Annotated in this window: 49 protein-coding genes and 1 tRNA gene (2 of these 50 running past the window's edge); 22 read left to right on the top strand and 28 right to left on the bottom strand. The window is 60.9% G+C overall.

The features are described 5' to 3' along the window. Window positions 1-833, top strand: partial view of a formaldehyde dehydrogenase, glutathione-independent gene (gene fdhA, locus BXA01_RS13660; protein WP_016772834.1) — the 3' portion only. It extends 367 nt beyond the left edge of the window; the window shows 833 of its 1,200 coding nt (coding positions 368-1,200); its start codon lies off the left edge, out of view; the stop codon is at window positions 831-833. 185 nt (window positions 834-1,018) lie between these two features. Continuing rightward, on the top strand, window positions 1,019-1,576 hold the full coding sequence (locus BXA01_RS13655; RefSeq protein ID WP_041476745.1) for a DUF2780 domain-containing protein: 558 nt from the start codon (window positions 1,019-1,021) through the stop codon (window positions 1,574-1,576). Between the two features lies 1 nt (window position 1,577). Here BXA01_RS13655 and BXA01_RS13650 read toward each other — a convergent pair whose 3' ends face one another. Then, entirely contained in the window at window positions 1,578-2,465 is an 888-nt protein-coding gene (locus tag BXA01_RS13650; protein ID WP_076564385.1) for an acyltransferase, read from the bottom strand. Between the two features lie 258 nt (window positions 2,466-2,723). Between BXA01_RS13650 and rloA2 the strand changes: the two genes are divergently transcribed. The 4 genes from rloA2 (at window position 2,724) to creD (ending at window position 6,898) form a co-directional block, all read left to right on the top strand. After that, complete coding sequence (gene rloA2, locus BXA01_RS13645; protein ID WP_016772839.1) at window positions 2,724-3,230, top strand: retropepsin-like aspartic peptidase RloA2; 507 nt, start codon at window positions 2,724-2,726, stop codon at window positions 3,228-3,230. A gap of 69 nt (window positions 3,231-3,299) precedes the next feature. After that, a complete protein-coding gene (gene creB, locus BXA01_RS13640; RefSeq protein WP_016772840.1) occupies window positions 3,300-3,980 on the top strand; it encodes a two-component system response regulator CreB in 681 nt (226 codons plus the stop codon). Beyond that, on the top strand, window positions 3,980-5,398 hold the full coding sequence (creC, locus tag BXA01_RS13635; protein ID WP_076564384.1) for a two-component system sensor histidine kinase CreC: 1,419 nt from the start codon (window positions 3,980-3,982) through the stop codon (window positions 5,396-5,398). Before creB ends, creC begins: the two co-directional genes overlap by 1 nt. A gap of 132 nt (window positions 5,399-5,530) precedes the next feature. Beyond that, entirely contained in the window at window positions 5,531-6,898 is a 1,368-nt protein-coding gene (creD, locus tag BXA01_RS13630; RefSeq protein ID WP_076564383.1) for a cell envelope integrity protein CreD, read from the top strand. A 199-nt stretch (window positions 6,899-7,097) separates the two neighbouring features. Here the strand turns inward: creD and BXA01_RS13620 are convergent, their stop codons facing one another. The 8 genes from BXA01_RS13620 to BXA01_RS13585 form a co-directional block, all read right to left on the bottom strand. Then, a complete protein-coding gene (locus BXA01_RS13620; protein WP_076564381.1) occupies window positions 7,098-7,727 on the bottom strand; it encodes a glutathione S-transferase in 630 nt (209 codons plus the stop codon). A 162-nt stretch (window positions 7,728-7,889) separates the two neighbouring features. Next, window positions 7,890-8,069: a hypothetical protein gene (locus BXA01_RS13615; RefSeq protein ID WP_016772844.1), complete on the bottom strand. Its 180-nt coding sequence runs from the start codon at window positions 8,067-8,069 to the stop codon at window positions 7,890-7,892. Then, on the bottom strand, window positions 8,066-9,196 hold the full coding sequence (locus BXA01_RS13610; protein WP_076564380.1) for a PepSY-associated TM helix domain-containing protein: 1,131 nt from the start codon (window positions 9,194-9,196) through the stop codon (window positions 8,066-8,068). Before BXA01_RS13610 ends, BXA01_RS13615 begins: the two co-directional genes overlap by 4 nt. A gap of 74 nt (window positions 9,197-9,270) precedes the next feature. Further along, window positions 9,271-11,709, bottom strand: coding sequence for a TonB-dependent siderophore receptor (locus BXA01_RS13605; RefSeq protein ID WP_076564379.1), 2,439 nt, complete (start codon window positions 11,707-11,709; stop codon window positions 9,271-9,273). Between the two features lie 258 nt (window positions 11,710-11,967). Then, entirely contained in the window at window positions 11,968-12,942 is a 975-nt protein-coding gene (locus tag BXA01_RS13600; protein ID WP_076564378.1) for a FecR domain-containing protein, read from the bottom strand. Continuing rightward, window positions 12,939-13,415: an RNA polymerase sigma factor gene (locus BXA01_RS13595; RefSeq protein ID WP_231991046.1), complete on the bottom strand. Its 477-nt coding sequence runs from the start codon at window positions 13,413-13,415 to the stop codon at window positions 12,939-12,941. The genes BXA01_RS13600 and BXA01_RS13595 overlap by 4 nt, the downstream gene beginning before the upstream one ends. A gap of 204 nt (window positions 13,416-13,619) precedes the next feature. Then, on the bottom strand, window positions 13,620-14,327 hold the full coding sequence (locus BXA01_RS13590; RefSeq protein WP_076564376.1) for a 3'-5' exonuclease: 708 nt from the start codon (window positions 14,325-14,327) through the stop codon (window positions 13,620-13,622). Continuing rightward, window positions 14,324-16,258 carry a putative nucleotidyltransferase substrate binding domain-containing protein gene (locus BXA01_RS13585; protein WP_305885242.1) on the bottom strand — a complete coding sequence of 645 codons (1,935 nt, stop codon included), beginning with the start codon at window positions 16,256-16,258 and terminating at the stop codon, window positions 14,324-14,326. The genes BXA01_RS13590 and BXA01_RS13585 overlap by 4 nt, the downstream gene beginning before the upstream one ends. 255 nt (window positions 16,259-16,513) lie before the next feature. Here BXA01_RS13585 and BXA01_RS13580 point away from each other — a divergent pair, with 255 nt between their 5' ends. Further along, window positions 16,514-16,960: a response regulator gene (locus BXA01_RS13580; protein ID WP_016772851.1), complete on the top strand. Its 447-nt coding sequence runs from the start codon at window positions 16,514-16,516 to the stop codon at window positions 16,958-16,960. Between the two features lie 199 nt (window positions 16,961-17,159). On the opposite strand, the gene BXA01_RS13575 is transcribed toward BXA01_RS13580, so the two are convergent. Further along, entirely contained in the window at window positions 17,160-19,337 is a 2,178-nt protein-coding gene (locus tag BXA01_RS13575; RefSeq protein WP_076564374.1) for a malate synthase G, read from the bottom strand. A 623-nt stretch (window positions 19,338-19,960) separates the two neighbouring features. Here BXA01_RS13575 and BXA01_RS13570 point away from each other — a divergent pair. Beyond that, window positions 19,961-20,479, top strand: a complete 519-nt coding sequence (locus BXA01_RS13570; protein ID WP_016772854.1) for a glycine cleavage system protein R — start codon at window positions 19,961-19,963, stop codon at window positions 20,477-20,479. A 223-nt stretch (window positions 20,480-20,702) separates the two neighbouring features. On the opposite strand, the gene rarD is transcribed toward BXA01_RS13570, so the two are convergent. The 5 genes from rarD to BXA01_RS13545 form a co-directional block, all read right to left on the bottom strand. Further along, on the bottom strand, window positions 20,703-21,590 hold the full coding sequence (gene rarD / locus BXA01_RS13565) for an EamA family transporter RarD (protein ID WP_041476730.1): 888 nt from the start codon (window positions 21,588-21,590) through the stop codon (window positions 20,703-20,705). A 204-nt stretch (window positions 21,591-21,794) separates the two neighbouring features. Next, window positions 21,795-22,769, bottom strand: a complete 975-nt coding sequence (locus tag BXA01_RS13560; RefSeq protein WP_076564373.1) for a serine/threonine protein kinase — start codon at window positions 22,767-22,769, stop codon at window positions 21,795-21,797. A 164-nt stretch (window positions 22,770-22,933) separates the two neighbouring features. Continuing rightward, window positions 22,934-24,835 (bottom strand): PhoX family protein, encoded by a 1,902-nt coding sequence (locus BXA01_RS13555; RefSeq protein ID WP_076564372.1) that lies wholly within the window; start codon window positions 24,833-24,835, stop codon window positions 22,934-22,936. A gap of 70 nt (window positions 24,836-24,905) precedes the next feature. Beyond that, window positions 24,906-25,670 carry a TOBE domain-containing protein gene (locus BXA01_RS13550; protein WP_076564371.1) on the bottom strand — a complete coding sequence of 255 codons (765 nt, stop codon included), beginning with the start codon at window positions 25,668-25,670 and terminating at the stop codon, window positions 24,906-24,908. 172 nt (window positions 25,671-25,842) lie between these two features. Beyond that, window positions 25,843-26,577 (bottom strand): ComF family protein, encoded by a 735-nt coding sequence (locus BXA01_RS13545; protein WP_076564370.1) that lies wholly within the window; start codon window positions 26,575-26,577, stop codon window positions 25,843-25,845. A gap of 91 nt (window positions 26,578-26,668) precedes the next feature. Between BXA01_RS13545 and bioB the strand changes: the two genes are divergently transcribed. From bioB to BXA01_RS13495, 10 genes are all read left to right on the top strand, one after another. Next, window positions 26,669-27,724, top strand: coding sequence for a biotin synthase BioB (gene bioB / locus BXA01_RS13540; protein ID WP_076564369.1), 1,056 nt, complete (start codon window positions 26,669-26,671; stop codon window positions 27,722-27,724). A 159-nt stretch (window positions 27,725-27,883) separates the two neighbouring features. Next, the gene (gene bioF / locus BXA01_RS13535; RefSeq protein ID WP_076564368.1) at window positions 27,884-29,062 is read left to right on the top strand and encodes an 8-amino-7-oxononanoate synthase; all 1,179 of its coding nucleotides are present in this window, start codon (window positions 27,884-27,886) and stop codon (window positions 29,060-29,062) included. Continuing rightward, window positions 29,055-29,786 (top strand): alpha/beta fold hydrolase, encoded by a 732-nt coding sequence (locus tag BXA01_RS13530; RefSeq protein WP_076564367.1) that lies wholly within the window; start codon window positions 29,055-29,057, stop codon window positions 29,784-29,786. Before bioF ends, BXA01_RS13530 begins: the two co-directional genes overlap by 8 nt. Beyond that, complete coding sequence (gene bioC / locus BXA01_RS13525) at window positions 29,779-30,588, top strand: malonyl-ACP O-methyltransferase BioC (protein ID WP_076567728.1); 810 nt, start codon at window positions 29,779-29,781, stop codon at window positions 30,586-30,588. The genes BXA01_RS13530 and bioC overlap by 8 nt, the downstream gene beginning before the upstream one ends. Beyond that, a complete protein-coding gene (bioD, locus tag BXA01_RS13520) occupies window positions 30,585-31,265 on the top strand; it encodes a dethiobiotin synthase (RefSeq protein WP_076564366.1) in 681 nt (226 codons plus the stop codon). The genes bioC and bioD overlap by 4 nt, the downstream gene beginning before the upstream one ends. 108 nt (window positions 31,266-31,373) lie before the next feature. After that, window positions 31,374-31,670, top strand: a complete 297-nt coding sequence (locus BXA01_RS13515; protein WP_016772865.1) for a hypothetical protein — start codon at window positions 31,374-31,376, stop codon at window positions 31,668-31,670. A 275-nt stretch (window positions 31,671-31,945) separates the two neighbouring features. Next, a complete protein-coding gene (locus BXA01_RS13510) occupies window positions 31,946-33,751 on the top strand; it encodes a phenylacyl-CoA dehydrogenase (protein WP_076564365.1) in 1,806 nt (601 codons plus the stop codon). 191 nt (window positions 33,752-33,942) lie between these two features. Continuing rightward, window positions 33,943-35,232 (top strand): GGDEF domain-containing protein, encoded by a 1,290-nt coding sequence (locus tag BXA01_RS13505; RefSeq protein WP_076564364.1) that lies wholly within the window; start codon window positions 33,943-33,945, stop codon window positions 35,230-35,232. A gap of 90 nt (window positions 35,233-35,322) precedes the next feature. Next, entirely contained in the window at window positions 35,323-37,119 is a 1,797-nt protein-coding gene (locus BXA01_RS13500; protein ID WP_076564363.1) for an acyl-CoA dehydrogenase C-terminal domain-containing protein, read from the top strand. Between the two features lie 157 nt (window positions 37,120-37,276). Further along, window positions 37,277-39,055 carry an acyl-CoA dehydrogenase C-terminal domain-containing protein gene (locus BXA01_RS13495; protein WP_076564362.1) on the top strand — a complete coding sequence of 593 codons (1,779 nt, stop codon included), beginning with the start codon at window positions 37,277-37,279 and terminating at the stop codon, window positions 39,053-39,055. A gap of 228 nt (window positions 39,056-39,283) precedes the next feature. Here the strand turns inward: BXA01_RS13495 and BXA01_RS13490 are convergent, their stop codons facing one another. Next, a complete protein-coding gene (locus tag BXA01_RS13490) occupies window positions 39,284-40,198 on the bottom strand; it encodes a LysR family transcriptional regulator (RefSeq protein WP_076564361.1) in 915 nt (304 codons plus the stop codon). Between the two features lie 169 nt (window positions 40,199-40,367). Between BXA01_RS13490 and BXA01_RS13485 the strand changes: the two genes are divergently transcribed. From BXA01_RS13485 to BXA01_RS13470, 4 genes are all read left to right on the top strand, one after another. After that, on the top strand, window positions 40,368-41,594 hold the full coding sequence (locus tag BXA01_RS13485) for an aspartate aminotransferase family protein (RefSeq protein WP_076564360.1): 1,227 nt from the start codon (window positions 40,368-40,370) through the stop codon (window positions 41,592-41,594). Window positions 41,595-41,843: 249 nt separating this feature from the next. Beyond that, window positions 41,844-42,200 carry a type II toxin-antitoxin system RelE/ParE family toxin gene (locus BXA01_RS13480; protein ID WP_076564359.1) on the top strand — a complete coding sequence of 119 codons (357 nt, stop codon included), beginning with the start codon at window positions 41,844-41,846 and terminating at the stop codon, window positions 42,198-42,200. After that, window positions 42,193-42,513: a helix-turn-helix domain-containing protein gene (locus BXA01_RS13475; protein WP_039757682.1), complete on the top strand. Its 321-nt coding sequence runs from the start codon at window positions 42,193-42,195 to the stop codon at window positions 42,511-42,513. Before BXA01_RS13480 ends, BXA01_RS13475 begins: the two co-directional genes overlap by 8 nt. A gap of 95 nt (window positions 42,514-42,608) precedes the next feature. Next, complete coding sequence (locus tag BXA01_RS13470) at window positions 42,609-42,767, top strand: YqaE/Pmp3 family membrane protein (RefSeq protein ID WP_003228885.1); 159 nt, start codon at window positions 42,609-42,611, stop codon at window positions 42,765-42,767. Between the two features lie 141 nt (window positions 42,768-42,908). Here BXA01_RS13470 and BXA01_RS13465 read toward each other — a convergent pair whose 3' ends face one another. The 12 genes from BXA01_RS13465 to BXA01_RS13410 all read right to left on the bottom strand — a co-directional run. Next, window positions 42,909-44,708 carry a S9 family peptidase gene (locus BXA01_RS13465; protein WP_076564358.1) on the bottom strand — a complete coding sequence of 600 codons (1,800 nt, stop codon included), beginning with the start codon at window positions 44,706-44,708 and terminating at the stop codon, window positions 42,909-42,911. Next, complete coding sequence (pqqE, locus tag BXA01_RS13460; RefSeq protein WP_076564357.1) at window positions 44,674-45,834, bottom strand: pyrroloquinoline quinone biosynthesis protein PqqE; 1,161 nt, start codon at window positions 45,832-45,834, stop codon at window positions 44,674-44,676. The genes BXA01_RS13465 and pqqE overlap by 35 nt, the downstream gene beginning before the upstream one ends. Then, window positions 45,806-46,081 (bottom strand): pyrroloquinoline quinone biosynthesis peptide chaperone PqqD, encoded by a 276-nt coding sequence (pqqD, locus tag BXA01_RS13455; protein WP_071173824.1) that lies wholly within the window; start codon window positions 46,079-46,081, stop codon window positions 45,806-45,808. Before pqqD ends, pqqE begins: the two co-directional genes overlap by 29 nt. Continuing rightward, window positions 46,078-46,830, bottom strand: coding sequence for a pyrroloquinoline-quinone synthase PqqC (gene pqqC, locus BXA01_RS13450; protein ID WP_042606685.1), 753 nt, complete (start codon window positions 46,828-46,830; stop codon window positions 46,078-46,080). Before pqqC ends, pqqD begins: the two co-directional genes overlap by 4 nt. A 139-nt stretch (window positions 46,831-46,969) precedes the next feature. Further along, a complete protein-coding gene (gene pqqB, locus BXA01_RS13445; RefSeq protein WP_076564356.1) occupies window positions 46,970-47,881 on the bottom strand; it encodes a pyrroloquinoline quinone biosynthesis protein PqqB in 912 nt (303 codons plus the stop codon). An 81-nt stretch (window positions 47,882-47,962) separates the two neighbouring features. Then, entirely contained in the window at window positions 47,963-48,037 is a 75-nt protein-coding gene (pqqA, locus tag BXA01_RS13440; RefSeq protein ID WP_003444522.1) for a pyrroloquinoline quinone precursor peptide PqqA, read from the bottom strand. Window positions 48,038-48,193: 156 nt separating this feature from the next. Continuing rightward, the gene (gene pqqF, locus BXA01_RS13435) at window positions 48,194-50,605 is read right to left on the bottom strand and encodes a pyrroloquinoline quinone biosynthesis protein PqqF (protein WP_076564355.1); all 2,412 of its coding nucleotides are present in this window, start codon (window positions 50,603-50,605) and stop codon (window positions 48,194-48,196) included. A gap of 38 nt (window positions 50,606-50,643) precedes the next feature. Continuing rightward, window positions 50,644-51,438 (bottom strand): carbon-nitrogen hydrolase family protein, encoded by a 795-nt coding sequence (locus BXA01_RS13430; protein WP_076564354.1) that lies wholly within the window; start codon window positions 51,436-51,438, stop codon window positions 50,644-50,646. Between the two features lie 12 nt (window positions 51,439-51,450). Beyond that, complete coding sequence (locus BXA01_RS13425; protein ID WP_016772878.1) at window positions 51,451-53,133, bottom strand: flavin monoamine oxidase family protein; 1,683 nt, start codon at window positions 53,131-53,133, stop codon at window positions 51,451-51,453. 215 nt (window positions 53,134-53,348) lie between these two features. Continuing rightward, the gene (locus BXA01_RS13420; protein WP_016772879.1) at window positions 53,349-53,810 is read right to left on the bottom strand and encodes an Lrp/AsnC family transcriptional regulator; all 462 of its coding nucleotides are present in this window, start codon (window positions 53,808-53,810) and stop codon (window positions 53,349-53,351) included. Window positions 53,811-54,316: 506 nt separating this feature from the next. After that, window positions 54,317-54,393, bottom strand: a tRNA-Ile gene (locus tag BXA01_RS13415). Window positions 54,394-54,408: 15 nt separating this feature from the next. After that, on the bottom strand, window positions 54,409-57,671 hold the 3' portion of the coding sequence (locus tag BXA01_RS13410; RefSeq protein WP_076564353.1) for a bifunctional diguanylate cyclase/phosphodiesterase. 484 nt of this gene lie beyond the right edge of the window; 3,263 of the gene's 3,747 nt are visible here — the last part of the coding sequence; its start codon lies off the right edge, out of view; it ends in the stop codon at window positions 54,409-54,411.

The following is a 57,671-nucleotide window of genomic DNA, read 5'->3' as shown; positions in this document are numbered from 1 at the left end:
CATACGGTTACGTCGACATGGGCGACTGGACCGGTGGCCAGGCTGAATACGTGCTGGTGCCGTACGCCGACTTCAACCTGCTGAAACTGCCGGATCGCGACAAGGCCATGGAGAAAATCCGCGACCTTACCTGCCTCTCCGACATCCTCCCGACCGGCTATCACGGCGCCGTCACTGCCGGCGTCGGTCCGGGCAGCAGCGTTTACATCGCCGGCGCCGGTCCGGTCGGCCTCGCCGCTGCCGCTTCCGCACGTTTGCTCGGTGCGGCGGTGGTGATTGTCGGCGACGTCAACACCATCCGCCTGGCCCACGCCAAGGCCCAGGGCTTTGAGGTCGTCGACCTGTCCAAAGACACCCCGCTGCACGAACAGATCGCCGCACTGCTGGGCGAGCCGGAAGTCGACTGTGCGGTGGACTGCGTCGGTTTCGAAGCACGCGGCCACGGCCACGACGGCGTCAAGGCCGAAGCCCCGGCCACGGTGCTCAACTCACTGATGGGCGTGGTGCGCGTTGCCGGCAAGATCGGTATCCCGGGCCTGTACGTCACCGAAGATCCGGGCGCCGTCGACGCTGCCGCGAAAATGGGCAGCCTGAGCATCCGCTTCGGCCTGGGCTGGGCGAAATCCCACAGCTTCCACACTGGGCAGACTCCAGTGATGAAGTACAACCGCCAGCTGATGCAGGCGATCATGTGGGATCGCATCAACATTGCCGAAGTGGTCGGCGTGCAAGTGATCAGCCTCGATCAGGCGCCAGAAGGTTACGGCGAGTTCGATGCGGGTGTGCCGAAGAAGTTTGTGATTGATCCGCATAAGTTGTTCAGTGCGGCGTAAGGTTTTAGCGCAACGCAAAACGGCGACCTCAGGGTCGCCGTTTTTATTGCCGCATTTTCACATTTTCTCGACGGACTGTGGCTGAGAATGGATCTGCAACCCGGAACATGCCGCCCGATACCCGGTCAAACCGGCAGTTTCGTCGCCGTTGTCCGGTGGCAGCTTTTCCCCAAGAGGATGTCTGAATGAAGATTTCACGCGGTTTTGCCCTGGCATCGCTCCTGACTCTGGCGGCCGGGCCGGTGTTTGCCGGTTTCAGTTTGAACGACGTGGCCGGTGCGGTAGCGGGGATGCAGGGTGGCGACAAGGCGGCTGCTGCGGCGCCGACCTCGGAGACCGCTGGTTTGTTGAGTGCGCTGAGTGCGCTGGACGTCACGCCGGAGCAGGCTGTTGGCGGTACCAGTGCGATGCTCGGGCTGGCGAAGAATCAGTTGAGCAGCACCGACTATTCGCAACTGGCCAAGGAGGTGCCGGGCATCGACAAACTGTCCGGTGGCAGCGGAAATCTGGCGGCGCTTGGGGCTTTGCTCGGTTCGTCCGGCAAGTCCGCCGGGCTTGAAAATGCGCTGGGCAATGTCAAAGACAGCAACGACCTCAACAACGCGTTCAGCGCGCTGGGCATGGACAGCGGCATGATCGGCCAGTTTGCCCCGGTGCTGCTGCAATACCTCGGTCAGCAGGGCGTCGGCGGTTCGCTGTTGAGCAGCCTGGGCAGCATCTGGGGTGTAGGCACCGGCACCTGAGTCAGCGGCGCTCGTTGCGCAGCTCGACGATGCGCTGATCCTTCTCGGTCCAGAGCTGGTTGACCCAGTTCTGGACGTGTTGGCGAAAGGCCGGATCTTTCTCGTAATCGCCCTGCCACAGCGTCGGGTCGAGTTCGCGCGTCCTGATGTCGATGATCACTCGCGGCACGTTGCCGCTGATCAGGTCCCAGAAGCCCGGGATTTTTTCCTGCGGATACACCACCGTCACATCCAGCATTGCGTCGAGTTGTTCACCCATCGCCGCCAGCACGAACGCCACGCCGCCGGCCTTGGGTTTGAGCAGGTGGCTGAACGGTGATTCCTGCTGGGTGCTTTTCGCCAGGGTGTAGCGCGTGCCTTCCAGATAATTCACCACCGTCACCGGCTGGCGCTTGAACAGCTCGCACGCCGCTTTGGTGATTTCCAGATCCTTGCCCGCCAGCTCGGGGTTCTTTGCCAGAAAGGCTTTGGTGTAGCGCTTCATGAACGGGTAATCCAGCGCCCACCACGCCAAGCCGAGGAACGGCACCCAGATCAGCTCTTTCTTCAGAAAGAACTTGAAGAACGGCGTGCGCCGGTTGAGGGTCTGGATCAGTGCCGGAATATCGACCCACGATTGATGGTTGCTGACCACCAGATAGGACGTGTCGCGGCGCAGATCGTCGCCGCCGCGAATGTCCCATTGCGTGGGGATGCACAGCTGGAAGATCAGCTTGTCGATCTCGGCCCAGGTCTCGGCGATCCACATCACCGCCCCCGATGCGTAATCCCGCCAGCGCCCGGATGCAACCAGCTTGAGCAGGGCAAAGACCATCAACGGCCCGATCAGGACCAGGGTGTTGAGCAACAGCAGCAGGGTGACGAAACAGCCGGTGAGCAGGCGGCGCATAAGCAACTCTATGAAGTGGCAGGGGCGAGCCATGATAAGCAGCTTCGCGCGACAGGCCAAATCGGCGCTGACGAATGTTTCACTTCAGTCCCGTTAACCTGATCGTTCCCACGCTCTGCGTGGTAACGCCGCCCGGGACGCAGAGCGTCCCCTGTGACGCAGAGCGTCACTGGATGCATTCCCACGCAGAGCGTGGGAACGATCAACCGCGCGACGGTCTAAAATCCCGTTGCCCAACCTTCCAAGGAAGCCCCTTACGTGAAATCCCTCCTTGCTCTGTTTGCCCTCGTCGCGCTGCCGGTAATGGCCGCTGAGCCGACGCTGTACGGTCGCTACGAATACATCGCGCTGCCGGAAATCGGTGGCGAAGTGCTCAAGGCCAAGATGGACACCGGTGCGCTGACCGCCTCGCTGTCGGCCAAGGACATCGAGACCTTCACCCGCGATGGCGAAGACTGGGTGCGTTTCCGCCTCGCCACCAAGGACGCCAGCAACAAGGTTTTCGAGCACAAGGTCGCGCGGATCAGCAAGATCAAAAGCCGTTCCGACGAGGACGATGAAGAGCGCGACAGCAGCGATGTCGCCAAGCGTCCGGTGGTCGATCTGGAACTGTGCCTGGGCAACGTCAAGCGCACCGTCGAGGTCAACCTGACCGACCGCAGCCACTTCAACTATCCGCTGCTGATCGGCGCCAAGGCTTTGCGTGAGTTCGGCGCGGCGGTCAACCCGGCGCGGCGTTACACCGCCGACAAGCCTGACTGCTAAGTGGTCTGATTGACGTAACCCCGGGCTTGGGGCACCGTTCGCGCACTAACTGCCACGGGCTCGGACGCCATGCCGCACATCCTGATTGTCGAAGACGAAGCGGCGATTGCCGACACATTGATTTTTGCCTTGCAGGGCGAGGGGTTCAGCACCACGTGGCTGAACCTCGGCGCGGCGGCGCTGGAGCATCAGCGGCAAACCCCGGCCGACCTGATCATTCTCGATATCGGCCTGCCGGACATCAGTGGCTTCGAAACCTGCAAGCAACTGCGGCGCTTCACGGAAGTGCCGGTGCTGTTTCTCAGCGCCCGCGACGCCGAGATCGACCGCGTGGTGGGTCTGGAGATTGGTGCCGACGATTACGTGGTCAAGCCGTTCAGCCCGCGTGAAGTGGCTGCGCGGGTCAAAGCCATCCTCAAGCGCATGGCGCCGCGGCCAACCCTGGAAGCAGGCTCAACGCTGTTTCGCATCGATGCCGAACGCGTGCAGATCAGCTATCGCGGCCAGCCGCTGAGCCTGACCCGCCATGAATTCCGCTTGTTGCAATGCTTGCTCGAACAACCTGAGCGGGTGTTCAGCCGCGAGCAATTGCTCGATGCGCTGGGCGTAGCGGCCGATGCCGGTTACGAGCGCAGCATCGACAGCCACATCAAAAGCCTGCGCGCCAAGTTGCGCCTGGTGCGCGCCGAGGCCGAGCCGATCCAGACCCATCGCGGCCTCGGTTACAGCTACAGCCCGGGGCACAGCTGATGTCGTTGGGGCTGCGGATCTTTCTGGTGTACGTGCTGTTTGTCGGCCTGACCGGTTATTTCGTCCTCAACACGGTGATGGAGGAAATCCGCCCCGGCGTGCGTCAGTCCACCGAAGAGACGCTGGTGGACACCGCCAACCTGATGGCTGAAATCCTGCGCGACGATTTCAAGGCCGGCACCCTCAGCGAGAACCGCTGGCCGCAATTGCTCCGCGCCTATGGCGAGCGCCAGCCGCAAGCGACCATCTGGGGCTTGCCGAAGAACCAGGTCAACCACCGCATCTACGTCACCGACGCCAAGGGCATCGTTGTGCTCGACTCCAGCGGCGTCGCGGTCGGCCAGGATTATTCGCGCTGGAACGACGTCTACCTGACCCTGCGCGGCGAGTACGGCGCGCGCTCCAGCCGCAGTGATCCTGACGATCCGAGCTCTTCAGTGATGCACGTCGGTGCGCCGATCCGCGACAACGGCAGGATCATCGGCGTGGTCACCGTGGCCAAGCCCAACAGTTCATTGCAACCCTACGTCGATCGCACCGAGCGGCGTTTGCTGTTTTACGGCGCCGGACTGATCGGCCTCGGTCTGCTCTTCGGCGCTTTGCTCTCATGGTGGCTTAGTCGTGCGCTGCACCGTTTGACCGGTTATGCCCAGGCGGTCAGCGAAGGCCGGCGCGTGGAAGTGCCGCATTATCGCGGCGGCGAGCTGGAGCAACTGGCCACAGCGGTCGAGCAGATGCGCACGCGGCTCGAAGGCAAGGCCTACGTCGAGCGCTACGTGCACACCCTGACCCATGAATTGAAAAGTCCGCTAGCGGCCATTCGGGGCGCAGCGGAGTTGCTGCAAAGCGATATGCCACCCGTCCAGCGTTTGCGCTTTGTCAGCAACATCGACAGCGAGAGCGCGCGGATGCAGCAGCTGATCGAGCGCCTGCTCAACCTGGCGCAAGTCGAACAGCGCCAAGGGCTGGAAGAACGGGTGGCAGTACCGCTGGCGCTGTTGGTTGCAGAACTGCTCAAGGCGCAGGCCGCGCGGATCGAGGGCAAACAACTGCGTGTCGAGCAAGCGATCGGCGAAGATCTGCTGTTGATTGGCGAGCCGTTTCTGCTGCGGCAGGCGTTGGGCAATCTGCTGGAAAACGCCTTGGATTTCACCCCGGCGCAGGGCCTGTTGCGCTTGCGTGCCGAGCGGGTTGGCGAGCAGATCGAGTTCCGCCTGTTCAACCAGACTACACCGATTCCCGATTACGCCTTGCCGCGTTTGACCGAGCGCTTCTACTCGTTGCCGCGCCCGGACAGCGGACGCAAGAGCACCGGGCTGGGGCTGAACTTCGTTGAAGAAGTGGTCAAGTTGCATGGCGGGGTGATGCGCATTGGCAATGTCGAGGGCGGGGTTGAGGTGTTATTGCGCTTGCCGTGAGACCCAGTTGCTGCCTTCGCGAGCAGGCTCGCTCCCACAGGGGAATGCATTCTCCACACAATCTCCATATTCCCCCCACATTCCCACCACACCGCATCAGCAGACTCCTCCCATCCAAACAGGGAGAGTCCCATGAACAAGAATCTGACCATCAAGCTCGGCGCGATTGCCTTGTTGATCCTGCTGTTGCTGATCCCGTTGTTGATGATCGACGGCATCATCGATGAGCGTCAGCAACTGCGCGACGGTGTACTCGAAGACATCGCGCGCAGCTCCAGTTATAGCCAGCAACTGACCGGGCCGGTGATGGTGGTGCCGTATCGCAAGGTGGTGCGCACCTGGAAGACCAACGAGAAAACCAACAAGCGCTACGAAGAAGTCAGCGAAGCGCGCGGGCGTTTGTACTTTCTGCCGGAGCGTTTCGAACTCGACGGGCAGGTGCAGACCGAGCTGCGCAAACGCGGCATTTACGAGGCGCGACTGTTCCACGCCGACAATCGTATCGATGGGCATTTTTCCCTGCCGGCGCAGTTGGGCATCAAGGAAAATTTTGCCGATTACCAATTCGACGCGCCGTTCCTCGCCGTCGGTATCAGCGATATTCGCGGCATCGAAAACGCGCTGAAACTCGAGCTCGGCGGCCAGCAACTGGATTTCGTGCCCGGCAGCGAAGTGGCGTGGATCGGTGAGGGCGTACACGTGACCCTGCCGGCGCTAGACGCCAGCAAAGCCACGCAACTGACCTTCGGTTTCGACCTGCGCCTGCAAGGCACCGGCTCGCTGCGTGTGGTGCCGGTGGGCAAGACCAGCAGCGTCAGCCTCGCCGCCAACTGGCCGCACCCCAGCTTCGTCGGCAACTTCCTGCCGGCCAAGCGCGAGATCAACGATCAGGGTTTCAGCGCCGACTGGCAGACCTCGTTTTTCTCCACCAACCTGCAAGAGGCGATGGAGCGCTGCGTCGCTGGCGACTGTGATGCGCTCAACGGGCGCAGCTTCGGCGTGAGCTTCATCGATCCGGTGGATCAGTACCTGAAGAGCGACCGGGCGATCAAATACGCGCTGCTGTTCATCGTTCTGACATTCGCCGGTTTCTTCCTCTTCGAAGTGCTCAAGAGCCTGGCGGTGCACCCGGTGCAATATGCCCTGGTCGGTGTTGCGCTGGCGTTCTTTTACCTGCTGCTGTTGTCGCTGTCGGAACACATCGGTTTTGCGCTGGCGTATCTGTTGTCGGCGAGTGGCTGCGTGTTGCTGATCGGCTTCTATGTCAGCCACGTCCTGCGCAGCGCGCGGCACGGCTTGAGTTTCTCGGCCGGGCTGGCAGCGCTGTATGGCTTGCTGTACGGCTTGCTCAGCGCCGAGGATTACGCGCTGCTGATGGGCTCGCTGATGCTGTTCGGTCTGCTCGGGGTGTTCATGGTGCTGACGCGCAAACTGGACTGGTACGGCATTGGTTTGAAGTCGGCCAGGCCGCTGGAGTTTGATGTGGAGGCGATGCAATGAGCGGGTTGAGGGCTGAGCGCAGGGAAGTGGCGGTTCTGCTGACGCTGATTGTTGCAGCGCTGCCGCCAGAACCGAGGTGGTGCCATCGCTGGCAAGGCAGCTCCCACAGGATATATGCCGACAGACAGGTCAGCGGCCTGTCCCGATTCAATGTGGGAGCTGGCTTGCCAGCGATGGGGGCAGATCAGGCAGCGCAGCTTTAGGGCTTGGGCATCGTCGCCACCATGGACGGTCGCTGACTCACTTCAAAATACCAATTGGCCAGTTGCGGATTGGCCGCGCGCCAGTCCATGTCCGGGAAACGCAGATCCAGATAGCCCAGCGCGCAGGCCACGCTGATCGCCGCGACATCGAAGTGGCTGGTCAGCTCGGCAATCGCTTCGCTCTCGAGCACGGCGAGGGCGCGGCGGATCTTGTCGCGCTGAGCGTTCAGCCATTCGTCCCAGTGTTTTTCCACCGGGCGCAGCACGGTTTCATAACGCACCATCACCGAGGCATCCATGATCCCGTCGGCCATCGACGCCAGCGTCAGGCGCCGCCAGCGCGCCGCACCTTCACGGGGGATCAGCGGATTGCCGACGTGCTGCTGGTCGAGGTACTCGAGGATGACGCGGCTGTCATGGATGACATTGCCGTCGGCCAGGCGCAGGGCGGGGATCTTGCTCAGCGGGTTGTCGGCAATCAGCGCCGGGTCCGGGCTGACCGGGCTGAGCACGCAGTCCTGCAGCGCGACACGATCCTGCTGACCGGTTTCGTGCAGCAGCACCATGACCTTGCGGACAAAGGGCGACAGGGTGTTGTGGTACAGGGTCATGCTGGGGGCGGACATGGCAAGGTCTCGATCAGGACAGTGATCGGGCAGCATAGCCTGCTCGCGTCCGGCGCAGAACCCATGTGGGAGCGAGCCTGCTCGCGAAGGCGTCGTGACAGTCGACTTTGATGTTGAATGTCCGGGCGCTTTCGCGAGCAGGCTCGCTCCCACAAGGGATTCTCAGCTTCGCGGCAGAAAACCTCTTATCGCCAGAAATGCCGGCACGCCAAGCCCGACCCAGCTCAAGGCATCCCAGATTCCATCCCCCAGCAACGCCGCAAACAGCCCCGCCGCACTGAGCAGGGCGATCACGATCGGTGTGCTGAAGACTTTCCAGAAACTCGACTGACGCGGCTTCATGCCGAGGCCTCCGCCGTTTCCAGAACAGGCTTGGCCGCCTTGCGCCGCACTACCCAAAGATAAACGCCACTGGCCAACACGATGATCGTCAGCACATCCAGCGTCGCCCAGAGAATCTTCATCGGCATGCCGCCGTAGTCACCAAAGTGCAGCGGCTGCGACATGCCCATGGCGTCCATGTACCACGGCCGTTCGGCCACGGCGGTGACCTGCAAGGTCGTGGCGTCGATCAGCACCGGTGTCAGCAGGTGCGAGGTCAGGTGCGTGCCGCCCTTCATGAACACCGAATAATGGTGCTCGCTGGAAAAACGGGTGCCGGGGAAGGCGATGAAATCCGGCTTCATCCCCGGTGCGACTTCCTCGGCGATGTCGAGCAGCCGCGTAGCCGGCGCCAGTTGGGTCAGCGGCGGCGCATCGCGATACGGCGCGATCAGGGTGGTCAGTGCATCGTTGCGCCAGGCGGCGATGAGCAGGTCGGCGCAGGCGCTGATCACTCCGGTCACGCCCACCACCAGGCACCAGGTCAAAGTGACGACGCCGATCAGGTTGTGCAGGTCGAGCCAGCGCAGCCGCGTGGATTTGTCCTGGCGCACGGTGCCGAATTTCAAGCGGCGCATGAACGGCAGGTACAGCACCGTGCCGGACACGATTGCCACGACAAACAACAGACCCATGAACGCCAGCAGCAGCTTGCCCGACAGCCCGGCGAACATGTCGACGTGCAGGCGCAGGATGAACAGCATCAAGCCACCGTTGGCCGAAGGGGTTTCCAGCGCTTCGCCAGTGCGCGCATCGAGCATGAAGGTGTGCGAAGAGTTCGGCTCGGTGTCGGCAGTCCTGGCCATGATCGCGAATGCCGCGTTCGGCTCTTCGTCGTCATAACCGAAGTACTGCATGACTTCGCCCGGGCGGTGTTTCTGGGCGGCATCGACCAGTTGCTGCAGGTTGAGTTGCGGCGTGTCGGCCGGCATCTCGCGCAGCTCCGGGGCGTTGCCCAGCGCGTGATCAATCTCGTGGCTGAAAATCAGCGGCAGACCGGTCAGTGCGAGCATCAGCAGAAACACGGTGCAGATCAGGCTGGTCCAGGTGTGGATGAACGACCAACGGCGGATGGTTTTACTTTTCATTGCATGACCTTCAAAAACACCGAAGCCGCCCGGTTCGGACGGCTTGGTAACAGGGCCTGTTTCAGCTCACTGGCTTACCACTTGTAAGTGGCGCTGGCGACGACACTGCGCTGGTCGCCGTAGTAGCAGTAGAAGCTGTCGCAGGTGGAAATGTAGTCCTTGTCGAACAGGTTGGTCGCATTCACCGCCAGCGACGCACCTTTGAGGCTGTTGTCCAGACGGCCGAGATCATAATGCACGCTGGCGTCGAACACGGTGTAGGCGTCAGCCTTGCCCAGCCAGGTGTTGGCCTTGTCGCCGTAGGTGTTGCCGGTGTAGCGCACGCCGGCACCGATACCGAAACCGTCGAGCACGCCGGCGTGCCAGGTGTAGTCGGTCCACAGCGAGGCTTGTTGGTTGGGCATCAGTTGCAGACGGTTGCCCTTGTCGATGCCTTTCTGCACTTCCGACTTGGCCAGAGTGTAGGCGGCGATGACTTTGAGGTTATCGGTCACATCCGACACGGCCTCGAGTTCCAGGCCTTTGACCTTCACTTCGCCGGTCTGGCTGGTCACTGAAACGTTGTTGACGAAGGTGTTCACCGCGACGTTTTTCTGGGTCAGGTCATACACGGCGGCGGTCAGCAGAGTCTTGCTCCCCGGTGGCTGGTATTTGATGCCCAGTTCCCACTGCTTGCCTTCGGTTGGCTTGAGCGAGCCGGTCGAGGTGGCATCGGCGCCGGTGGTCGGCTGGAAGGATTCGGCGTAGGACAGGTACGGCACGAAGCCGTTGTCGAAGACGTAGCTGAGCGCCGCGTTGCCGCTGAATTTCTTGTCACGCTGGGTGTTGGTGGCGTCGCTCTGGTTGATGAATTGGGTGCTGGTGTGCACCCAGTCTTCACGGCCGCCGAGGGTGAGGCGCCACTGGTCGAGGGCCATTTGGTCCTGCACGTAGAGGCCGGTCTGGTAGGTCTTCTGGTTGTAGTCGTAAAACGCCGTGGAGCGTGCTGGACGTACGATCGGCTGGCCGTAGATCGGGTTGTTGACGTTGATGCTCGGCGCCGAACCGAAAATTGACGTGTAGTTGGTGTTGCTGCGCTGATGATCGAGACCCAGCAGCAGCGTATGGCTGATTTCGCCGGTGGCGAAGTCAGCCTGGAAATTGTTATCCACGGCAAACTGACTGATGTCTTCGTCGGCGTTAGTGGTACTGCGACCGACATTGCCTTGATCGTCCACGGTAAATCCGGCAAACGATGGGTTGTAACTGTTAACGGTCACGGTCTGGAACGACAGGTCAGATTTGGTGTAGCGCAGATTCTGCTTGAACTGCCAGACATCGTTGAGGCGATGTTCGAAGGCATAACCCAGCGCGTAATAGGTGCGGTCGTAATAATCGTAGTCGGGATCGCCGAGATTCTTGTGATGGGAAATCTTGCCGAACGGCATGTCGATCTTGGTGCCCTGGATGGGATAGAACTGGCTGGTGACGCCGGTATCATCGCGGGTGAACTGGCTCAGCAGAGTGATTTTTGTATCGTCGTCGATGTTCCAGGTCAGGCTCGGTGCGATGTTGTAGCGCTTGTTGTCGATGTGGTCGATTTGCGTATCGCTGTCGCGCACCACGCCGCTGAGGCCATAGAGAAACTGCCCGGCGTCATCGATCTTGCCGGTGCTGGCGAAGTTGATCTGGCGGTGATTGTCGCTGCCGTATTGCAACTGGATTTCGCTGCTGGCTTCAGCGCTCGGGCGGCGGCTGACCATGTCGAGCAAACCGCCCGGCGGGGTCTGGCCGTACACCGACGAGGCCGGGCCACGCAGCAGGGCGAGGCGGTCGAGGTTCCAGGTTTCCTGTTTCGGGTTGGCGTACACGCCTTTGGGCAGCGGCAGGCCATCGAGGAACTGGGTCGGCTCGAAACCGCGTACGCGCAGCCAGTCGGCACGGGTGTCGCTGCCGTAGCTGCTGGCGGTGATGCCCGGCATGTAGCGCACAGCGTCATCGAGGCTGTGCACGCTGCGGTCGTCCATTTGCTGGCGGGTCGCCACCGAGATCGAACGCGGTGCTTCGACCAGCGCAGTGTCGGTCTTGGTGCCGGCGGCGGTGCGGGTCGCGGTGTAGCCTTCGACCGGGCCCCAGGCGCTTTCGAAGTTTTCCACGCCGATGACCGAAGTTTCCGGCAGGGCCAGCGTGCCTTCAGGCACGGCCACCAAGGTGTAGGTGCCGGCGCTGCTCTGTTCCAGTTGCAGACCGGTACCGCGCAAAGCCGCGCGCAGGGCTCCGGCGGCGTCGTACTGGCCGTTGACCGGGGCCGAGGTCTTGCCGGCGGCCAGCGCAGGATTGAGCGACAGGGCGAGGCCGCCCTGGCTGGCGATCTGGTTCAGGGTGGTCGACAGCGGCGCCGCCGGCAGGTTGTAGGCGCGCACGCTGGACGCTTGCTCAGCGGCGAGCAACGGGCTGCTGATCAGCGGCGTGCCGAAAGCGATGGCAAAAGCCAGCAGACTGGGGCGCAACAAGGTGTCTGGCGAACGGGACATACGGCGGCTCCTGAATGGAAATATTTCTCAATTGCCTGTGTGCCGGACGAGATTGGAAAAGTGATAGGGCTCGGTGGAAATTATTTTTTGCTGGAAATGGTTGTGCGGCTGATGGCGCCTTCGCGAGCAGGCTCGCTCCCACATTGATCGTTCCCACGCTCCGCGTGGGAATGCCTCAATGGACGCTCTGCGTCCGCTTCGGCAGGGACGCAGAGCGTCCCGGGCTGCATTCCCACGCAGAGCGTGGGAACGATCATGTCAAGGGGAGGAGGGCTCCGTCTTCGCCACGGTTACCCAATACGGCGTATGCCGCTCGATCTGCACTGGCAGAGTCGGCAGCAAAGCACTCAGTGCCTTGTCGGTGTCATGCAACGGAAAGCTGCCGGTAATGCGCAGATCGGCCACTTCCGGCGCCACGCCCAGATGGCCACGACGATAGCGCCCGAGCTCATGCACCAGATCGCCCAGCCGCGCGTTGTCCACCACCAGCATGCCGCGCGTCCAGGCATCGGCGCCGGGGGCGAGGGCGGCAATCGAGCCCAGCCCGTCACTGCGCAGCAACACCTGCTGGCCTTCGCGCAGAATCTGTTCTTGCGAGTCGGCCTGGGCATGGGCCGCGACCGCCGACTGCAACACGCTCAGGCGGGTGCCATCGTCCTCGCGCTTGACCAGAAACCGCGTGCCCAGCGCGCGCATGCTGCCTTCGCGGGTTTCGACGATAAACGGCCGCGCATCGCCATGCCCGGTCTCGACGAGGATTTCGCCTTCCTGCAACACGATCAAGCGGCGCTCGTCATCGAAGCGTACGTCGACCGCGCTGTGGGTATTGAGGTTGAGCAGGGTGCCGTCGGACAGGCGCACGGTGCGCTGTTCACCGGTGGCGGTGCGCTGATCGGCGAGCCAGTAGTCCAGCGGCAGATAGCGCTCGCTGACAAACAGCCCGAGCCCGATGATCACCACGACACTGGCCAGCCCGCTGCCGAGTTTGCGCACGCGGCGGCGAATGCCTTCGCGCGATTGCAGCAACGCACTTCGGGCCGGGCCTTTGGCGACACTGAAGCGCTGATCGAGCATGCCCAACTGGCGCCAGGCGCGGGCATGTTCTTCATGGGCCGCGTGCCATTTGGCGAATTCCTCGCGCTCCAGTGCGGTGCTCGAATCGAGGGTCAATTGCCAGGCAATCGCCGCGTCCAGCACATGCGCCGGCACCGGCCGCGAACTGGCCGCCGTCATGTCGGCTCACCGTATAGGGCGACGTAACACTGGCGCAGGCCTTGCGCCAGATACTGCCGCACGCGCGGCACAGAGACGCCGAGTCTGGCGGCGATTTCGCCGTGGCTGAGGCCGTCGAGACGGTTGTACAGGAAGGCTGCGCGCGCCTTGGTCGACAGCTTGCCGAGCAGACGGTCGATGGCCTTGAGGTCGTCGAGGATCATTTGCTGTTCTTCCACCGACGGCTGTTCGTCTTCGGGGATCAGCATCAGTTCGGAGAGGTAGGCCTGTTCCAGCGCGGCGCGGCGGAAGTAGTCAAACAACAGGCCTTTGGCGATCGCCACCAGAAACGCCCGAGGTTCGCGCGGCGTCAGCAGCTGGTCGCGGTTGAGCAGGCGCACGAATGTGTCCTGGCTCAGGTCCTCGGCACGCTGCGGACACGCCACATTGCGCCGCAACCACGCCAGCAGCCAACCGCGATGGTCGCGATACATCGCACCGACGAGCTCACTGTGGGGGTTGGGCACTGACGACACCGGACATCACCGATTGGGAAATGTTAACTAACGAGAATAGTTCGCGATTCTGGCAGAGGTGGGAATGGTTAGCAATTGGCCACTGGTCAGGTGATCTGAAGCAACGCGTTGCCTTGTGGGAGCGAGCCTGCTCGCGAAGGCGGCTGGGGAGGTGCCGAAAAGCTAGAAGGACGGCGCCTGCTGCCGCCGCTTCCACTGGCTCAACCGCTGCTGCAACTGCAACGGACTGTAAATCTGCTGCGCCCGCGCTCGGCTGAACAGGATCAACGCCAACTCCGCCGTGGCCAGCGCATCGGCACTGGCGTTATGCCGTTCGAACACTTCCAGCCGGAACCACTCGATCCACTCATCCAGCCCGGCCTCGCGAATCTGCGCCTGCGGACACAGAAACGGCGCGATATCCGCCACATCCAGAAACACATGCTGCAGCTTATGCCCCAGGTGTTCTTTCACTGCGCGCCCGAGCATGTGCTGATCGAACGGCGCATGAAACGCCAGCACCGGGCTGTCGCCGATGAACTCCAGCAACTCCAGCAACGCTTCCGCCGGGTCGCTGCCTGCGGCAATCGCAGTCGGCCCCAAGCCATGAATCAGTACGCTGGGGCTGAGCTTCAGCTCGCGGCATTGCAGCGTGCGCTCGAACTGCTGACTGAAATCGATCGCACCGTCCTCGATCACCACCGCGCCGATCGACAGGACCCGATCCTTGCTCATATTCAGGCCGGTGGTTTCCAGGTCCAGCACCACCCAGCGCTGCTCGCGCAGGCTGCATTCGCTCAGCTCGGCAAGCGCCGGCAGCTTCGCCAGCCGCTGCTGCAAGTCCGCCGACACCACGGGGCTGGCCGGGCGTAGCCAGGAAAACAGGCTCATAGCTGATACCGCAAGCTCAGGCTGCTCTGCAGGCGTTGCGCCTGCCGCAGGGATTCACGCAGGATGCGCCGATCAAGGTGATTGAGGCTGTCGGGATCGACGCGGTTGGAGTACGGCTGATTTTCCCGGGTTTGCAACTGATGCTGCTGCATCCGCGTTTGCTGAATGAAGTGATAGGCCTCTTCATACGCCGCGCCGTCGAGCGGCTCGATGACTTGTTTATCGACCAATTGGCGGAAACGCTCGAGGGTGTTGTTGGCGTCGATGCCGTTGGCCAGCGCCAGCAAACGGGCACCGTCGACGAACGGCGTCAGACCCTGAATTTTCAGATCCAGCGTGGCTTTCTCACCGTTCTTGCGGGCCAGCACGAATTCACGGAATCGCCCAACGGGAGGGCGATTACGCAGCGCATTTTCGGCGAGCATGCGCTGGAACAGGCGGTTGTCGGCGACCTGATCGAGAATGCCACGGCGCAATTGCTCGCAGCCTTGTTCATCGCCCCAGACCACGCGCAGGTCGAAATAAATGCTCGAACCCAGCAGGTTCTCCGGCGTGGCTTCGCGGATGAACGCCGCGAAGCGTCGCGCCCATTCGGCCCGCGACAGACACAGCTCGGGATTGCCGGCCATGATGTTGCCCTTGCACAGGGTAAAGCCGCACTGCGCCAGGCTCTGGTTGATCTGCTGGGCAATCGGCAGCAGCTTGCCGCGTATCTCCGCCGCGTGCGCGGCATCGCGCGCGTCGAAGAGAATGCCGTTGTCCTGGTCGGTGTGCAGCGTCTGCTCGCGCCGGCCCTCGCTGCCGAAACACAGCCAGCTGAACGGCACGCCCGGGTCGCCTTTTTCCGCAAGGGTCAGTTCGATCACCCGACACACCGTGTGATCGTTGAGCAGGGTGATAATGTGAGTGATCTGCGTCGATGACGCGCCGTGGGCGAGCATGCGTTCGACCAGTTGGCCGATCTCGCCGCGCAAGGTCACCAGTTGCTCGATCCGTTGCGCGCTGCGGATGGTCCGGGCGAGGTGCACCAGATCGACCCGTTGCAGGGAGAACAGATCACGCTCGGACACCACGCCGCACAAGCGCTGATCCTTGACCAGACACACGTGGGCGATGTGCCGCTCGGTCATGGCGATCGCCGCATCGAAGGCACTGTGATCCGGCGACAGATAAAACGGTGATCGGGTCATGTGCTGTTCGATGGCGTCGCTGAAATCGCCGACACCTTCGGCGACCACATGGCGCAAATCGCGCAGGGTGAAAATCCCCAGCGGCGCCTTGTGCTCATCCACCGCGACGATGCTGCCGACCTGTTGCTCGTGCATCAGCTTCACCGCTTCACGCAGTGGCGTATCGGCGCTGCAAGTCACCGGATGGCGCATCGCAAGTTCACCGAGACGGGTGTTCAGCGAGTACTGGGTGCCGAGGGTCTCCACGGCTTTTTGCTGGACTTGCTGGTTGACCTGATCGAGCAGGCTGCTCACCCCACGCAAGGCGAAATCGCGGAAGGCGCTGGAAAGGGCGAACAGTTTGATGAACGCCAGTTTGTTCAGTTGCAGGCAAAAGGTGTCTTCGCCCGCCAGATGTTCGGTGCGTGTGGCGCGCTCACCGAGCAGCGCGGCGAGCGGAAAGCATTCGCCGGTGGTGATTTCGAAGGTGGTTTCGGTGCCGGGCTTGGTGATGTGCTGGCGTTCGCCGACCACCCGACCCTGTTTGACGATATAAAAGTGCTCCACCGGGCCGTCAGCCGGTTTGATGATGCTCTCGCCCTGGGCAAAAAAACGCAGCTGACATTGCTCCACCAGATAGGCGAGGTGGGCGTGTTCCATCTGATTGAAGGGCGGGAAGCGCTGGAGGAATTGCAGGGTGCCCTGAATGTTCTGCAACACCGCGGTTTTCCCTGCCTGGGTGAAGGCGTCCGCTTTGCTCATAACCATTACCGCAGTCTTTTTCGAATTGTTGTTGTCGGATCGTTGCCACCATGGTCGGCCCCGGCGGGCAGGGTGCCCATTGGACGTAAGTCTAGGTTTTGCCACCATTGGCCGATTTTCGGAAATAACCTACGCAAAAGCTCGGAAAAGCTTGCGCTAGCCACTTGGAAAAAATTCCGACGAAGTGCACATTGAAGCGCTGTCCGGTGATGTCTGACGACTTGCCAGGGATTGTTTGAACATTTAGAGAGCGCCATGTCCGACCACGATATTTTGAGCGACGCCGAGCGGGAAGCGCTCAGCGCAGTGATGCTCGAACCCGATCTGCCGCCGCAGCGTGTCCTGATCGTCGACGACGACAAGGACGCCCGCGAGCTGTTGTCGGAGATTCTCGCGCTGGACGGCATTCGCTGCATGACCGCAGCCAGCGGTGAAACCGCGCTGAAAATGCTCGATGAAAAGCCTTCGATCGGCCTTGTGATTACCGACCTGCGCATGGGCAATGTCGACGGCCTCGAGCTGATTCGCCAGGTGCGTGAATCGGTACGGGCAGCGATGCCGATCATCATCGTCTCCGGCGATGCCGACGTGAAAGACGCGATCGAAGCGATGCATTTGAGCGTGGTGGATTTTCTGCTCAAGCCGATTGATACGGGGAAGTTGCTTGAGTTGGTGAAACACGAATTGGGCATCGAGCCCTGAATATTTGAGGATGATCGTTCCCACGCTCTGCGTGGGAATGCATCAATGGACGCTCCGCGTCCGCTGTTGTGGGACGCGGAGCGTCCCGGGCTGCATTCCCACGCGGAGCGTGGGAACGATCAATCCGCCTCCGAACACATAAACAAAAGGGCCCTGATCTCTCGATCAGGGCCTTTTTCATTCCAACCATCAACTCAAGTCACAGACCATTCTTGGCCTTGAACTCGCGACGACGACGGTGCAGCACCGGCTCGGTGTAGCCGTTCGGCTGCCTGGTGCCTTCGATCACCAGTTCGACCGCCGCCTGGAAGGCGATGTTGCTGTCGAAGTCCGGTGCCAGCGGGCGATACAGCGGGTCGTTGGCGTTCTGGCGGTCAACCACCGGCGCCATGCGCTTAAGGCTTTCCATCACTTGCTCTTGGCTGACGATACCGTGGCGCAGCCAGTTGGCGATGTGCTGGCTGGAGATACGCAGCGTCGCACGGTCTTCCATCAGGCCGACGTCGTTGATATCCGGGACTTTGGAGCAACCGACACCCTGGTCGATCCAGCGCACCACGTAACCGAGAATGCCCTGGGAGTTGTTGTCCAGTTCGTTCTTGATCTGCTCTGGCGTCCAGCTTGGGTTCACTGCCAGTGGAATGGTCAGGATGTCGTCCACCGAGGCGCGCGCACGTTTGGCCAGTTCGGCCTGACGCGCAAACACGTCAACCTTGTGGTAGTGCAGCGCGTGCAGCGCAGCGGCGGTCGGCGATGGCACCCAGGCAGTGTTGGCGCCGGCCAGAGGGTGAGCGATTTTCTGCTCGAGCATCGCTGCCATCAGATCCGGCATGGCCCACATGCCTTTACCGATTTGCGCACGACCTTGCAGGCCGGTGCTCAGACCGATGTCGACGTTCCAGTTTTCGTAGGCGCCGATCCACTTCTCGGCCTTCATGTCCGCCTTGCGCACCACTGGACCGGCCTCCATGGAGGTGTGGATTTCGTCGCCGGTGCGGTCGAGGAAGCCGGTGTTGATGAACACCACGCGCTCGCTGGCGGCCTTGATGCAGGCCTTGAGGTTGACCGTGGTGCGGCGCTCCTCGTCCATGATCCCGACTTTCAGGGTGTTGCGCGGCAGGCGCAGGACGTCTTCGATACGCCCGAACAGCTCGTTGGTGAACGCCGCTTCTTCCGGGCCGTGCATTTTCGGTTTGACGATGTACACCGAACCGGTGCGGGTGTTGCGCCGCGAGGTGTTGCCGTTGAGGTTGTGCATTGCTGCCAGGCAAGTCACCAGACCATCGAGGATACCTTCCGGTACTTCGTTGCCTTGACTGTCGAGGATCGCATCGATGGTCATCAGATGGCCGACGTTGCGCACGAACAACAGCGAACGACCGTGCAGGGTCACTTCACCGCCATTGGGCGCGGTGTAGGTGCGATCCGGGTTCATGGTGCGGGTGAAGGTCTGGCCGCCCTTGGACACGGATTCTGCGAGGTCACCCTTCATCAGGCCGAGCCAGTTGCGGTAGATCACCACTTTGTCGTCGGCATCGACGGCGGCCACGGAGTCTTCGCAGTCCATGATCGTGGTCAGCGCCGCTTCCATGAGAATGTCTTTGACGCCGGCGGCGTCGGTCTGGCCGACCGGGGTGCTGGCGTCGATCTGGATTTCGAAGTGCAGGCCGTTGTGCTTGAGCAGCACCGCGATCGGCGCGTTGGCGTCGCCCTGGAAACCGATCAACTGAGCGTCATCGCGCAGGCCACTGTTGCTGCCGCCCTTGAGCGTCACGACCAGTTTGCCGTCAGCGATTTTGTAGCCGGTCGAATCGACGTGGGAGCCTGCAGCCAGAGGCGCGGCTTCGTCGAGGAAGGCGCGGGCGAAGGCGATGACTTTGTCGCCACGCACCTTGTTGTAGCCTTTGCCTTTTTCCGCGCCGCCGTCTTCGCTGATCGCGTCGGTGCCGTAGAGAGCGTCGTACAGCGAACCCCAGCGGGCGTTCGAAGCATTGAGCGCGAAGCGCGCATTCATCACCGGCACGACCAGTTGCGGGCCGGCGGTGCGGGCGATTTCATCATCGACGTTTTGCGTCGTGGCCTGGAAATCAGCTGCTTCTGGCAGCAGATAACCGATCTCTTGCAGGAAAGCTTTGTAGGCCACGGCATCGTGCGCCTGGCCGGCATGCTGCTGATGCCAGGCATCGATGCGCGCCTGGAAGTCATCGCGTTTGGCGAGTAGGGCTTTGTTCTTCGGCGCCAGGTCGTGAATGACCTTGTCGGCACCTTCCCAGAATTGTTCGGCGGTGAGGCCGGTACCGGGAATGGCTTCGTTGTTCACGAAGTCGAACAGGACTTTGGCGACCTGCAGGCCACCGACTTGAACGTGTTCAGTCATTGCTTGCCTCACTCTGCTCAGCTATTTCGCTTTTCAGCTCGTCAATTTAACAATGAAGCTTCCGGCCATTTAAACCACAAACCTGCGGACCAGTACATGCCATTACTGGCGGCTGGGCTAGGACCAATCAACGGCTTGGAGGCCTTGCTGACGGGGCTTTCAGGGTTGCGAAGGGCCTTGGGCAGACATCGATCCAGCGTTATGTAGTGCGCGCTGCGGCATACTACATGATGAGTTGCGCTTGTGAAAATCAGACTAATTACGTCGTTCTGCGACCTCATGACGCATTGCGGTCACGTCGCGGAACGGGATGTTCTCAAAAAAGCATTGGATTGTTCCAGTTAAATATCGAAAGTTGTACACATAATTACTGTGGGCCTGCTAAGGAGCAATTCGGGTGTAACGATTTGTGGCGAGGGGATTTATCCCCGTTGGGTGGCGAAGCCGCCCCCTGCGGTCCGGCTGGCAGACCCAATTGACAGGACTCACGACTGCTGCGCAGCCGGACGGGGATAAATCCCCTCGCCACAGGTCATCATCTGCCAGCACTGGGTCAGGCTGAATCAATCCGCTTGCCTATACTTGCCCTTCGATAACAAAAGTCATGACAAGAGGGCTGCGCCATGGACCATCTCGTACTCACCGTTTTCGCCCCGGACAAGCCCGGGCAGGTCGAGCGCATCGCCCAATGCATTGCCGAGCACGGCGGCAACTGGCTGGAAAGCCGCATGTCGCGCATGGCCGGGCAGTTCGCCGGGATTCTGCGCGTGGGTGTGCCGGCGGAGGCTTACGACGAACTGGTCGATGCCCTGCAAGCGCTGTCGGCCCATGGCATTCGGGTATTGATTGCCGAAAGCGGAGTGGAGCAGTCCTGCACGTGGAAACCGATCGCCATGGAACTGGTCGGCAATGACCGACCGGGTATCGTCCGCGATATCACTCGGCTGTTGAGCGAGCAGGGCGTAAACCTGGAGCGACTGGTAACTGAGGTGCGCCCGGCGCCGATGAGCAGCGAGCCGCTGTTTCACGCCGAGGCGATTCTCGCGGTACCACTGACGCTGTCGCTGGATGTGTTGCAGGCGCGCCTGGAAACCCTGGCCGATGATCTGATGGTCGAACTGGTGTTACGCACAGAGGTTTAAGCGCAGACAGGGTTATTCAGGTTTAACGTGCACCTGCCTGTGGATAACCTGTAGAGACAGACCGCCACGCCACGCCGGCCGTGGCTTTGCGCAGGTTGATCAAAAAACCGCCAACATTCAGTGACTTGCGCAAAAACGGCGGGGATCACGCTGTGGATAAGCTTGGGAAGGAACGATGCAGGCCACGAGAACCGTGGCCTGCGGAGCTTTGTGCGTTTTTTGATCAGGCGCGCCGGCGCAAACTTATCCACGCATCAACGCTATAGACCGCCAGACCGGCCCAGATAAACATGAACGCGACCAGCGTGCTCGAAGATAAGTGCTCGCCAAACAGCAGCACGGCTTGCAGCAACACCAGCGTCGGCGCGATGTATTGCAGGAAGCCGATGGTGGTGTAGGGCAGGTGGCGGGTGGCGGCGTTGAAACACACCAATGGCACCAGCGTCACCGGGCCGGCAGCCACCAGCCACCAGGCTTCGGATGTGGTCCAGAAGGCCGGCTGCACGCTGGTGGCAGTCTGATTGAACAGCAACCACGCAATTGCGATCGGCACCAGCATCCAGGTTTCCACTACCAGCCCCGGCAGCGCTTTGACCGGCGCCTGCTTGCGGATCAGGCCGTAGAAACCGAAGGTCAGCGCCAGCGCCAGCGACACCCACGGCAGACTGCCGACCTGCCATACCTGCTGCGCCACGCCGATGGCAGCCAGCCCGACCGCCACCCACTGCATGCGCCGCAGCCGTTCGCCAAGGATCACCATGCCCAACAGCACGTTGACCAGCGGATTGATGTAGTAACCCAGACTCGCCTCGAGCATGCGGCCGTTGTTCACCGACCACACGTAGGTCAGCCAGTTGGCCGCGATCAACGTGCCGCTCAAGGCCAGAATCGCCAGACGTTTGGGGTTGTCGAGCAACTCGCGCAACCAGCCCGGGTGTTTCCACACCATCAGCAGCAACGCACCGAACAGCGCCGACCACAGCACCCGATGGATGATGATCTCGACGGCCGGGACTTCGGCGATGGCTTTGAAATAGATCGGGAACAGGCCCCAGATGATGTAGGCGCTCAGGCCCAGAATGTACCCGCGACGCGGGTTGGCGGCTTGCATGCAGAATCCTTGCTCAGGCAGCTGACAAAGGAGGGATTGTAAGGAGATTTGTCCGCGAATGTCGTAGACCGATGTTCATAGAATTGTGAACACCGATCTTGTGGGAGCGAGCCTGCTCGCGAAGGCGGTCTGACATTCAACATCGATGTTGCCTGAAATGACGCCTTCGCGAGCAGGCTCGCTCCCACAGGGTTCAGGTTTGAATCAGAAGAGTTTCAGCGGTTCTTCATTCAGTGCCGCCAACTGCTCACGCAACGCCAGCACCTGGTCGCCCCAATACCGCTCCGTGCCAAACCACGGAAAGCTGTGCGGGAACGCCGGGTCGTCCCAGCGTCGCGCCAGCCAGGCGCTGTAGTGCATCAGGCGCAAGGCGCGCAACGGTTCGATGAGCGCCAGTTCGCGCGGGTCGAAATCATGGAATTCGTTGTAGCCGTCCATCAATTCCGACAATTGTCCCAAGCATTCCTGCCGGTCACCGGCGAGCATCATCCAGATGTCCTGCACTGCAGGGCCCATGCGGCAGTCGTCGAGGTCGACGATGTGGAACATCTCGTCGCGGCACATCATGTTGCCGGGGTGGCAGTCACCGTGCATGCGGATGTTCTGGTGCGGCGTAGCGGCGTAGACATCTTCGACGCGTTTGAGCAGGTCGCGGGCAACCGACTCGTACGCCGGCAGCAGGCTCTTGGGAATGAAGTTGCCCTCAAGCAGGGTGTTCAGCGAGGCATGGCCGAAGTTCTGCACGGTGAGGGCTTCTCGGTGCTTGAACGGCTTGGTGCCGCCCACCGCATGCATGCGCCCGAGCAACTGGCCGAGGCGATAGAGTTGATCAAGATTGCCCGGCTCCGGCGCCCGGCCACCACGACGCGGGAACAGGGTGAAGCGGAAACCGGCGTGCTCATGCAGGGTTTCGCCGTTATGAATCAGCGGCGCTACCACCGGAATGTCGATGTCGGCCAGTTCGAAGGTGAACTGGTGCTCTTCGAGGATGGCCTCGTTGGTCCAGCGCTGCGGACGATAGAACTTGGCAATCAGCGGCTCGGAGTCTTCGATACCGACCTGATACACACGGTTTTCGTAGCTGTTGAGCGCCAGAATGCGCGCGTCGCTGAGAAAACCGATGCTTTCAACGGCATCCAGGACGAGATCGGGGGTGAGGGTTTCAAACGGGTGGGCCATGCTGACTCCTGCGCGCAGCAGGCTGCTGCGTCCGGCCCGGCATGGTAGCGCAGATGGCGGCGGCGGAGGTGGTTGGTGTCACTGTTGATGCATCGCTGGCAAGCCAGCTCCCACAGGTTTTGCGCAAGACCTGTGGGAGCTGGCTTGCCAGCGATGATGGTTTATCAGGCGCCGACAATCCCGCCGTCTTCGCGGGTAATCGCCATCACCGAAGACCTTGGCTTGCCATTGGGCAGGTGCTCGGGGAAGGTCGAACCGCCGTTCTCGCCTGGATGCTGGATGCCGACAAACAGGGTCTTCTGATCAGGCGAGAAGCTGATTCCGGTCACTTCACAACCCACCGGCCCAACCATGAAACGGCGAATCTCACCGGTCGCAGGATCGGCGCAGAGCATCTGGTTGTTGCCCATGCCGGCGAAGTCGCCAGCGTTGCTCGAGTCGCCGTCGGTGAGAATCCACAGGCGTCCGGCCTTGTCGAAACCCAGACCGTCGGGGCTGTTGAACATGTTCTGCGGGGTGATGTTGGATGAGCCACCCTTCGGCGTCCCGGCATGCACGCCCGGGTTGCCGGCGACCACAAACAGATCCCAGGCAAACGTCTTCGAGGCGTGATCGTTGCGGTCGGTACGCCAGCGCAGAATCTGCCCGTAAACGTTCTTCTCGCGCGGGTTTGGACCGCCCACCGGTTGGCCGTCTTCACCGCGCTTGGCGTTGTTGGTCAGGGTGCAATAAACCTGGCCGTCCTTGGGGCTGACGACGATCCACTCCGGGCGGTCCATGCGCGTTGCGCCAACCACGCTGGCGGCAAGGCGCGCGTGGATCAGCACTTCGGCCTGATCGGCAAACCCGCTGCTGGCGTCGATGCCGTTCTTGCCGTGGGTCAGTTCGATCCACTGGCCCCGGCCTTTCGGGTGATCAGGGTTGCCGTCGCCGGCATCGAATTTGGCCACATACAACGTGCCGTGATCGAGGATGTCGCGGTTGGCTTTCTGATTGCGATGGTTGATGCGGTCGCGGCTGACGAATTTGTAGATGAACTCGCCACGTTCGTCGTCGCCCATGTAAACCACAGCGCGACCATCGTCGGTCTCGGCGAGTGCGGCGTTTTCATGCTTGAAGCGGCCCAGCGCGGTGCGTTTGACCGGAGTCGATTGCGGATCGAATGGGTCGATCTCGACCACCCAGCCGTGACGGTTGAGCTCGTTGGGGTTCTTGGCCATGTCGAAGCGCGGGTCGTGCGGGTGCCAGTTGATGTCTTTGCTGCTGGCGACAACGCCGTAGCGCTTTTGCGCGGCATCGAATTGCTGCTGGGCGTTGCTGCTGCCGAAGCAGTCGGTGAAGTTTTCTTCGCAGGTCAGGTAGGTGCCCCACGGCGTCTTGCCGTTGGCGCAGTTCTGGAAGGTGCCGAGGACTTTTTTGCCGTGCTTGTCGGCGGCGGTTTTCATCAAGTCGTGGCCGCGGGCCGGACCGCTGATGCGCAGCGGCGAGTTACCGTGAATCCGACGGTTGTAGCGCGAGCCCTGGACGAATTGCCACTGGCCGTTCTTGCGCTGCACTTCGATCACCGACACGCCTTCGCAGGCCAATGCCTTGCGCACGTCTTCAGCCGACTGCGGCATGCCGCCATGCGGATATAGATAGCGATAGTTGGTGTATTCGTTGTTGATCGCCATCAGCGCGCGGTTCTTGTCGTCCGGGAAGGCGAACAGGCTCATGCCGTCGTTGTTGTCGCCGAACTGCACTTCCTGTGCGGCAGCGGTGCCGTTACCGCTCGGATCGAAGGCCGGGCCGTTCTTGTACAACGGCTGGCCCCAACTGATCAGCACCGAAGACTTGTAGCCCTTGGGCAGGCTGATGGCGTCGGTGGTCGCCGCCGGAATGCTCTCGAAACCGAGCAGGCGGCTGTTGCCGGCGCTGACGCTGGCGGCCATGACGCTGCGGCTCAGCAGGTTGCCGCCGAGGAACATCGCCGCGCCGCACAAGGCACCGGCGCTGATGAAACCGCGACGGCTGAGGCCGACCATTTTTTCCAGATCAGTGGATTGGTTTTCTTCTAATAGGCTCACATCAGGCTCCCTGCTTGGTTATGGGCAACACCTTAATGCGGGTCGATGACGCTTTTGTGGCAAGGACAAATCAGAGCGGCGTGCCGATCAGCACGTTGGACGGCGCGCATTGCACCTGCACCGCAGACCCCACGGCGAGTTGCTGGTTGCGCAAGTGCAGCGGTTCGGCCAAGGCGCAAAGTGTGTGGCCGTTGGGCAGGGAAATGCGCACCTCGCTGGGACCGTCCTCGGCATCGAGGATGGCTTCGATGGTGCCGCGCAGGACATTGTGTCCGGGCGTGGCCGGCTGATCGGCGCCGAGCAACTCAAGCCAGCCAGCCTTGATCAGCGCCATCACTTCGGTACCGATCTGCAATTCCAGATGCACGGTGCTGTCGTGGGTTATCTGTGCCTCCAGAGCAATGCCTTCGGCCAGTTCGAGGCGGATCAGATCGTTGCGCCCCTGCGCCTGAATGGCCGCGACCGTGCCATGCAACTGATTGCGCGCGCTGGTCCTGAGCATCAGCCGCCCAAGCAGGTCGAGATCACTGGCGTCTTCCGCCGCTTCCAGCACCTGCGCCTGCAACGCCTGCAATTTCTGATACAGGCGCAGCACCCGCTCGCCCTCGCTGGACAGTCTGGCGCCGCCACCACCCTTGCCACCCACCACGCGCTCGACCAAGGGTTTCTGCGCCAGGTTGTTCAACTCATCGATCGCATCCCATGCCGCCTTGTAACTGAGCCCCGCGCTTTTCGCCGCACGGGTGATCGAGCCCTGCTCGGCGATGTGTTGCAGCAGGGCAATGCGCTGCGGACGGCGGACGATGTGTTGGGAGAGCAGGGTGGGCAGGGACATATCAGAACGCTTCTGGCTCGGGCGATGAGAGGGACGTTGGCCACTTGCAACGCATGAGTCAAGCCTGACGCAAAGCCCCCTGTGGGAGCGAGCCTGCTCGCGAAAGCGGTCTGACCAACAACATCTTTGTTGAATGTGACACCGATTCGCGAGCAGGAGATCTGTATTCGCTTCAGGTACCGGGTTTCGGCGTACGGGCCAGGCAATACACATCGACCCGCGCCGCACCTGCATTCATCAACAACCGCGCCAGTGCCTGAGCGGTCGCGCCCGTGGTCAGAACATCATCCACCAGCGCGAAATGGCGGCCGCTTACCTCTGCATCAGGCGCCAGCGCAAAGGCATTGCGCAAATTGCGTTTGCGCGCCTTGGCGTCGAGATCCTGTTGGGCGTTGGTGTCGATGACTCGCCGCAGCAGCTGTTCTTCACAGGGCAAACCCAGCGAAACACTCAACCAGCGCGCGAGCATCGCCGCCTGATTGAATCCTCGCCGACGCAGGCGTTTATTCGCCAACGGCACCGGTAGCAACACATCGGGTCGCGGCAAGTCCTCGGCGAAGCGATGCTGCAGGTATTGGCCGAGAACGTCGGCGAGCAGGTGACCAAACGGCCATTTTGCGTTGTGTTTAAAGCGTGTAATCAGACTGTCCACGGGGAAGCCATAAACCCAGGGCACGGCGACCTGCTCGAAGGCCGGAGGCTCTAGCAGGCACTCGCCGCAAGTCAGGCCATCCGCCGCCAGCGGCAAAGCGCAGCTCTGACAATGGCTGCCGAGCCAGGGCAATTCGGTTTCGCAGGCCTCGCACATTGGCATTTGTGCTTCTGCGGGCTCATCGCACAGCAAACAGGTCTGTACGTTTTTTAAACAGATGTAAACCTGTCCTTGGTATTGCGGTTGACAGCGCATCGCTCTTCCTTAAATATGCCGAACATCCGTGTAGCGCCTGTGGATATTCCATCTTTCCCGGCGCCAGCCAAGCATAACCAAGGAATTGCCCATGAGCGCGAGCACCACTGCCACCCTGCGTCACGATTGGTCTCTGGCCGAAGTCAAAGCACTCTTCGTACAGCCATTCAACGACTTGCTGTTCCAGGCGCAAACGGTGCACCGCGCACATTTCAACGCCAACCGCGTGCAGGTCTCGACACTGCTGTCGATCAAGACCGGTGCCTGCCCGGAAGACTGCAAGTACTGCCCGCAGTCCGGGCACTACAACACCGGTCTGGAAAAAGAAAAGCTGATGGAAGTGCAGAAAGTCCTCGAAGAGGCGGCCCGCGCCAAAGCCATCGGTTCGACGCGATTCTGCATGGGCGCGGCGTGGAAACATCCGTCGGCCAAAGACATGCCGTATGTGTTGAAGATGGTTGAAGGAGTAAAAGCCCTCGGCCTGGAAACCTGCATGACCCTCGGCCGTCTCGATCAAGAGCAGACCGAAGCTCTGGCCAAGGCCGGTCTCGATTACTACAACCACAACCTCGACACTTCGCCGGAGTTCTACGGCAGCATCATCACCACCCGTACTTACAGCGAGCGCTTGCAGACGCTGGCCTATGTACGCGAGTCGGGGATGAAAATCTGCTCCGGCGGCATTCTCGGCATGGGCGAATCCCTGGACGATCGCGCCAATCTGCTGATCCAGTTGGCCAACCTGCCGGAGCACCCGGAGTCGGTGCCGATCAACATGCTGGTGAAAGTCGCCGGCACGCCGCTGGAAAACGCCGAAGACATCGACCCTTTCGACTTCATCCGCATGCTCGCCGTGGCGCGCATCCTCATGCCGCAATCCCACGTGCGTCTGTCCGCCGGTCGCGAAGCGATGAACGAGCAGATGCAGGCCCTGGCATTTTTCGCCGGCGCCAACTCGATTTTCTACGGCGACAAATTGCTCACCACCGCCAACCCGCAGGCAGACAAGGACATGCAATTGTTCGCGCGCCTCGGTATCCAGCCGGAGGCTCGCGAAGAGCATTCCGATGAGGTGCACCAAGCGGCGATCGAGCAGGCACTGGTGGAGCAGATGAGTGGCGAGCAGTTCTATAACGCTGCCGTTTAAAAGCTGCACGGATTGCTCTGAAGGAATGCAAAACCCCTGTGGGAGCGAGCCTGCTCGCGAAAGCGGTTTGGTCGCCAACATCCATGTTGGAGGTGACGCCCATTCGCGAGCAGGCTCGCTCCCACAGGGGATCTGTGTCATTTGAAAATCGAGGCCTGCATGTCATTCGATCTCGCCGCACGCCTTGCTGCCCGTTGTGCCGACAACCTCTACCGGCAGCGCCCGCTGCTCGAATCGCCGCAAGGCCCGCAAGTCGTGGTCGACGGCCAGCCGCTGCTCGCTTTCTGCAACAACGACTATCTGGGCCTGGCCAATCATCCGCAGGTGATCGAAGCCTGGCGCGCCGGTGCCGATCGCTGGGGTGTCGGCGGTGGCGCATCGCATCTGGTGATCGGCCACAGCAGCCCGCATCACGCGCTGGAAGAAGCACTCGCCGATCTGACCGGGCGCCCACGTGCGCTGCTGTTCACCACCGGCTACATGGCCAACCTCGGCGCGGTCACCGCGCTGGTCGGGCAGGGCGATACGGTACTCGAAGACCGGCTCAATCACGCCTCGTTGCTGGACGCGGGCCTGTTGTCCGGCGCGCGTTTCAGTCGCTATCTGCACAACGACGCCGAAAGCCTGGGCAAACGCTTGGAGAGAGCCACCGGCAATACGCTGGTGGTCACCGACGGTGTGTTCAGCATGGACGGTGACATCGCCGACCTGCCGGCGCTGGCCCGCGCGGCCAAGGCCAAAGGCGCGTGGCTGATGGTCGACGATGCGCATGGCTTCGGCCCGCTGGGCGCCAACGGTGGCGGCATCGTCGAGCATTTCGGCCTGAGCCAGGAGGATGTGCCGGTGCTGGTCGGCACTCTCGGTAAAGCCTTCGGCACCGCCGGGGCCTTTGTCGCCGGCAGCGAAGAGTTGATCGAAAGCCTGATCCAGTTCGCCCGCCCATACATCTACACCACCAGCCAACCGCCGGCGCTGGCCTGCGCGACGCTGAAAAGCCTCGAGCTGTTGCGCAGTGAACACTGGCGCCGTGAGCATTTGCAGACACTGGTTCGCCAGTTCCGCCACGGCGCCGAGCAGATCGGGCTGGAGCTGATGGACAGCTTCACGCCGATCCAGCCGATCATGATCGGCGATGCCGGACGCGCCGTGCGGTTGTCGCAGATGCTCCGCGAGCGCGGGCTGATGGTCACTGCGATTCGCCCACCGACCGTGCCTGCCGGGAGCGCGCGCCTTCGCGTGACGCTGACCGCCGCCCACAGCGAGGCGCAGGTGCAACAGTTGCTGGAAGGGCTGGCAGATTGTTTCGCCCGATTGTCGTTGGAGCCAGGCCATGCGTAATCGTCTGATCCTGTTGCCCGGCTGGGGCCTCGGCGTGTCGCCGCTGGAACCGCTGGCCGCAGCATTACGTGGCCTCGACGAACATCTGCAAGTCGAGATCGAACCCCTGCCGGAGCTGGACTCCGCTGACCTTGAAGACTGGCTCGACGAGCTCGATGCGCGCATTCCGCAGGAGGTCTGGCTCGGTGGCTGGTCGCTGGGCGGCATGCTCGCCTCTGAGTTGGCGGCACGACGCGGCGAGGCGTGCTGCGGGGTGCTGACGCTGTCGAGCAACCCTGCGTTTGTCGCCCATGAACAGTGGCCGAACGCGATGCCTGGCGAGACGTTCGATGCATTTCTTGCCGGTTGCCAGGCCGATCCGCGTGTCACGCTCAAGCGCTTCGCTTTGTTATGTGCGCAAGGTTCGCCAGATCCGCGTGGCTTGTCGCGCTTGCTGCTCGCTGGCGCGCCGGCAACCGCGCCGGCCGCGCTGATGGCAGGTCTGGAGCTACTTGCGCAACTGGATACACGCCAGGCGTTGCAGGCGTTTCGCGGGCCGCAGTTTCATCTGTTCGGCGGGCAGGACGCGCTGGTACCGGCGGAAGCGGCCGGCGCATTGTTCGCGCTGTTGCCGGATATCGAAATTGGTCTGATCGAACAGGCCAGCCATGCTTTTCTGCTGGAAGACCCGCATGGAGTCGCGGGCGCGATCCAGGCTTTTCTACATGAGTGCGCTGATGATTGATCTGTCCCTTGTGCTGCCTGGGGGCTTGCCCGACAAGCGCCAGGTGGCGGCGTCTTTTTCCCGCGCTGCGGCCAGTTACGACAGTGTCGCGGAGTTTCAGCGTGACGTCGGCACGCAGCTGCTTGAGCGTTTGCCTGGGAGTTTCATGCCGTCGCGGTGGCTCGATCTCGGTTGCGGCACCGGCTATTTCACTCGCGCGCTGGCCTCGCGTTTCACCCAGGGCAGCGGTGTCGCGCTGGACATCGCCGAGGGCATGCTCAATCACGCACGGCCGCTGGGTGGCGCTGAGCATTTCATTGCTGGCGATGCCGAACGGCTGCCGTTGCAGGACGCGAGCTTCGATCTGATTTTCTCCAGCCTTGCAGTGCAGTGGTGCGCCGACTTCGAGGCGGTGCTCAGCGAAGCCTTGCGCGTGCTGAAACCGGGCGGGATTTTTGCATTTGCTAGTCTGTGTACAGGGACGCTGTACGAATTGCGGGAGAGTTGGCAGCAGGTCGACGGGTTGGTGCACGTCAATCGCTTCCGTGAGTTCGGCCGCTATGAACAGTTATGTGCCGGCAGTGGCATGCGCATTTCGGCGCTGGAGAATCAGCCGCACGTGTTGCATTACCCGGATGTGCGCAGCCTGACTCATGAGCTGAAAGCGCTGGGCGCACACAATCTGAATCCCGGCCGGCCGGGCGGTTTGACCGGACGGGCGCGGATTCTCGGGCTGATCGACGCGTATGAGCGGTTCCGTCAGGCGTCGGGGCTGCCGGCAACGTATCAGGTGGTATACGCCGTGTTGGAGAAACCTGTATGAGCGCAGCCTATTTCATAACCGGTACCGACACCGATGTCGGCAAGACCACCGTTGCTGCCGGATTGCTCCATGCTGCGCGCTCGGCAGGCTTGAGCACGGCGGCGGGCAAACCGGTGGCATCGGGTTGCGACGTCACGCCCAAAGGCTTGCGTAATTCCGATGCCTTGGCGCTGCTGGCCGAATGTTCGTTGCCGCTGACTTATCAACAGGTCAACCCGGTGGCGTTCGAGCCAGCGATCGCTCCGCATCTGGCGGCGCGCGAAGCGGGAGTGGCGCTGACGGTGCAATCGCTGCTGGCGCCGATGCGCGGGATTCTGGCGATGAGCGCCGATTTCACCCTGATCGAAGGGGCGGGCGGCTGGCGGGTGCCGTTGGCGGATCAGGACAATCTCTCGGACCTGGCGATCGCACTGAAGCTGCCAGTGATTCTGGTGGTGGGCGTAAGGTTGGGGTGCATCAGTCATGCGTTGCTGACCGCCGAGGCCATTGCCCGCGATGGTCTGCAATTGGCGGGGTGGGTGGCGAATATCATCGATCCGAAAACTTCGCGGCTGGAGGAGAACCTTGCGACCCTGGCTGAGCGCATCCCCGCGCCGTGCCTGGGTCGCGTGCCGAAATTCAAGGCGTTGAGCGCCGAAGCGGTGGCCGAGCATTTGCAACTGGATTTGCTCGATTAAGTTTCTCGCTATGAACAGGCACTGTGCCATTAGTGTTTTTGACGGGTGTTTTTCTGGCGCGTCTGCTTCAATGGCGACCATTGATCCTTTGTAGGGACGAGCACGATCATGGAAATCTCCGGTAACACAGCTTTCTATGCGGGGCTGAGCTCGATTCAGTCCGGGCAGAACCGCGTCGATCAGGCTGCCAGCCAGATCGCCAACAACACTATCGAACGTTCGGTGACCAGCCAGTCGTCCGAAGTGCAGGTCAATCGCCTGCGCGGTGTGGATCGCGCACAAGAATCGGATCTGGCGAGCAATATTGTCGAGCTGTCGCAGGGCAAGATCCAGGCAGAGCTGGGTGTGAAGGTGGCCAAAGCGTCCGACGAAGTGCTCGGGACGATCATCGATACCTTCGCCTGATTGAATTTGTTTGTAGACCCCGAAACGCCGCGCCCTGTCGCGGCGTTTTTCGTTTAAGTCCTTCTTGCTCAACTAATCTTTTTACAACGCCCGTGGCTTGCGTGAAGTCGCGGCGATTTCTCGTTTCCGGTATTTGGAGAACGTGATGACGAACGGCAAAAGATCGACGCTTGACAAGATTTCGGCGTAAACGTATGTTTCAAACAACTGTTTGACCGTCACAACAACTCAACACGGTCGTTCATTCCCGGTTACATCAGCAGAGGTTTATCGCTATGCCTGACTACAAGGCCCCCTTGCGTGATATTCGCTTCGTTCGTGACGAGCTGCTCGGCTACGAAGCGCACTATCAGAGCCTGCCAGCGTGCGCAGACGCCACGCCGGACATGGTTGACGCCATCCTCGAGGAAGGCGCCAAGTTTTGTGAGCAGGTACTGGCGCCGCTGAGCCGCGTGGGCGACATCGAAGGCTGCACCTGGAGCGAGTCCGGTGTGAAAACCCCGACTGGCTTCAAAGAGGCGTACAAGCAATTCGTCGAAGGCGGCTGGCCAAGCCTGGCCCACGACGTTGAGCACGGCGGCCAAGGTCTGCCTGAGTCGCTGGGCCTGGCAGTGAGCGAAATGGTCGGTGAAGCCAACTGGTCGTGGGGCATGTACCCAGGCCTGTCGCACGGTGCGATGAACACCATCTCCGAGCACGGCACCCCTGAGCAGCAGGAAGCCTATCTGACCAAACTGGTCTCCGGCGAATGGACCGGCACGATGTGCCTGACCGAACCGCACTGCGGCACCGACCTGGGCATGCTGCGCACCAAGGCCGAGCCTCAGGCCGACGGTTCCTACAAAGTTTCCGGCACCAAGATCTTCATCTCGGCCGGCGAGCACGACATGGCCGACAACATCGTCCACATCGTACTGGCGCGTCTGCCCGATGCACCGGCTGGCACCAAAGGCATCTCGCTGTTCATCGTTCCAAAGTTCCTGCCAAACGCCGATGGCACCATTGGTGCGCGCAATGCCGTGAGCTGCGGTTCGCTGGAACACAAGATGGGCATCCACGGCAACGCCACTTGCGTGATGAACTTCGACGGCGCCACCGGTTACCTGATCGGCCCGGCGAACAAAGGTCTGAACTGCATGTTCACCTTTATGAACACCGCCCGTCTCGGTACCGCGCTGCAAGGTCTGGCTCACGCCGAAATCGGCTTCCAGGGCGGTCTGAAATACGCTCGTGATCGCCTGCAAATGCGCTCGCTGACTGGCCCGAAAGCGCCGGACAAAGCCGCTGACCCGATCATCGTCCACCCTGACGTGCGCCGCATGCTGTTGACCATGAAGGCGTTCGCCGAAGGCAACCGCGCGATGGTCTACTTCACCGCCAAGCAGGTCGACATCGTCAAATACGGCGTCGATGAAGAAGAGAAGAAGAAGGCCGACGCACTGCTGGCATTCATGACCCCGATCGCCAAAGCGTTCATGACCGAAGTCGGTTTCGAAGCCGCCAACCACGGCGTGCAGATCTACGGCGGCCACGGCTTCATCGCCGAGTGGGGCATGGAGCAGAACGTTCGCGACAGCCGCATTTCGATGCTGTACGAAGGCACCACCGGCATCCAGGCCCTCGACCTGCTCGGCCGCAAAGTGCTGATGACTCAAGGCGAGGCTCTGAAAGGCTTCACCAAGATCGTCCACAAGTTCTGCCAGACCAACGAAGGCAACGAAGCCGTCCAGGAATTCGTCGCGCCGCTGGCTGCACTGAACAAGGAATGGGGCGAGCTGACCATGAAGGTTGGTATGGCTGCCATGAAAGATCGCGAAGAAGTCGGCGCGGCCTCCGTGGATTACCTGATGTACTCCGGTTATGCCTGCCTGGCCTACTTCTGGGCTGACATGGCACGTCTGGCTGCGGAAAAACTGGCCGCCGGCACCAGCGACGAGGCGTTCTACACCGCCAAGCTGCAAACCGCGCGCTTCTACTTCCAGCGCATCCTGCCGCGTACCCGTACGCACGTGGCCACTATGCTGTCGGGTGCTGGCAACCTGATGGACATGAAAGAAGAAGACTTCGCACTGGGCTACTAAGCCTTAACGCAGTCTGACGAAAACCGCTGCTCCCGTTAGGGGGCAGCGGTTTTTTTGTTTGTGGATCGCTCAGATAGTCGAGCTTCCGGCCGTTACAGAGACCGTGTGTGATCTGGATCACATTGTATGGGCTTGGCCGCACTTTGCAGGCACAATGCCATCTCTTTGCTATGACGGGTCGGAGCTTACCCTTGCCGCGTTCTTCCGCTGTACGTTTCAGCCATTTCGTGCCATCACTGCTGTTATTGCTTGCGGGGCTGGCGGCTGCGTACGTCAAAGACCTCAGCGTGTTTTTCACGTCGCTGTTCAACGTTCTGCCGACATTGGTTCTGCTCCTCGGTGGCGCGTATTGCGCGGTGTATCGACGTCAGCGCGAACTGTTTCTGATGCTCACGGTGTACATCGCCTACTTTCTGCTGGACACCCAGACCGATTTCTACCGCGACAACGGCAAGGTTCGCGAGGACGCTGCGGTGGTGTTTCATCTGGTCTGCCTGCTGCTGCCGCTGTTGTTCGGATTATTCGCCGCATGGCAGGAACGTACCCATCTTTTTCAGGACATGGTTGCCCGGTTCGCTGTGCTGCTAGCGTTTGGCAGCGTGGCGCTGGGCCTGGAGCAAAGTTACCCACAGGCGCTACTGCTGTGGCTGTCGGAGATCCGCTGGCCGGCGCTGCATGGGGCATGGATGAGTCTGATCCAGTTGTCCTATCCGGTGTTCATCTCGGCCTTCCTGCTGCTGGCCTGGCAATACTGGCGCAACCCGCGTCCGTTGCATGCGGCGCAACTGGTCGGCTTGCTCGGGGTGTTCTGGATGCTGCCGAAGACCTTCATTCTGCCGTTCACCCTGAACATCATGTGCAGCCAGGTGATGCTGATGATCGCCGCCGCCGTTGCGCATGAGGCCTATCAAATGGCCTTCCGCGACGAGCTCACCGGTCTGCCGGGACGTCGCGCGCTCAACGAGCGCATGCAGCGTCTGGGGCGCAACTATGTGTTGGCGATGAGCGACGTCGATCACTTCAAGAAATTCAACGACACCCATGGCCACGATGTCGGTGACCAGGTGCTGCGCCTGGTCGCCAGTAAACTATCGAAGATCAGCGGTGGCGGTAGGGCGTATCGCTACGGCGGTGAGGAATTTGCCTTGGTGTTTGCAGGCAAAACCCTTGAGGAATGCATGCCGCACCTGGAAGTGATCCGTGAGTCGATCGCCTCCTACAGCATTCAGCTACGCAACCAGGAAAACCGCCCGCAGGATGATCAGCAAGGTCGCCAGCGCCGTAGCGGTTCCGGGGCTTCGGCGGTGTCGGTGACGGTGAGTATCGGCGTCGCCGAACGTGTCGAGCAGCGCACCCCTGAAGAAGTGCTCAAGTCCGCCGACCAGGCGTTGTACAGCGCCAAGGGCGCCGGGCGTAACTGCGTCATGGCGTTCGGGCAGAACCGCCGTGGCGCGGTGCGCATGGACGCTGCTGCGGGTTGAGTGATGACGGCGCATTCAGCGCCTGCACAGTGATTGTCGCGCGTGGTGGCCAGCAGTAGGTTGGAGGAATCTGCTGACGGAGAAGCCACCATGCCCGAGTACAAAGCTCCCCTGCGCGACATGCGCTTTCTGATCGATCACGTCTTCGACTTCCATACCAACTACGCCACTCTCGGCGCGCATGACGCCAGCCCGGACATGATCAGCGCGATCCTCGAAGAAGGCGCGAAGTTCTGCGAGAACGTGCTGGCCCCGCTCAATCGCAGCGGCGATGAAGAGGGCTGCCATTTCGACAACGGCGTGGTCACAACGCCTACAGGCTTCAAGCAGGCCTTCGCACAATATGTCGAGGGCGGCTGGCATGGATTGGCGGCCGATCCGGCTTACGGTGGCCAAGGGTTGCCGAGCTCGCTGGGGCTGGTGATCAGCGAGATGGTCGGCTCCAGCAACACGTCCTGGGGCATGTACCCCGGCCTGACCCACGGCGCGATGTCGGCGATCCACGCCCACGGTACCGCCGAGCAGAAAGACACCTACCTGAGCAAACTCACCGCTGGCCAGTGGACCGGCACCATGTGCCTGACCGAAGCCCACTGCGGCACCGATCTGGGCATCATCAAGACTCGCGCGGTGCCCCGGGCCGACGGCAGCTACGCGATCACCGGCAGCAAGATTTTCATTTCCGCCGGCGAGCATGACCTGAGCGACAACATCATCCATCTGGTCCTGGCCAAGCTGCCGGACGCACCGGCCGGAACCAAGGGCATTTCCCTGTTTATCGTGCCCAAGTTCCTGCCCGATGCAGCAGGCGAAGCGGGAGAGCGCAATGGCGTTTCCTGCGGCTCGATCGAGCACAAGATGGGCATCAAGGCTTCAGCCACCTGCGTGCTGAACTTCGATGCCGCCACCGGTTACCTGATCGGCGAGCCGAACAAAGGCCTCAACTGCATGTTCACCATGATGAACCACGCGCGGCTCGGCACCGGCATGCAAGGGCTGTGTCTGGGCGAGGCGAGTTTTCAGGGTGCGATCAAGTACGCCAACGACCGCCTGCAGATGCGCGCGCTGACCGGCGCCAAGGCCCCGGAAAAACCTGCCGACCCGATCATCGTCCACCCCGATGTGCGGCGCATGTTGCTGACCATGAAAGCCTTCAACGAAGGCAACCGCGCGCTGACCTATTTCACCGCGCAGATGCTCGATGTCGCGCACCTGAGCAGCGACGCCGAGGCGCGTCAGGAAGCCGAAGACCTGTTGGCGTTCCTCACGCCGATCTGCAAGGCGTTCATGACCGACACCGGGCTGGAAGTGACCAATCACGGCATGCAAGTGTTCGGCGGCCACGGTTTCATTCGTGAGTGGGGCATGGAGCAACTGGTGCGCGATTGCCGGATTGCGCCGATCTACGAAGGCACCAATGGCATTCAGGCGCTGGACCTGCTCGGGCGCAAGGTGCTGGGCAGTCAGGGCAAGCTGCTGCGGGGCTTTACCAAGATCGTCCACAAGTTCTGCGCAGCGAACGCCGACCACGCGCAATTGGGCGGCTTCGTCGCGCAACTCAACGGGCTCAATCAACAGTGGGGCGACCTGACCATGAAGGTCGGCATGGCCGCCATGAAGAACCCGGACGAAGTCGGCGCCGCATCGGTGGATTACCTGATGTACAGCGGCTACATCATCCTTGGCTACCTGTGGCTGCGCATGGCGTTGGTTACGCAGGCACAGCTGGAGGCGGGCGAGGGTGAGGCTGATTTCCTCAAGGGCAAACTGGCGACGTGCGAGTTCTACTTCAAGCGTTTGTTGCCGCGTACGGCTGCGCATCAGGCAGCGATCGAGGCGGGCAGTGATTGTTTGATGAATTTGCCGGCGGAGGCGTTTGCTTTGTAGGGCAGATCGAAAGATCGCGGCGATCTTTTTCCGGTGACTAAAAATAACAAATCAGTCACCGGTTGACCCTATGTGTCGCAAAAGTTGTTGAGGTACACTCCGGATCAACGAAAACATCATTCCACGAACCACCTGTTTAGATCTTGCGAGGTTTGCCATGGCTGACTACAAAGCGCCGCTGCGCGATATGCGCTTCGTCCTCAATGAAGTGTTCGAAGTCGCCAAACTCTGGGCCGAGCTGCCGGCGCTGGCCGAGACCGTCGACGCCGAAACCGTTGAAGCGATTCTCGAAGAGGCCGGCAAGGTCACCAGCAAAAGCATCGCGCCGCTGAGCCGTGCCGCTGACGAGGAAGGTTGCCATTGGGCGGACGGTGCCGTCACCACGCCGGCCGGTTTCCCACAGGCCTATCAGACTTATGCCGAAGGCGGTTGGGTCGGCGTCGGCGGTGATCCGGCCTACGGCGGCATGGGCATGCCCAAAGCCGTGTCGGCCCAGGTCGAAGAAATGGTCAACTCCGCCAGCCTCGCGTTCGGTCTGTACCCGATGCTGACCGCCGGCGCCTGCCTGTCGATCAATGCGCATGCCAGCGAAGAACTGAAAGCTGCGTACCTGCCGAACATGTACGCCGGCATCTGGGCCGGCTCCATGTGCCTGACCGAGCCGCACGCCGGCACCGACCTGGGCATCATCCGCACCAAAGCCGAACCTCAGGCCGATGGTTCCTACAAGGTCAGCGGCACCAAGATCTTCATCACTGGCGGCGAGCACGACCTCACCGAAAACATCATTCACCTAGTACTGGCCAAGCTGCCTGACGCGCCGGCCGGTCCAAAAGGTATTTCGCTGTTCCTGGTGCCGAAGTTCATGGTCAATGCCGACGGCAGCCTCGGTGCGCGCAACCCGGCCAACTGTGGCTCGATCGAGCACAAGATGGGCATTCAGGCCTCGGCGACCTGCGTGATGAACTTCGACGAAGCCGTCGGCTATCTGGTCGGCGAGCCGAACAAAGGCCTGGCGGCGATGTTCACCATGATGAACTACGAGCGCCTGGGTGTTGGTATTCAAGGCCTGGCCACGGGCGAGCGCTCTTATCAGAACGCTGTTGAATACGCGCGCGATCGTCTGCAGAGCCGTTCGCCGACCGGCGCGCAGAACAAGGACAAAGTCGCTGACCCGATCATCGTCCACCCGGACGTGCGACGCATGCTGCTGACCATGAAAGCCTCGAACGAAGGCGGCCGTGCGTTCTCCACTTACGTGGCGATGCAACTGGACACCGCCAAGTTCAGCGAAGACGCGACCACTCGCAAGCGCGCGGAAGATCTGGTGGCGTTGCTGACGCCGGTAGCGAAAGCCTTCCTGACCGACCTGGGTCTGGAAACCACCGTCCACGGCCAGCAGATTTTTGGTGGCCACGGCTACATCCGCGAGTGGGGCCAGGAACAACTGGTGCGCGATGTGCGCATCACCCAGATCTACGAAGGCACCAACGGCATTCAGGCGCTGGACCTGGTCGGGCGCAAGATCGTTGGCAGTGGCGGCGCGTTCTACCAACTGTTCGCTGACGAGATCCGTCATTTCACCGCCACTGCAAGCGCCGATCTGGGCGAGTTCACCAAGCCGCTGAACGATGCCGTCGACACCCTCGACGAGCTGACCGCGTGGCTGCTGGACCGGGCGAAAAACAATCCGAACGAAATCGGCGCGGCCTCGGTCGAATATTTGCAAGCATTCGGATACACCGCTTACGCCTACATGTGGGCGTTGATGGCCAAAGCCTCGCTGGGCAAGGAAACGCAAGATGATTTCTATGCGAGCAAGCTGGGCACCGCACGCTTCTATTTCGCCCGTTTGCTGCCGCGTATCCACTCGTTGAGCGCGTCGGTCAAGGCCGGTAGCGAGTCGCTGTTCCTGCTGGATGCGGCGCAGTTCTGATCCTGTAGACGTCATGTAAGCATTTGCTTACGTGACGTGCTGCTGTTCTCCCATATCCGTATATTGGATCCACGGCTAATCTACATTTCATGGACGTCGCGCAGGAAGCGCAAAGTAAACAACACGGACACGTAGGATTCTGCCAAGGTGGCGGAGTGAAATGGATGTCAGGGAAACAGTCTGCAAAGCCCCGCTTCGGCGGGGTTTTCTTTTGCCTGAAGAAAAGTTTCAGGCAAGCGGATCGAGAGGCGGCTTCATTTCGCGATCGATCACCTCTTCAAGCAATGTCCGCAGCAATGCCAACGAGGCTTGCTGGCGTTGTACATCACGGCACACCAGGCCAACTTGCAACGGCACCCGTGGCTCGCTCAGCGGTTTCCACAGCAGATCTTCATCGTCGTAGTCCTTTTGCGAACGTCCCGGTAGCACCGTTGCCAGCCTGGTGTGCGGCAGGCTGTCGAGAATCCCCAACATATTGTTCAGCTCGGCCTGCACCTGCGGGCGTCGACCGAGGCTGGTCAGTTGTGCCTGCCAGATCTGCCGAATCTGAAACTCCTCACCGAGCAGCAGCATTGGCAGCTCAGCAGCCTGGCGCATCGAGACTTTCTTGAACTCGCGCAACGGATGGTCTGCCGGGATCACCAGCGTCAGTTCGTCTTCATACAGCAACACCCCGTGCAAACCGGGTTGGCGCGGCGGCAGATAGCTGATGCCGATGTCCAGCGAACCATTGAGCAGACGCCGCTCGATTTCCAGCCCCGTAAGTTCATAGATCTGCACCACCAGATGCGGCTGCGCCTTACGCACACGCTCGAGCATTTGCGGCACAAGGCTGGTGTGCACGGTTTGCAGCACACCGATCGCCAGGGTGCGCAACGCCTGCCCCTTGAAATTACCCAATGCCTCGCGCGCCCGCTGCAAGCCATCGAGCAATGGCAACGCGTGGTTGTACAGCGTATGCGCAGCGAGGGTCGGCAGCAGGCGTTTACTGCTGCGTTCGAACAGGGTGACGTCGAGGTTCTGCTCCAACTGACGGATCTGTTGCGACAGCGCTGGTTGCGAGATCGAGAGGCGCTCAGCCGCACGGCCGACATGGCCTTCTTCGTAGACCGCGACGAAATAACGCAGTTGTTTGAAATCCATAAGTAGCGCTTATCGAAATGGCTGTGAAATCGAAATGGCCTGGAGCCGTTTGCGCGCCTAGTCTAACCGCATTCACAAGGCTTGCAGGGCCAGAAAGCGTGACGAATTCCATTTGCTTCGTTCGTGATTACATAGGCAGTTCAAAAAACCTCCAGCGAGGTTTTTCCGCATGAATCTGTTCAGTTTGCGGCGCCAGACGCCGAGTCTGGATGACCTCACCTTCGAGGCGGGGCCATCCGCCTTGAGCGACCACCTCCATGCTCAACGCCTGATGCCCAGCGTCGATCGGCCGCAACAAGTGTTCGTTCGCGGCCAGGGTTCCTGGCTGTGGGACAGCAATGATCGCGCCTACCTCGACTTTTCCCAGGCAGGCGGCGCCAACAGCCTTGGCCACAGCCCCACGGCGCTGGTCAAAGCCATCGCCAATCAGGCCCAGGCGCTGATCAATCCCGGCTGCAATCTGCATAATCGCGGCATGCTCAGCCTCGCCGAACGTTTGTGCGCCAGCACGTCCAGCGATCAGGCCTACCTGCTCAACAGTGGCGCCGAGGCTTGTGAGGCGGCAATCAAACTGGCGCGCAAATGGGGGCAGCTGCATCGCGGCGGCGCCTCGCGGATCATCATGGCTGAGCAGGGTTGTCATGGCCGCAATCTGGCGACGATTGATCGAGTGCCATTCAACGACCTGCCGGCGCTGCATGCGGCGGTGGACGCGCAGACCGTGGCGATCATGCTGGAGCCGATCCAGAGCGATGCCGGGGTCATTCCGGCGACCGAGCATTACCTCAAAGGGGTCGAGCGACTGTGTCGTGACCTGGGCATTCTGCTGATTCTCGACGAAGTGCAGACGGGTATGGGCCGCTGCGGCAGCTTGCTTGCCGAACAGTCCTACGGGATTCGCGCCGATATCGTCGTGCTCGGCAAAGGTCTTGGCGGCGGCTTGCCGCTGGCGGCCTTGCTGGCGCGAGGCAAGGCCTGCTGCTTTGCCACCGGCGAGCTGAGCGGCACCCATCACGGCAACGCCTTGATCACGGCGGCCGGTCTGGTAGTGCTCGACAGCATCCATGACCGCAGCTTCCTCCAGCATGTTAACGACAGCGGCCAGCATTTGCGCGAAGGTCTGTCACGACTGGCATACCGCTACGGCCACGGCGAATTGCGCGGCCAAGGCCTGTTTTACGGGTTTACGCTGTCCGACGAATGCGCCGACGCCGTCGTCCATGCTGCACTTAACGAAGGCCTGATATTGAACGCCGCGCAGCCTGACTGCCTGCGCTTCACCCCGGCACTCACTGTCAGCAAAGCCAACATCGACGAAATGCTCCTGCGCCTGGGCCGCGCCTTCTCGCGAGTGCGCACCGCCCAAGTGCAATGCCGCAAGGGCATTGCCGTCTGAGCTGAGCACCCCAACCGATTACCCGAACCGTCTCGCGGTATAACGCACGCCCCACGCCTGATTCTTTTGGCGTGGGGCGTTTTTTTGTGGCCGGGTTTTACAGACGGGATTTAGAGCTTGAGGGATCGTACCGCGGATGGTCTTTTAGAGAATGCCAGCAAGGGATGCGGCCACGGCCTGATCGGTATCACCGAAAAAGCCGTTTTGCGATCTGTACCACTGGGTGGTATGTTTTTGGAAGGGATACCTATGCCATTGAGGTTGTTCAAGACCAAACGCTTCGCTCTCCAGGCCAGCAGGGCGTGGATCACAGATGAAGAGTTGCAGGAGGCGTTTCACCAGATGCTTCAGGGACAGGCGGACGATCTTGGCGGAGGCGTGTGGAAGAAGCGCTTGAAGGCGAACCGCCACCGTTCGATTGTTTTGGCAAAAGGTGGACATTACTGGATCTACCAAGTGCTTTTCGCCAAGCAGGATCAAAGCAATATCACGCCAACAGAATTGAAGGATTTACGTAAATTGGTAATGGTTTATGCGCAACTGACCGAAGAGCAGATCAGCGACTTGTTGGCGATGAAGGAGTTTGTGGAGGTATGTCATGAGTAAGAAATTCAAAAGTGAAGTCTTTGAATCGATACACGAATCAGCCGGGGCGTTGCTTGCTGTCGGAGCAATCAACAAAGCAACGATGCGAGAATTCGATGACTCCTGTCTGGCATCGGTTCCCTTAGCGATCCCGGCTGAGGAGATCAAGGCGCTACGCGAGCGTAACAAGGTCAGCCAGCCGGTGTTTGCACGCTATCTCAACACCAGTGCATCCACGGTCAAGCAATGGGAATCGGGTGACAAACATCCCAGCGGTATGGCGCTCAAACTACTGAGCATCGTACAAAAACATGGGTTGAAAATTCTCGCTTGAGCCTGACGCAGCTATTGCACTGAACCCTGACGAACGGCGCAGGTCGATTAGCTTGTATGGCTCAAGTGAGCCAACCCCCATTCAGGAGCTGCCCCATGGATTTCATTCGTATCATCATCGCTATTCTTTTGCCGCCACTGGGCGTGTTTCTGCAGGTCGGGTTTGGCGGGGCGTTCTGGCTGAACATTCTGCTGACGTTGTGCGGCTACATTCCGGGGATCGTGCATGCGGTGTATATCATCGCCAAGCGTTGAGTTCAGTGGCGTCTGATCAATAGCTATCGCGGGCAAGCCCGCTCCCACAGTGTTATGAGTGATCACAATTTTTGTGTAACCAAATAACCTGTGGGAGCGGGCTTGCCCGCGATTGGAGCGACGCAGTCTCAAAGTGAGGGCTCAGTCAGTCAGTCCCATCACCCGCCGATAAAACGTCCACTCCCGCTCCAGCGCATGCGCTTGGTTAGCCGCGCGACGAAAGCCGTGGCGTTCGTCAGGGTAGTAATGCGCTTGGACCGGGATGCCGTTGTGCTCCAGCGCCGCGACCATGTCGCGGGTCTGTTGCGGCACGACCACCGCGTCCAGTTCACCTTGAAAGAAAATCACCGGCACGCGAATGTTGTCTGCGTGCAGCAGTGGCGTGCGGGCGGCATAGCGTTCGGCATCTCCTTCGGGATCGCCGATCAGCCAATCCAGATAATCACCCTCGAACTTGTGCGTGGCCCGTGCCAAAGCTACCGGGTCGCTGACGCCGTAGAGGCTGGCGCCTGCGCGGAAAACCTGTCTGAACGCAAGCGCGCACAGTGTCGTGTACCCGCCCGCGCTTCCACCGCGAATGAACGCGCGCTCACCATCGATCAAACCTTGGCCAGCGAGATAGCTGACCACCGCGCAGGCATCCTCGACATCCACCTCGCCCCAGCGCAGATGTAGCGCTTGCCGATATTCGCGACCATAGCCACTGCTGCCGCGATAGTTGAGGTCGGCGACAGCAAAGCCGCGCTGCGTCCAGTACTGGATACGCGGATCGAGGATCGGATAGCACGCCGAGGTCGGGCCGCCGTGGATAAACACCACCAGCGGCGGTTTCGCTTCACCGCTCATGGCCGGGTAGAAGAAACCATGCGCCTCGCCGGAGCCGCTCGGATAACGCAAGGTCTGCGGACGGCTGATGCGTTCGGCAGGCAATGGAGCCACGCCGCCAGCGAGGATTTTCACGGCATGCGAGACACGATCAATGGCGATCACTGCCGACGGGCTGGTCGGCGATGCAGCGATGCAATAGATGAATTTTTGATCCATCGCCAAGTGGCGGAAGCGGCTGTAGTCACCGCTGAAATCTTCATTTCCCAGGGCCAGGCGCCCGAAACCATCCTCGCTCCAACTGGCTAAAAATTGATCACCGACAGGCAGCCACGTGCAGCCGCCTAGCTGCCACGGCGCGGGCGCGTGATCGGCCTCGGCACTCGGTAGCGCGTCCAAGCCATCAGACGTTTCGCCCCACGGCTGCCAGTAGCCGCCACGGTCCGTCAGGCAACAGAGCCGCCCATCAGTGTCGAATCGCGGCTGCTGGATCGACTCCTCCATCTGCTCACCGGCAACACAGCGAGGCGCAGAAAAATCGCCTTGCGCGACCATCAACCGCGTCGAGGTCCACGGCTGATGCGGCCGACTCCACTCGATCCACGCCAGCCGCTGGCCATCGGGGCTGAGCGTCGGTGACGCATAAAAATCCGCACCCTCGGCCAGCACCTGTCGCGTACCGGTCGCCAGATCAATTGCCACCAGGCGATGCCGATCCTGCTGCTCTTCAACCGCCAATACCCGGCCAGCGGCAAATTGCAGATCACCATAGCGACAGTCAGTCGACGTCAGCGCAACCGGCTCGCCATCCAGCGCTTGCCGATACAACTGCTGATCCGCTTCATTGACGAAAACCACCCCGTCAGGCGTCAGACAAAACGCACCACCGCCATATTCGTACACGCGGCTACGCACGCTGAAGCCGTCCGGCGTCAGACGTTTCGCTGCGCCATCGCGCCAATGCCAGATTCGGCACGCGGCATCCTCGGGGCGGTATTCATTCCAGAACACGCCATGGGCGCCGAGCTGCAGTTCGGCGAAGTCGGTTCCCGCGGCGACGGCCTGGGCGGCGCTGAAAGGCTCAGCCCTTGGCGATGAGGCGTGAGTTTCGTTCATTGCGAAAGGCCAATTGTTCGATGGTTTGAGTGGCGGTCTCGGCTTCTTCGCGGGCCTGGAGAATCACGCCGTGATGTTCGGACTTGCTGCACACCGGGTCGGCATTACTGGCATCACCGGTGAGCATGAACGCCTGGCAGCGGCAGCCGCCGAAGTCTTTTTCTTTCTCGTCGCAAGAGCGGCACGGCTCGGGCATCCAGTCGTAACCGCGAAAACGGTTGAAGCCGAACGAGTCGTACCAGATGTGTTGCATGCTGTGATCGCGCACGTTGGGAAACTGCACCGGCATCTGGCGGGCACCATGGCAGGGCAGGGCGGTGCCGTCCGGGGTGACGGTCAGGAAGATGCTGCCCCAGCCGTTCATGCAGGCTTTCGGGCGTTCTTCGTAGTAATCCGGGGTGACGAAAATCAGCTTGCACGGATGCCCTTCGGCTTCCAGCCTGGCCCGGTATTCGTTGGTGATGCGTTCGGCGCGCACCAGTTGTTCCCTGGTCGGCAACAGACCGACACGGTTGAGCTGCGCCCAGCCGTAGAACTGGCAAGTGGCGAGTTCGACGAAGTCAGCCTCCAGCGCAATGCACAGTTCGATAATGCGGTCGATCTTGTCGATGTTGTGCCGATGGGTGACGAAGTTCAGCACCATCGGGTAGCCGTGGGCCTTCACCGCACGAGCCATTTCCAGCTTCTGCGCAAAGGCCTTTTTCGAGCCCGCGAGCAGGTTGTTCACTTGCTCGTCGCTGGCCTGAAAACTGATCTGGATGTGATCAAGCCCGGCCTTTTTGAAGTCGCTGATTTTCTGCTCGGTCAGGCCAATGCCGGAGGTGATCAGGTTGGTGTAGAAACCCAACTGCCGCGCTTCACGGATCAGTTCGGCCAAGTCCTGACGCACCAGCGGTTCGCCGCCGGAAAAGCCCAATTGCGCCGCGCCCATCTCCCGCGCTTCGCGGAACACCTTGATCCATTGCTCGGTGGTCAGCTCTTTGCCCTGCTCGGCGAAATCCAGCGGATTGGAGCAGTACGGGCATTGCAGCGGGCAGCGGTAGGTCAGCTCGGCGAGCAGCCACAGCGGCAGGCCGACTTGCGGTTTGGCCGGCAGATCAGCCAAGGGTGAGCCAGTGTTGCTCACGGGCAACCTCCATGAATTGCTCGACGTCGTCACCGAGCTCGGGCACGCCGGGGAACTGCTTGTCGAGTTCGGCAATGATTGCCGCGACATCGCGCTCACCGTCAATCAGGCCGCCAATCAGCGCGGCCGTTTCGTTGAGCTTGATCATGCCTTCCGGGTACAGCAACACATGGCCCTTTTGCGCCGGTTCGTACTGGAAGCGATAGCCCGGGCGCCAGCTCGGCACTTTGCTGCGGTCGAAATTCATAAGGTAATTCCTTTATGCCAGACCCGTTGTTCGGTCACGCTGTGATACGGCGGACGGTTCAGTTCGTAGGCCATGCTCATGGCATCGAGCATGCTCCAAAGAATGTCCAGTTTGAACTGGAGAATTTCCAGCATGCGCTCCTGGCCTTCGCGGGTCTTGTAATGCTCAAGGGTGATCGCCAGCCCATGCTCGACGTCACGCCGCGCCTGACCGAGACGGGTGCGGAAGTATTCGTAACCGGCCGGGTCGATCCACGGGTAATGCTGCGGCCAGCTGTCGAGGCGCGACTGGTGGATCTGCGGCGCGAACAGTTCGGTCAGCGAGCTGCTGGCGGCCTCCTGCCAACTGGCGCGACGGGCGAAGTTGACGTAGGCATCGACGGCGAAACGCACGCCGGGCAGCACCAGTTCCTGGGAGCGCAATTGGTCCGGGTCGAGGCCAACAGCCTGGCCCAGACGCAGCCAGGCTTCGATGCCGCCATCTTCACCGGGTGCGCCGTCGTGGTCGAGCAGGCGCTGAATCCACTCGCGGCGGATTTCCCGATCCGGGCAATTGGCGAGGATCGCTGCGTCCTTCAGGGGAATGTTCACCTGATAGTAGAAGCGGTTGGCGACCCAGCCCTGAATCTGCTCGCGGGTCGCGCGGCCTTCGTACATCGCCACGTGGTAAGGGTGGTAGATGTGGTAGTAGGCGCCCTTGGCGCGCAGGGCCGCTTCGAATTCGGCGGGGGACAGCGGGGTGTCGGTCATGTCTGTTCTCCGGGAACAACCCTGGAAATCTCTGGTGTCTGTGCTGGCCTCTTCGCGAGCAGGCTCGCTCCCACAGTTGATCGCATTCCATTGTAGGAGTGAGCCTGCTCGCGATAGACCGCGCAGCGGTCTCGATTGCTTAAAGCACGATACTCATGCCATCAAACGCTACTTCAACGTCACGCCGCGCAAGTTCGGCACGCTCCGGCGAATCCTCGTCGAGGATCGGGTTGGTGTTGTTGATGTGGATAAGCACCTTGCGTTGCTCGGGCAACTGCTTCAGCACTTCGAGCATGCCGCCGGCGCCGTTCTGTGCCAGATGGCCCATCTCGCGACCGGTGCGGGTGCCGACGCCACGGCGCTGCATTTCATCGTCATCCCACAGCGTGCCGTCGACCAGCAGGCAATCGCTGTCCGCCATGATTTCCAGCAGCGGCGCATCGACCTTGCCCAGCCCTGGCGCGTAGAACAGCTTGCCGCCAGTGTTGAGGTCTTCAACGATCAAACCGATGTTGTCGCCCGGATGCGGATCGAAACGGTGCGGCGAATACGGCGGCGCGGCGCTGCGCAACGGCAACGGGGTGAAACGCAGATTCGGGCAGGCGGCTACGGTGAAGCTCTGGTCGAGCTCGATACGGTTCCAGTCCAGCCCGCCGTTCCAGTGGGTGAGCATCTTGAACAGGGGAAAACCGGTGCTCAGGTCTTCGTGAACCATGTCCGTGCACCACACCTGATGCGGGCAGCCTTCGCGCAGGCTGAGCAGGCCGGTGGTGTGGTCGATCTGGCTGTCCATCAGGATGATCGCGCTGATGCCGGTGTCGCGCAGGGCTCGGCGCGGTTGCATCGGGGCGAAGCTTTGCAGTTGCGCGCGGATGTCCGGCGAGGCATTGCACAGCACCCAGTTCACGCCGTCATCGGAAATGGCGATGGACGATTGGGTGCGGGCCTTGGCATTCAGGCTGCCGTCGCGAAAGCCTGCGCAGTTGACGCAGTTGCAGTTCCACTGCGGAAAACCGCCACCGGCGGCCGAACCCAGAATCTGGACGAACATGAACGCTCCATCATTTCAACGCGGAAAATAAAACGCCTCGGCGAGCCGAGGCGTTGCACTGCGATTCTGCGTGAGCAGAACTCAGCGGCTGGCGAAGTACATGGTGACTTCGAAGCCGATACGCAGGTCGGTGTAAGCAGGTTTGGTCCAGGCCATGAGATGTCTCCTTCTGAGGGTTGGGATAGCGCTATCCATAGTTATAGTCCACGGCAGCGCGGTGATGTTCCAATTAGTTAGGCGGCTATGTTACTCAAAATTTCAACGCCGTGACCCGTGAATCTTTGAGAAAGCTCCTTGCAGCCTCGGTAATGATCAGTTTGCCGCTTGCCACGGTGTGCCCGGCATTGGTTCATTGGCCAGGCAATGCCAGCCGCCCTCGGCGTTGATCAGACGCTGTGCAGCATCGAGTAAAGCCTGGCGATTCAGCTGCTGGATCGCCGCGACCAACTGCTCACGATAATCGGACGAATGGCCAGCGAGTTTGCCCTGCCACAGCAGCTCGGCAGCATCCTTGGTGGAAAGCGTGGCGTCGTCGAACTGATCGGCGAGGCTTTGGCGCTGCTGCTTGAGGCTCGCGTCATCGAGCGTTTCGATCAATGCGGGGATGTTTTTGAGGAACTCTTGAATGTGTTCGAGCAACTCGGCGGCCGAAGTCGTCGGCGATTGCGCGCCAAACACAATCGCGGTCCGGCCGTGCAACTGACGCAGAGCGCTGAACACGGCGTACCCCAATTGCAATTCGACGCGCAGGCGCTGGTAAAAAGGCGTCTGGTACAACTGAGCCAGAAGGCGCCACGCTGCTTCATCAGCGATGTCGCTGCTGGCAGTCGGGCAGATCAGCAGCAAGGCGTGTTCGCTGGAGGCCGTGTTGATCTGGCTCCAGTGGTACTGGGCTTGGGTGATCGGTATCACCGGTAGCTGATTGTCCGGTGTGCCGGGAATGCGGCTCAGCGCCAGGCCCATGGCTGATTGGGTCTGTTGATTTAGCCCTAGAGCGAGGCCGTCCCAGCGCGAAGTTGTCCACAGCTGATTGGCGTCATCGCTGGTTTTAATCGTGGGCAGGCATTTTTCCGGCAACGCTTCGAGCAGTTGGCGGATCGGCATCGACGGTATCTGCGCCTCGTCGCGCGGCGAATCGACGTCGATCATCGTCAGACATTTCAGCGCATGCTCGAGGACGCTGGGCATCGGTTCCTGTAATCCGGTCATTTTCAGCAGGCATTGGTTACCTATGGCGCTGAAAGACAAGTCCACTCCGGCTTCGGACGCATCCTGTCGGGTCTGGCGCAGACTGCGCTGCAATCTTGCGCGCAGATCGGCGCTGGCCGCCGCCTCGACCTGCCAGCGCAGATAGATCGCGCCCTCATCGCTGTTGTCCGGCAGCGCCTGACTGAAATGCATCGGCGAACGTTCCCGACGGCTGCGCGAGCGATCCTGGGCGAAGGTGCGCAGGCCACGGTGGGCGCTGGTCTGGCCGCGAATCAGCCCGGCATTGGCCAGCGGTTCACTGGTGCGCAAGAAAGGATTCGCGGCGGGCAGATGCCAATGATCGCTGAAGTTATCCACAACAGCGATTTCGCGGAGGATGTGCTCAAGTGCGGCAGTGCCCGATTGGGAGAGGCCGAATGCTTGCTGCGCGAGATCGAGCCGCACCAGTTGCAACGCGCCGCTGACGTGCTGCTGGCGCTGAAGCAGGGCGGCGTATTCCTCGCGCAACGGCGTCCAGTCCTGACGGGCGAAGAAGCTCAGCCAGTCCAGCAGGTGTTCGCGAATGGTATCCAGGCGGTCGCCGCCAGCATTGAATTGAAGATGCAGCAGCGCTTGGCCGGCGAACTGGTAAAGCGGCGTGGCTTTCAGGCTGTCAGCCAGATTCTGTTGATGCAGGTATGCGAGCAATCCACCAGGTTTTGCGCTATTCAACCAATGACAGAGAAAAGCCATCGCCTCGGCGGATGACTCGGGCAACGCGTCGAAAGCAAATAACAGGTTCGTGTGAGCGCCAACCTGTTGATAACTCTTCACTGCCAACGGTGGCGGTGCGGCCTGGGCAACTTTATCCCCAACCGATAACACCGCTGCGAATTGCTGCGCGAGCTCGCGAAGCTCATCGATACTTTGTGGCCCGACCAGACTCAGGCTCATTTGCCCGGTTCGATAAAAGCGCTGATGGAAATCTTTCAGCGCCGACTGAAACCCAGGCGATTCGACCTGCAAGCTGTCCCGATTGCCCGCATGAAACCCGCGCAACGGATGCTCCGCTGGCAAACCTTCATACAAGGCAAACTGCTGCTGCGCTGTCGGATCCTGCGACCAGGCGACGAATTCGGCCTGCAGCACTTCCCGTTCACGCAGTTGATCGTCCAGATTCATACGTGGCCGGGCGAGCATGTCTGACAGACGCTCGAGCCCCGCGCTGAAGGACGACACAGGCAACTCGAAGAAAAAGTCCGTGGTGCGCTCGCGGGTGCTGGCATTCACCTGCCCGCCGTGACGTTGCACGTAGGCCATCAGCCCTTCGTCTGTGGGAAAACGCTCGGTGCCGAGAAACAGCAAGTGCTCGAGAAAATGCGCCAGCCCCGGCCATGCCAATGGCACGTCATGGCTGCCGGCCGCCACGCGCAACGCGGCAGCGCTGCGCTTGAGACCGGGCACGTGGCGCAGGGTCACGCGCAGGCCGTTGGCCAGGGTTTCAGAGTGGGGGCGGGGATGAGTCGGCGCGGGCATGGGCACTTCCAGAACAGTGAAGTGCCCATGCTAGCGGATTAGCGGCGGTTGAGCGCGCCGTAAAGCTCCGGGCGGCGATCGCTGAGATAGCGATTGGCCTGGCGGGAGTCGTTCATCAATTGGCGGTCCAGTTCACCGACGATCAACGCCTCGTCCAGACCTGCCAGGGCGATACGGCTACCGTCCGGCGCGGCAACACTGCTTTGCCCACAGTACTGAATATCGCCTTCATGTCCGCAGTAATTGGCGTAAGCCACGTAGCACTGGTTTTCGAAGGCGCGGGCACGCACGGTGACATCGGCAACGAAATCGAACGGAATCATGTTGGCCGTCGGCACCACGATCAGCTCGGCGCCGGCCAAGGCCAGGCGCCGCGCGTTTTCCGGAAACTCCAGGTCGTAGCAGATCAGGAAGCCGAGCTTCCAGCCGTTCAGCTCAACCACCGGCAACTCCGCTTCGCCGGAGCTGAACATCGACCGATCGAGGTCGCCGAACAGATGCGACTTTCGATAGTTGCACAGGCGCTCGCCATGGGCGTCGATCAGTTGCACGGCGTTGTAGATCTGCCCGTCGGCGGTGCGCTCCGGGTAGCCGTAAACGATCGCCAGACCGGCAGCCTTGGCAATGCGGCCGATCTGCTGCGCCCATTCACCGTTATAGACCTCGGCCAGCGTGCTGACCGCTTCGGCGCCGATGTTGTAGCCGGTCATGAACATCTCCGGCAGCACCAGCAGATCGGCGCCTTTGGCCTCCATCGCTACTTGATGCAGGCGATGCAGGTTGGCGGCGGGGTCCAGTGGCAGCGGTGGACATTGGTAAACGGCTACGCGCATCGGGGAATCCTCTTACTCGGGCAGGGCGATAGGGCCGATGTCTTTGAACACATCACCCGGGCCGGGGTTCTCTTTATGTGTCGAGCCGCCGAAATGTTTCATGATGCCCCACACTGCGTTGAGCGAAGTCTGCACTGCGCCTTCGACCCACGCCGGTGTCCACGACACGTCGTCGCCGGCGATGAAAATCCCGCGCTGTTCGGCCGGCATGTCGTCCTGCATGAAGTGCGCGTACATACGCTGGTTGTAGCGATAATGGCCGGGCAGGGCGCCTTTGAAGGCACCGAGAAAGTACGGGTCGGCTTCCCACGACACGGTGATCGGGTCGCCGATGATCCGCGCGGCGATGTCGACTTTCGGGTAGATCTTCTTCAGCGCGTTCAAGGCGAGTTCAACGCGTTTTTCCACCGGATGCGGGAGCATTTTCAACGCGTCGCTCATCCACGAGTACGACAGGCAGATCACCCCCGGTTTGTCGTCGCCGTTGTCGAACAGATAGGTGCCACGGGTCAGGCGATCGGTGAGGGTCATGCTCATCACGTCGCGGCCGGTTTCCGGGTCCTTGTCTTTCCAGAATGGCCGGTCGACCATCACGAAGGTTTTCGACGACTGCATGTAGCGCGTGCGGTCGAGGGCCATCCACATCTTCTGCGAGAACAGGGTCTCGTCGCATTCGATCTGAGTGGTCAGCAGCCAGCTCTGGCAGGTTGTCAGGACGGCGGCGTACTCGCGGGTGTCACCGTTGTTGTCGGTAACGGCGAAACGGCCTTGCGGTGCGTGGGCAATCTTCTTCACACCGGAACGCGGTGCGCCACGGTGCAGGGATTTAAGGCTGGTGCCCGCCGGCCAGTGCACGCAGCGCTCCGGCACATGGCGCCAAATGCCCTGTGGCACCTGCTCGACGCCACCGACCACCAGGTGTTGGTGATCGTCGCAATTGGTCATTACCACGCGGAAGATTTCCAGCATCGAATTGGGGAAGTCTGAATCCCAGCCGCCGGTGCCGAAACCGACCTGACCGAACACTTCGCGGTGCTGGAACGACAATTTGGCGAAGGCTTTCGAGGTGGCGACGAAGTCGTAAAAGGTCCGGTCGTCCCACAGCGGCACCAGCTTGTTCCACAGCTCTTTCAGGCGCGGCACATCGCGATCGCGAATGGCTTGCTGAATATCAGAGAACTGCGAACCGGCTTCCAGCGCATCTGCCCAGGCGTCAGCCACTTCCTGAAACAATGCAGGAAGATCCTTCAGGCTTTCGGCGTAATAGGTTTCGCCCTCCAGATCGATCACGGTACTGCCTGAAGCGCCGGTCAGCGGGTTGGGAAAAGGCTTGGTTTCCAGGCCGAGCTTGTCGACGTAGTGATAGAACGCGGTGGAGGACACCGGAAAACGCATGCCACCGAGCTCGGCGACGATGGCATCGGTACCGTTGAATGCCTGCGAGCGCAGACGACCACCGAGTTTCGACGCCTCGTACACCACCGGCTTCAAACCGAGTTTCATCAGTTCATACGCAGCCACCAGACCGGCAATACCCGCGCCGACAATCGCCACTTCAGCGCCATGGTGCTGTTCGGGAATGCTGCCCAGGCCGGCGGGATGCTCGATCCAGTCGTCAAACGCGAACGGAAAGTCCGGACCGAAAATGGTGACTGGTTTTTTTCCGTCTGCAGGATGGCGATTGTTCTTGTTCATGGCTGACCTTATTGGCGACCCGACGCAGGATTCGCGTCTGAGTATAGGAAAAGATGCCAGCCATTCTAGGGAGCGTGGAGCGCGTTAATAAGACGCAATGTGTCGTCGTTTTGCCTGATTGTTGTGCAGACTGACGATTGCGGGCTGCACACCGACCAAAAAAGTGGGAGCGAGCCTGCTCGCGAAGCGGCTCAGCCAGAATGCCCGGCCAATGCTCAGACCGGCTGCCCGCGATCAATCTTGCTGCTCAGAATGATCGAAGTCGTAGTTTTCTCCACCCCATCGACGCTGCCAATCTGATCCAGCAATTGATCCAGCTGCTCCGGCGAATCGGTGCGCAACCACGCCACATAATCAAACTCGCCACTCACTGCACACAGCTGTTGCACCTGCGCCATCGCACTCAAACGTCGCAGCACGTCCTTGCCGGAACGCGGCTGCACCTTGATCCCGACGTAGGCCTGCAAGCCACCATCGACCACACGCTGACCCAAGCGCACGCCATAACCGGTGATTACCTTGGCCTTTTCCAGGCGGGCCAGACGCGACGTCACCGTCGTGCGAGCAATGCCTAGCTGACGGGCGAGCATGGCCACGCTTTCGCGGGCGTTGATTTGCAGCGCGGCGATTAGCTGGCGGTCGATTTCGTCGAGGATGGGTTGGCGGGTGTCTGGCAAGGGAAGCTCCATTGGCGTTGAGTCGGAGGGAGGCGCCTCTTTACAGGCAAATAAGGAAAGGCTTTTGCGCCAAAGCAAAGAGGTCACTGATGAATTTGATGAAACAAATGTTCTGACAATTGATTTGACTTGTCTGCCCTGTTTCCCAAGAATGCCTACAAGAGCGCGAAATCTGATGCCTTGCAGGGCATTAGCAGATGTAGGTACCTCAGCGATGCTGCAACATCGGTGTCAGGTGAGACCTCTTCATCCCATTTCCTGAGGATGCAAATATCAGGATTTAGATGTTACGGGCAGCCCGATGGCTGCCCTTTTTTTTCCGAAAGAATGTACCGCCTATACAAAAGCTCGCCTTTTCGATGCCTGTTCATGGCTCTCGCCGGAGCGTGCATAAAATTCCAGAGAATGTGTCCATCCCGAATGTCCACAACCACAGGCATGGGATTAGCATGATTGGGAAATCAAAGCCCACAAAAAAGCCGCGCATCAAGCGCGGCTTTTCAATTTGGTGGGCCCACACGGACTCGAACCGTGGACCAAAGGATTATGAGTCCTCTGCTCTAACCAACTGAGCTATAGGCCCTCAGTAGGCCGCGGATTATAGCGACGGTTTCGCGGCTGTGCTATCCGAAAAATCCGATACGGTTATATGCAGAAACGTCGCGGCGAATTCCTCCGGGGGCAGCGGCAGGCTGACGATGTAGCCCTGTATCTGTTCGCACCCTTCAGCAGCGAGGAATTGTTGTTGCGCCTGTGTTTCCACGCCTTCGGCAATCACGGTGAATTGCATGCTGCGACCGAGCGCGATGATGGCGCGCACAATGGCCGCGTCGTGGGGGTCGTCAGGCAGTCCGCGGACGAAGGACTGGTCGATCTTGAGAATGTCCAGCGGCAGGCGTTTGAGGTAGCTGAGCGAGGAGTAGCCGGTGCCGAAGTCATCGATCGCCAGTTGCACGCCGAGGTGTTTGAGCTGGTGCAGCACTGCCAGTGCCTCTTCGGCCTGACTCATGATGAAATTCTCGGTAATTTCCAGTTGCAGTAAATCCGGCCTGAGGCGGTTGTCCTTGAGCAGTTGCTCGATGCGCACCAGCAGGTTCGGCTGACGCAGCTGCGCGCCAGCGAGGTTTACCGAGAGCGGCCCGAGCGGTTGGTAGATCCGGCTCCACTCGAACATTTGTCTGCAAGCGGTTTCGAGCACCCAGTCACCGATCTGCAGGATCATGCCGTTTTCTTCCGCCAGCGGAATGAAATGCTCGGGCGGCACGTCGCCGAAGGTTGGGTGGCGCCAGCGAATCAGCGCCTCTGCACCGACCAGACTGTGATCGACCAGGCTGATTTTCGGTTGGTAATAGAGAAACAGCTCATCGCGCTCGATGGCGCGGCGCAGTTCGTGTTCCAGCGCTATGCGCTCGCTGGCCTGGGCGGTGAGGTCGCGGGTGTAGCTTTCGACGCGGTTGCGTCCTTTGGCTTTTGAGCGGTACATCGCCGCGTCGGCGTTTTTCACCAGCGTGGCCACATCGCAACCGTCGCGGGGATAGAGGCTGGTGCCGATGCTGGCGCTGATAAAGAACTCGTGTTCGCCGGCCTGGAACGGCGCGCCGAAGCAGTTGAGCAGTTTCGTCGCGATGTTGTCGGCGTCGCTGGCTTGCTGCAAGCCTGGCAACAGGATGATGAACTCGTCACCGCCCAATCGCGCGACCGTGTCGATATCGCGCAGTTGTTCTTTCAAACGCACGGCGATGCCCTTGAGCAACAGGTCGCCGACCGGGTGGCCGAGGCTGTCGTTGATGTGTTTGAAGCGGTCGAGATCGAGAAACAGCACCGCGCCCTGGCCGCCATTTTCCTGCTGGCTGGTCAGGGCCATTTGCAGACGGCTTTCGAACAGGGTGCGGTTGGGCAGGCCGGTGAGCGGATCGTGGTGAGCCTGGTAATCGAGCTTGGCCTGGGCATGCTTGAGGCTGGAAATATCGGCGAACACCGCGACGAAGTGAGTGATGAACTTGTCGCGATTGCGCACGGCGCTGATGGTCAGCCAGCTTGGGTACAGCTCGCCGTTCTTGCGCCGGTTGGAAATCTCGCCTTGCCAGTGTCCCTCGTCGGTCAATTGATGCCACATCGCTGCGTAGAAAGCGCTGTCATGCAGCCCTGACGCCAGCAAGCGTGGCGTGTGGCCCAGTGCTTCGCTTTCGCTATAGCCGGTAATTTCGGTGAAGGCACGATTGACGGCGCTGATGTGTTGTTGAGTATCGGTGATCAACACGCCCTCGGCGGTGCTCTCGAAAACGGTCGCGGCCTGCTGCAGTTTTTCCTGCATGAGATGGCGTTCGGTGATGTCGCGGGCGATGGTCAGCATGCAATCCTCGTCGCCGATCGGCAGCGGGCGACTGGACACTTCGCACAGGCGAATCTGCCCGTCGCTGCGACGGATGTGGCAAGTGAAGTCGCGGACAAACCCGTCGCGCTTTAGCAGATCGAGCATCTGTTTGCGTTCGTTGAGGTTGACCCAGATGCCGAGATCCAGCGTCGAACGATCCACCGACATGGCGCTATTGAAACCAGTGATGCGGCTGAAGCCTTCGTTGACCTCCAGCAGCAGGCCGTCGCTTTGACGCGACAGCAACAGGCCATCCGGCGACGCATGGAAAGCCTTGGCGAACTTCTCTTCAGAGGTTTGCAGTTGCTGTTGGGTTTCCTTGAGCTGGCTGATGTCGCGTACCACAACCACCAGCGCCGGGGTGGTATCGAGGTCGAAGGGCTCGGCGGAAATCAGCCCGGTGAACAGTTGGCCGTTGTTGCGGCGAAAGGGCATTTCCAGATTACGGATGCTGCCGGCCTGCAAACGCTGCAAGAGGCCCGGCCCCACCCCGGGAATGCCCCAGATATTGAGGTTGGTGGCGGTCTGGCCGATCACATCCTCGGCCCTGAGGCCGATCTGCTCTTCGAAGGCCTCGTTGACCTCAAGCAGGCAGCCGTCGGACAGGCGTGCAATCACCAGAATGTCCGGGCATTGCTCGAACACCGAAGCGAACTTCTGCTCGGACAGGCGCAGCGCCTCTTCGGTGCGTTTGATTTCGCTGATATCGATCATCAACCCGCGCATCACCGGTTCGTGGCCATGCTCGATCAGGCTGACAATGTCGCGCACCCACAGGCAGCGGCCGTCGGCGGTGATCACGCGATAATCGACGATGTGGTCGCGGCCCTGGCGCAGCGCTTCCCTGCAATAGTTCTGCGTGCGGGTCAGGTCGGCGGGATGAATGATGTTGTGCCAGAAGCCCGGAATCAGCCAGTGAGACTGTGGATACCCGAGCAGGTCTTCAGCATGGGGCGACACATAGCTGTAGGTGAAGTCGCTCATCCGCGCTTCCCAGGCAATCGCCGACAAGCTCTCCACCAGGCCGCGGTAGTGATATTCGCTGCTGCGCAGTTCTTGTTCGAGGTCGATCCGCCGGCTGATTTCCGAGCTCAGTCGGCGGTTGATGCGAATCACCACGGCCAGCACCGTCATCAACAACAACAGACCGGGCAGGCCATACATCAGCAGATCTGACCAGAACGTGCGGTGGTCGAGCACATTACCGACCCAATGTTCCTGAATGCTGCTGATTTCCGCCGGTGTCATGTCGGCCAGGACTTTATCGAGGATGCCCACCAACATCTTGTTATCGCGAGGCACGGCCATTGCCAGTTGATAACGATACGGGGTTTCGCCGCTGACGTAGAGGCCGTCGAGTTTGAGCTGGCGCAGGCTCCACACGCTCGAAGCCAGATCGCCGACCACCGCGTCCACTTCGTCAGTCGCCAGGGCTTGCAGCGCCGAACTGACATTGGGCATGGCCACCAGATTCAGATCGGGATGGT

Origin of the sequence: Pseudomonas sp. B10, from assembly GCF_900156235.1 — a bacterium.
In the GTDB taxonomy this organism is placed as follows: Bacteria; Pseudomonadota; Gammaproteobacteria; order Pseudomonadales; family Pseudomonadaceae; genus Aquipseudomonas; species Aquipseudomonas siliginis.
This window is presented reverse-complemented; position numbering and strand designations above follow the sequence as displayed.

Bases quoted from the DNA above. Each gene is read 5' to 3' on its own strand.
- BXA01_RS13655 (WP_041476745.1), top strand. From the start codon at position 1,019: ATGAAGATTTCACGCGGTTTTGCCCTGGCATCGCTCCTGACTCTGGCG.
- BXA01_RS13605 (WP_076564379.1), bottom strand. From the start codon at position 11,709: ATGTCCCGTTCGCCAGACACCTTGTTGCGCCCCAGTCTGCTGGCTTTT.
- BXA01_RS13510 (WP_076564365.1), top strand. From the start codon at position 31,946: ATGCCTGACTACAAGGCCCCCTTGCGTGATATTCGCTTCGTTCGTGAC.
- pqqF (WP_076564355.1), bottom strand. From the start codon at position 50,605: ATGCCCGCGCCGACTCATCCCCGCCCCCACTCTGAAACCCTGGCCAAC.
- bioF (WP_076564368.1), top strand. From the start codon at position 27,884: ATGTCATTCGATCTCGCCGCACGCCTTGCTGCCCGTTGTGCCGACAAC.
- BXA01_RS13465 (WP_076564358.1), bottom strand. From the start codon at position 44,708: ATGAACGAAACTCACGCCTCATCGCCAAGGGCTGAGCCTTTCAGCGCC.
- BXA01_RS13650 (WP_076564385.1), bottom strand. From the start codon at position 2,465: ATGCGCCGCCTGCTCACCGGCTGTTTCGTCACCCTGCTGCTGTTGCTC.
- BXA01_RS13475 (WP_039757682.1), top strand. From the start codon at position 42,193: ATGAGTAAGAAATTCAAAAGTGAAGTCTTTGAATCGATACACGAATCA.
- BXA01_RS13530 (WP_076564367.1), top strand. From the start codon at position 29,055: ATGCGTAATCGTCTGATCCTGTTGCCCGGCTGGGGCCTCGGCGTGTCG.
- BXA01_RS13490 (WP_076564361.1), bottom strand. From the start codon at position 40,198: ATGGATTTCAAACAACTGCGTTATTTCGTCGCGGTCTACGAAGAAGGC.
- BXA01_RS13595 (WP_231991046.1), bottom strand. From the start codon at position 13,415: ATGTATCGCGACCATCGCGGTTGGCTGCTGGCGTGGTTGCGGCGCAAT.
- BXA01_RS13425 (WP_016772878.1), bottom strand. From the start codon at position 53,133: ATGAACAAGAACAATCGCCATCCTGCAGACGGAAAAAAACCAGTCACC.
- BXA01_RS13600 (WP_076564378.1), bottom strand. From the start codon at position 12,942: ATGACGGCGGCCAGTTCGCGGCCGGTGCCGGCGCATGTGCTGGACGCG.
- BXA01_RS13620 (WP_076564381.1), bottom strand. From the start codon at position 7,727: ATGTCCGCCCCCAGCATGACCCTGTACCACAACACCCTGTCGCCCTTT.
- BXA01_RS13545 (WP_076564370.1), bottom strand. From the start codon at position 26,577: ATGCGCTGTCAACCGCAATACCAAGGACAGGTTTACATCTGTTTAAAA.
- pqqB (WP_076564356.1), bottom strand. From the start codon at position 47,881: ATGTTCGTCCAGATTCTGGGTTCGGCCGCCGGTGGCGGTTTTCCGCAG.
- pqqC (WP_042606685.1), bottom strand. From the start codon at position 46,830: ATGACCGACACCCCGCTGTCCCCCGCCGAATTCGAAGCGGCCCTGCGC.
- bioC (WP_076567728.1), top strand. From the start codon at position 29,779: ATGATTGATCTGTCCCTTGTGCTGCCTGGGGGCTTGCCCGACAAGCGC.
- BXA01_RS13480 (WP_076564359.1), top strand. From the start codon at position 41,844: ATGCCATTGAGGTTGTTCAAGACCAAACGCTTCGCTCTCCAGGCCAGC.
- BXA01_RS13590 (WP_076564376.1), bottom strand. From the start codon at position 14,327: ATGAGCCTGTTTTCCTGGCTACGCCCGGCCAGCCCCGTGGTGTCGGCG.
- pqqD (WP_071173824.1), bottom strand. From the start codon at position 46,081: ATGAATTTCGACCGCAGCAAAGTGCCGAGCTGGCGCCCGGGCTATCGC.
- BXA01_RS13610 (WP_076564380.1), bottom strand. From the start codon at position 9,196: ATGAAAAGTAAAACCATCCGCCGTTGGTCGTTCATCCACACCTGGACC.
- BXA01_RS13495 (WP_076564362.1), top strand. From the start codon at position 37,277: ATGGCTGACTACAAAGCGCCGCTGCGCGATATGCGCTTCGTCCTCAAT.
- BXA01_RS13615 (WP_016772844.1), bottom strand. From the start codon at position 8,069: ATGAAGCCGCGTCAGTCGAGTTTCTGGAAAGTCTTCAGCACACCGATC.
- BXA01_RS13550 (WP_076564371.1), bottom strand. From the start codon at position 25,670: ATGTCCCTGCCCACCCTGCTCTCCCAACACATCGTCCGCCGTCCGCAG.
- BXA01_RS13515 (WP_016772865.1), top strand. From the start codon at position 31,374: ATGGAAATCTCCGGTAACACAGCTTTCTATGCGGGGCTGAGCTCGATT.
- BXA01_RS13485 (WP_076564360.1), top strand. From the start codon at position 40,368: ATGAATCTGTTCAGTTTGCGGCGCCAGACGCCGAGTCTGGATGACCTC.
- creB (WP_016772840.1), top strand. From the start codon at position 3,300: ATGCCGCACATCCTGATTGTCGAAGACGAAGCGGCGATTGCCGACACA.
- BXA01_RS13500 (WP_076564363.1), top strand. From the start codon at position 35,323: ATGCCCGAGTACAAAGCTCCCCTGCGCGACATGCGCTTTCTGATCGAT.
- BXA01_RS13585 (WP_305885242.1), bottom strand. From the start codon at position 16,258: ATGAGCAAAGCGGACGCCTTCACCCAGGCAGGGAAAACCGCGGTGTTG.
- BXA01_RS13580 (WP_016772851.1), top strand. From the start codon at position 16,514: ATGTCCGACCACGATATTTTGAGCGACGCCGAGCGGGAAGCGCTCAGC.
- bioB (WP_076564369.1), top strand. From the start codon at position 26,669: ATGAGCGCGAGCACCACTGCCACCCTGCGTCACGATTGGTCTCTGGCC.
- BXA01_RS13575 (WP_076564374.1), bottom strand. From the start codon at position 19,337: ATGACTGAACACGTTCAAGTCGGTGGCCTGCAGGTCGCCAAAGTCCTG.
- rarD (WP_041476730.1), bottom strand. From the start codon at position 21,590: ATGCAAGCCGCCAACCCGCGTCGCGGGTACATTCTGGGCCTGAGCGCC.
- BXA01_RS13430 (WP_076564354.1), bottom strand. From the start codon at position 51,438: ATGCGCGTAGCCGTTTACCAATGTCCACCGCTGCCACTGGACCCCGCC.
- BXA01_RS13570 (WP_016772854.1), top strand. From the start codon at position 19,961: ATGGACCATCTCGTACTCACCGTTTTCGCCCCGGACAAGCCCGGGCAG.
- creC (WP_076564384.1), top strand. From the start codon at position 3,980: ATGTCGTTGGGGCTGCGGATCTTTCTGGTGTACGTGCTGTTTGTCGGC.
- bioD (WP_076564366.1), top strand. From the start codon at position 30,585: ATGAGCGCAGCCTATTTCATAACCGGTACCGACACCGATGTCGGCAAG.
- creD (WP_076564383.1), top strand. From the start codon at position 5,531: ATGAACAAGAATCTGACCATCAAGCTCGGCGCGATTGCCTTGTTGATC.
- BXA01_RS13470 (WP_003228885.1), top strand. From the start codon at position 42,609: ATGGATTTCATTCGTATCATCATCGCTATTCTTTTGCCGCCACTGGGC.
- BXA01_RS13560 (WP_076564373.1), bottom strand. From the start codon at position 22,769: ATGGCCCACCCGTTTGAAACCCTCACCCCCGATCTCGTCCTGGATGCC.